This window comes from Microbacterium azadirachtae (assembly GCF_000956545.1).
Lineage (GTDB): Bacteria > Actinomycetota > Actinomycetes > Actinomycetales > Microbacteriaceae > Microbacterium > Microbacterium azadirachtae.
Genome location: NZ_JYIT01000065.1, coordinates 1 through 57671, shown reverse-complemented (window position 1 = coordinate 57671; position 57671 = coordinate 1). Strand labels below are relative to the sequence as shown.

General features: G+C 69.5%; 48 protein-coding genes (1 of these 48 running past the window's edge). 25 read left to right on the top strand and 23 right to left on the bottom strand.

Annotated features, from left to right (window positions below; genetic code table 11):
- The 4 genes from RL72_RS05460 to RL72_RS05445 all read left to right on the top strand — a co-directional run.
- Window positions 1-1866: the 3' portion of a glycosyltransferase gene (locus RL72_RS05460; RefSeq protein WP_082072143.1), read on the top strand. The gene continues 147 nt to the left of window position 1, outside the view; the window shows 1866 of its 2013 coding nt (coding positions 148-2013); the start codon falls outside the window, past its left edge; its stop codon occupies window positions 1864-1866.
- A 72-nt stretch (window positions 1867-1938) separates the two neighbouring features.
- Entirely contained in the window at window positions 1939-4182 is a 2244-nt protein-coding gene (locus RL72_RS19095) for a glycosyltransferase (protein WP_052674213.1), read from the top strand.
- Entirely contained in the window at window positions 4179-5297 is a 1119-nt protein-coding gene (locus RL72_RS05450; protein ID WP_045249800.1) for a glycosyltransferase, read from the top strand. Before RL72_RS19095 ends, RL72_RS05450 begins: the two co-directional genes overlap by 4 nt.
- The gene (locus RL72_RS05445) at window positions 5294-6529 is read left to right on the top strand and encodes a glycosyltransferase family 39 protein (RefSeq protein ID WP_045249799.1); all 1236 of its coding nucleotides are present in this window, start codon (window positions 5294-5296) and stop codon (window positions 6527-6529) included. The genes RL72_RS05450 and RL72_RS05445 overlap by 4 nt, the downstream gene beginning before the upstream one ends.
- 25 nt (window positions 6530-6554) lie before the next feature.
- Here the strand turns inward: RL72_RS05445 and RL72_RS05440 are convergent, their stop codons facing one another.
- Window positions 6555-7592, bottom strand: a complete 1038-nt coding sequence (locus RL72_RS05440; RefSeq protein ID WP_045249798.1) for a MauE/DoxX family redox-associated membrane protein — start codon at window positions 7590-7592, stop codon at window positions 6555-6557.
- A gap of 111 nt (window positions 7593-7703) precedes the next feature.
- Window positions 7704-8261 carry a hypothetical protein gene (locus RL72_RS05435; protein WP_045249797.1) on the bottom strand — a complete coding sequence of 186 codons (558 nt, stop codon included), beginning with the start codon at window positions 8259-8261 and terminating at the stop codon, window positions 7704-7706.
- Between the two features lie 135 nt (window positions 8262-8396).
- Between RL72_RS05435 and RL72_RS05430 the strand changes: the two genes are divergently transcribed.
- Window positions 8397-10220, top strand: a complete 1824-nt coding sequence (locus RL72_RS05430) for an ABC transporter ATP-binding protein (RefSeq protein ID WP_045249796.1) — start codon at window positions 8397-8399, stop codon at window positions 10218-10220.
- A 26-nt stretch (window positions 10221-10246) separates the two neighbouring features.
- Here RL72_RS05430 and RL72_RS05425 read toward each other — a convergent pair whose 3' ends face one another.
- A complete protein-coding gene (locus RL72_RS05425; RefSeq protein ID WP_045249795.1) occupies window positions 10247-11566 on the bottom strand; it encodes a polysaccharide pyruvyl transferase family protein in 1320 nt (439 codons plus the stop codon).
- A 101-nt stretch (window positions 11567-11667) separates the two neighbouring features.
- Between RL72_RS05425 and RL72_RS19090 the strand changes: the two genes are divergently transcribed.
- Both RL72_RS19090 and RL72_RS19085 read left to right on the top strand, forming a co-directional pair.
- Complete coding sequence (locus tag RL72_RS19090) at window positions 11668-12888, top strand: glycosyltransferase (protein WP_052674212.1); 1221 nt, start codon at window positions 11668-11670, stop codon at window positions 12886-12888.
- A 56-nt stretch (window positions 12889-12944) separates the two neighbouring features.
- Window positions 12945-14096 (top strand): glycosyltransferase family 4 protein, encoded by a 1152-nt coding sequence (locus RL72_RS19085; protein WP_052674211.1) that lies wholly within the window; start codon window positions 12945-12947, stop codon window positions 14094-14096.
- Between the two features lie 7 nt (window positions 14097-14103).
- On the opposite strand, the gene RL72_RS05410 is transcribed toward RL72_RS19085, so the two are convergent.
- Window positions 14104-15066, bottom strand: coding sequence for a glycosyltransferase family 2 protein (locus RL72_RS05410; RefSeq protein ID WP_045249794.1), 963 nt, complete (start codon window positions 15064-15066; stop codon window positions 14104-14106).
- A 145-nt stretch (window positions 15067-15211) separates the two neighbouring features.
- Here RL72_RS05410 and RL72_RS05405 point away from each other — a divergent pair, with 145 nt between their 5' ends.
- Window positions 15212-16453, top strand: coding sequence for a glycosyltransferase (locus tag RL72_RS05405; RefSeq protein ID WP_045249793.1), 1242 nt, complete (start codon window positions 15212-15214; stop codon window positions 16451-16453).
- Entirely contained in the window at window positions 16450-17511 is a 1062-nt protein-coding gene (locus RL72_RS05400) for a glycosyltransferase family 4 protein (RefSeq protein ID WP_045249792.1), read from the top strand. The genes RL72_RS05405 and RL72_RS05400 overlap by 4 nt, the downstream gene beginning before the upstream one ends.
- 21 nt (window positions 17512-17532) lie before the next feature.
- On the opposite strand, the gene RL72_RS05395 is transcribed toward RL72_RS05400, so the two are convergent.
- Genes RL72_RS05395 through RL72_RS05380 form a run of 4 tightly spaced genes read right to left on the bottom strand, consistent with a single transcriptional unit; the run spans window position 17533 to window position 22781 of the window.
- Window positions 17533-18420, bottom strand: coding sequence for a polysaccharide pyruvyl transferase family protein (locus tag RL72_RS05395; protein ID WP_082072134.1), 888 nt, complete (start codon window positions 18418-18420; stop codon window positions 17533-17535).
- The gene (locus tag RL72_RS05390) at window positions 18417-19601 is read right to left on the bottom strand and encodes a glycosyltransferase family 4 protein (protein WP_045249790.1); all 1185 of its coding nucleotides are present in this window, start codon (window positions 19599-19601) and stop codon (window positions 18417-18419) included. Before RL72_RS05390 ends, RL72_RS05395 begins: the two co-directional genes overlap by 4 nt.
- Window positions 19598-21331 carry a tyrosine-protein kinase domain-containing protein gene (locus tag RL72_RS05385; protein WP_052674210.1) on the bottom strand — a complete coding sequence of 578 codons (1734 nt, stop codon included), beginning with the start codon at window positions 21329-21331 and terminating at the stop codon, window positions 19598-19600. Before RL72_RS05385 ends, RL72_RS05390 begins: the two co-directional genes overlap by 4 nt.
- Window position 21332: 1 nt before the next feature.
- A complete protein-coding gene (locus tag RL72_RS05380) occupies window positions 21333-22781 on the bottom strand; it encodes an O-antigen ligase family protein (RefSeq protein ID WP_052674209.1) in 1449 nt (482 codons plus the stop codon).
- A gap of 327 nt (window positions 22782-23108) precedes the next feature.
- On the opposite strand from RL72_RS05380, the gene RL72_RS20045 reads away from it, so the two are divergent.
- The 3 genes from RL72_RS20045 (at window position 23109) to RL72_RS05365 (ending at window position 26980) form a co-directional block, all read left to right on the top strand.
- Complete coding sequence (locus RL72_RS20045; protein ID WP_045249789.1) at window positions 23109-23678, top strand: RNA polymerase sigma factor; 570 nt, start codon at window positions 23109-23111, stop codon at window positions 23676-23678.
- Window positions 23679-23933: 255 nt separating this feature from the next.
- Window positions 23934-24974 (top strand): Cys-Gln thioester bond-forming surface protein, encoded by a 1041-nt coding sequence (locus RL72_RS05370; protein ID WP_045249788.1) that lies wholly within the window; start codon window positions 23934-23936, stop codon window positions 24972-24974.
- Between the two features lie 221 nt (window positions 24975-25195).
- Entirely contained in the window at window positions 25196-26980 is a 1785-nt protein-coding gene (locus RL72_RS05365; protein WP_045249787.1) for a sigma-70 family RNA polymerase sigma factor, read from the top strand.
- Between the two features lie 89 nt (window positions 26981-27069).
- Here RL72_RS05365 and RL72_RS20385 read toward each other — a convergent pair whose 3' ends face one another.
- The 5 genes from RL72_RS20385 to RL72_RS05340 all read right to left on the bottom strand — a co-directional run bounded on the left by RL72_RS20385 (window position 27070) and on the right by RL72_RS05340 (window position 31771).
- On the bottom strand, window positions 27070-27666 hold the full coding sequence (locus tag RL72_RS20385; RefSeq protein ID WP_045249786.1) for a hypothetical protein: 597 nt from the start codon (window positions 27664-27666) through the stop codon (window positions 27070-27072).
- On the bottom strand, window positions 27663-28457 hold the full coding sequence (locus tag RL72_RS05355) for a helix-turn-helix domain-containing protein (protein WP_169748216.1): 795 nt from the start codon (window positions 28455-28457) through the stop codon (window positions 27663-27665). Before RL72_RS05355 ends, RL72_RS20385 begins: the two co-directional genes overlap by 4 nt.
- 321 nt (window positions 28458-28778) lie before the next feature.
- Complete coding sequence (locus tag RL72_RS05350; RefSeq protein WP_052674208.1) at window positions 28779-29969, bottom strand: low temperature requirement protein A; 1191 nt, start codon at window positions 29967-29969, stop codon at window positions 28779-28781.
- Window positions 29966-30313 carry a hypothetical protein gene (locus RL72_RS05345; protein WP_045249784.1) on the bottom strand — a complete coding sequence of 116 codons (348 nt, stop codon included), beginning with the start codon at window positions 30311-30313 and terminating at the stop codon, window positions 29966-29968. The genes RL72_RS05350 and RL72_RS05345 overlap by 4 nt, the downstream gene beginning before the upstream one ends.
- A gap of 252 nt (window positions 30314-30565) precedes the next feature.
- Window positions 30566-31771 (bottom strand): glycosyltransferase family 4 protein, encoded by a 1206-nt coding sequence (locus RL72_RS05340; RefSeq protein ID WP_139168338.1) that lies wholly within the window; start codon window positions 31769-31771, stop codon window positions 30566-30568.
- A 285-nt stretch (window positions 31772-32056) separates the two neighbouring features.
- Between RL72_RS05340 and rplM the strand changes: the two genes are divergently transcribed.
- The 7 genes from rplM to RL72_RS05305 all read left to right on the top strand — a co-directional run bounded on the left by rplM (window position 32057) and on the right by RL72_RS05305 (window position 38212).
- Window positions 32057-32503, top strand: a complete 447-nt coding sequence (rplM, locus tag RL72_RS05335; protein ID WP_045249783.1) for a 50S ribosomal protein L13 — start codon at window positions 32057-32059, stop codon at window positions 32501-32503.
- Window positions 32504-32529: 26 nt separating this feature from the next.
- Window positions 32530-33012 (top strand): 30S ribosomal protein S9, encoded by a 483-nt coding sequence (gene rpsI, locus RL72_RS05330; protein ID WP_045249782.1) that lies wholly within the window; start codon window positions 32530-32532, stop codon window positions 33010-33012.
- A 17-nt stretch (window positions 33013-33029) separates the two neighbouring features.
- The gene (gene glmM, locus RL72_RS05325) at window positions 33030-34385 is read left to right on the top strand and encodes a phosphoglucosamine mutase (protein ID WP_045249781.1); all 1356 of its coding nucleotides are present in this window, start codon (window positions 33030-33032) and stop codon (window positions 34383-34385) included.
- 52 nt (window positions 34386-34437) lie between these two features.
- Complete coding sequence (locus RL72_RS05320) at window positions 34438-34923, top strand: VanZ family protein (RefSeq protein ID WP_082072108.1); 486 nt, start codon at window positions 34438-34440, stop codon at window positions 34921-34923.
- A gap of 172 nt (window positions 34924-35095) precedes the next feature.
- A complete protein-coding gene (locus RL72_RS05315; protein WP_248700388.1) occupies window positions 35096-36556 on the top strand; it encodes a sugar transferase in 1461 nt (486 codons plus the stop codon).
- 551 nt (window positions 36557-37107) lie between these two features.
- Complete coding sequence (locus tag RL72_RS20040) at window positions 37108-37677, top strand: glycosyltransferase (protein WP_169748215.1); 570 nt, start codon at window positions 37108-37110, stop codon at window positions 37675-37677.
- A 64-nt stretch (window positions 37678-37741) separates the two neighbouring features.
- Complete coding sequence (locus RL72_RS05305; RefSeq protein ID WP_052674205.1) at window positions 37742-38212, top strand: VanZ family protein; 471 nt, start codon at window positions 37742-37744, stop codon at window positions 38210-38212.
- Here the strand turns inward: RL72_RS05305 and RL72_RS05300 are convergent, their stop codons facing one another.
- The 4 genes from RL72_RS05300 to RL72_RS05285 all read right to left on the bottom strand — a co-directional run bounded on the left by RL72_RS05300 (window position 38213) and on the right by RL72_RS05285 (window position 43159).
- Window positions 38213-40033 carry a DUF4012 domain-containing protein gene (locus RL72_RS05300; protein ID WP_052674204.1) on the bottom strand — a complete coding sequence of 607 codons (1821 nt, stop codon included), beginning with the start codon at window positions 40031-40033 and terminating at the stop codon, window positions 38213-38215.
- A 6-nt stretch (window positions 40034-40039) separates the two neighbouring features.
- Window positions 40040-41332, bottom strand: coding sequence for a nucleotide sugar dehydrogenase (locus RL72_RS05295; RefSeq protein WP_045249778.1), 1293 nt, complete (start codon window positions 41330-41332; stop codon window positions 40040-40042).
- Window positions 41333-41406: 74 nt separating this feature from the next.
- The gene (locus tag RL72_RS05290) at window positions 41407-42303 is read right to left on the bottom strand and encodes a nucleotidyltransferase family protein (RefSeq protein ID WP_045249777.1); all 897 of its coding nucleotides are present in this window, start codon (window positions 42301-42303) and stop codon (window positions 41407-41409) included.
- 49 nt (window positions 42304-42352) lie between these two features.
- Window positions 42353-43159, bottom strand: coding sequence for a glycosyltransferase (locus RL72_RS05285; protein ID WP_139168339.1), 807 nt, complete (start codon window positions 43157-43159; stop codon window positions 42353-42355).
- A gap of 139 nt (window positions 43160-43298) precedes the next feature.
- On the opposite strand from RL72_RS05285, the gene RL72_RS05280 reads away from it, so the two are divergent.
- Genes RL72_RS05280 through RL72_RS19430 form a run of 3 tightly spaced genes read left to right on the top strand, consistent with a single transcriptional unit; the run spans window position 43299 to window position 47003 of the window.
- Window positions 43299-44435 carry a glycosyltransferase gene (locus RL72_RS05280; RefSeq protein ID WP_045249775.1) on the top strand — a complete coding sequence of 379 codons (1137 nt, stop codon included), beginning with the start codon at window positions 43299-43301 and terminating at the stop codon, window positions 44433-44435.
- Complete coding sequence (locus RL72_RS05275; protein ID WP_082072099.1) at window positions 44432-45790, top strand: O-antigen ligase family protein; 1359 nt, start codon at window positions 44432-44434, stop codon at window positions 45788-45790. Before RL72_RS05280 ends, RL72_RS05275 begins: the two co-directional genes overlap by 4 nt.
- Complete coding sequence (locus RL72_RS19430; protein ID WP_169748214.1) at window positions 45783-47003, top strand: glycosyltransferase; 1221 nt, start codon at window positions 45783-45785, stop codon at window positions 47001-47003. The genes RL72_RS05275 and RL72_RS19430 overlap by 8 nt, the downstream gene beginning before the upstream one ends.
- 165 nt (window positions 47004-47168) lie before the next feature.
- On the opposite strand, the gene RL72_RS05265 is transcribed toward RL72_RS19430, so the two are convergent.
- Genes RL72_RS05265 through RL72_RS05240 form a run of 6 tightly spaced genes read right to left on the bottom strand, consistent with a single transcriptional unit; the run spans window position 47169 to window position 53899 of the window.
- On the bottom strand, window positions 47169-48437 hold the full coding sequence (locus tag RL72_RS05265; protein WP_045249772.1) for a lipopolysaccharide biosynthesis protein: 1269 nt from the start codon (window positions 48435-48437) through the stop codon (window positions 47169-47171).
- On the bottom strand, window positions 48430-49569 hold the full coding sequence (locus RL72_RS05260; protein WP_169748213.1) for a glycosyltransferase family 4 protein: 1140 nt from the start codon (window positions 49567-49569) through the stop codon (window positions 48430-48432). Before RL72_RS05260 ends, RL72_RS05265 begins: the two co-directional genes overlap by 8 nt.
- Window positions 49570-49601: 32 nt before the next feature.
- Window positions 49602-50264 (bottom strand): acetyltransferase, encoded by a 663-nt coding sequence (locus RL72_RS05255; protein WP_045249807.1) that lies wholly within the window; start codon window positions 50262-50264, stop codon window positions 49602-49604.
- Window positions 50257-50877, bottom strand: coding sequence for a sugar transferase (locus tag RL72_RS05250; protein WP_276553865.1), 621 nt, complete (start codon window positions 50875-50877; stop codon window positions 50257-50259). The genes RL72_RS05255 and RL72_RS05250 overlap by 8 nt, the downstream gene beginning before the upstream one ends.
- A gap of 3 nt (window positions 50878-50880) precedes the next feature.
- The gene (locus tag RL72_RS05245) at window positions 50881-52014 is read right to left on the bottom strand and encodes a DegT/DnrJ/EryC1/StrS family aminotransferase (protein ID WP_045249769.1); all 1134 of its coding nucleotides are present in this window, start codon (window positions 52012-52014) and stop codon (window positions 50881-50883) included.
- A complete protein-coding gene (locus RL72_RS05240; protein ID WP_248700387.1) occupies window positions 52007-53899 on the bottom strand; it encodes a polysaccharide biosynthesis protein in 1893 nt (630 codons plus the stop codon). Before RL72_RS05240 ends, RL72_RS05245 begins: the two co-directional genes overlap by 8 nt.
- A gap of 282 nt (window positions 53900-54181) precedes the next feature.
- Between RL72_RS05240 and RL72_RS05235 the strand changes: the two genes are divergently transcribed.
- The 3 genes from RL72_RS05235 to galE all read left to right on the top strand — a co-directional run bounded on the left by RL72_RS05235 (window position 54182) and on the right by galE (window position 57513).
- Window positions 54182-54469, top strand: a complete 288-nt coding sequence (locus RL72_RS05235) for a PqqD family protein (protein ID WP_045249768.1) — start codon at window positions 54182-54184, stop codon at window positions 54467-54469.
- A gap of 220 nt (window positions 54470-54689) precedes the next feature.
- A complete protein-coding gene (locus RL72_RS05230; protein WP_045249767.1) occupies window positions 54690-56468 on the top strand; it encodes a DUF4012 domain-containing protein in 1779 nt (592 codons plus the stop codon).
- 28 nt (window positions 56469-56496) lie between these two features.
- Window positions 56497-57513 carry a UDP-glucose 4-epimerase GalE gene (gene galE / locus RL72_RS05225; RefSeq protein ID WP_045249766.1) on the top strand — a complete coding sequence of 339 codons (1017 nt, stop codon included), beginning with the start codon at window positions 56497-56499 and terminating at the stop codon, window positions 57511-57513.
- The last annotated feature ends 158 nt before the right edge of the window (window positions 57514-57671 follow it).

Here is a 57671-nt window from a genome sequence, read left to right as displayed (position 1 = left end):
CCGCAGGAGGACGTCGTCGGCGTCGGGACCTGGGGCACGCACCCGGCCCTGTTCGTCTACGACCCCCGTCCGCTCTGGCGGGCCCTCGGCGAGCACTGGGACCTGATCGACATCCACGAGGAGCCGTTCGCGCTCAGCACCGCCGAGATCCTCGTCCTGAGGGCGTTGCGCGCGCGGCGGACGCCGTACATCCTCTACACCGCGCAGAACCTGCTCAAGCGCTACCCCTTCCCGTTCGGCTGGTTCGAGCGCCGGTCCCTCCGCCGCGCCGCCGGCATCTCCGCCTGCAACGCCGAGGCGGCGGCGATCGCGGAGCTCAAGGGCTTCCCGGGGCACGCGCGGGTGATCCCGCTGGGGGTGGATCCGGCTGACGAGGTGGATCCGGCCGCCGAGACCGCTCCGGCCGACGGAACCGGATCCGCGACGGCCCCGTCGGAACCGGTCCGGATCGTGGTCGGGCTGCTCGGACGGCTCGTGCCGGAGAAGGGCGTTCTGCTGCTGCTCGACGCCCTGGTCGCCGATCCGTCGCTGCACGCCAGGATCGCGGGCACCGGTCCGCTCGCCGAGGTCATCGAGGAGGAGGCGCGGCGTCGCGGGGTCGGCGCAAGGGTGCAGTTCCTCGGCGGAGTGGATCCGGACGACGTCGCGGGGTTCTACGCGTCGATCGACGTCCTCGCCGTGCCCTCGCTGCCGACGCGCCGGTGGACCGAGCAGTTCGGACGCGTCGCGGTTGAGGCGATGGCCGCCGGGGTGCCCGTGGTGTCGAGCGACGCCGGGGCGCTCCCGGACGTCGTCGGCGGCGCCGGCATCGTCGTGCCCCGGGGCGACGCGCGCGCCCTGGCGGCGGCACTGCGGGAGGCGGCCGGGCCACGACGCGACGAGCTGATCGCACGAGGGCTGACCCGCGCGGCCGAGTGCTCCTGGCCCGCGATCGCCGCGCAGTACGAGCAGCTCTACACAGCCGCGCTCGCCTCCGCGCCGCGCGGGCTCCCTCGAACCGCTGCCCGGACGGACGAGCCCGAGGTGATCGTGGTGGCGTACGGCGCACCCGACCTGCTGCGCCGTGCACTGGAGCCCGTGCGGCACCTGCCCGTCACCGTCGTGGACAACTCCTCGCTGCCGGAGATCGCCGCCCTGTGCGACGAGCTGGGCGTGCGCTACCGGGATCCGAGCAGGAACCTGGGCTTCGGCGCGGGGGTGAACCGGGCGCTCGCCGAGCGGATCCGCCCGGGCGCCGATGTGCTGCTGCTCAATCCCGATGCGGTGATCGACGCGGACGGCGTCGGCGCACTGCAGCGCGCGCTGGCCGCCGACCCGCGACTGGCGAGCGTGGGCCCCCGGCAGCACGACGAGCAGGGGGTCGAGGCCCGCGCCGCATGGGTGTTCCCCTCCCCCGGCCGTGCCTGGCTCGAGGCGCTCGGACTCGGGCGCCTGATCCGCGGCCCCCGCTTCGTGATCGGATCCGTGCTGATGCTGCGCGCGGAGGCGCTGGATCAGGTCGGCGGCTTCGACGAGCGCTTCTTCCTCTACGCGGAGGAGACCGACTGGGCCTACCGGGCTCATCTGCTCGGCTGGCGGCATGCCGTGGTCCCCCGCGCGGTCGCCACACACGCCGGCGGGGGCACGAGCACGGATCCGGCACGCCGCGAGCGGCAGTTCCATGCCAGCCAGGAGCGCTACTACCGCAAGCACTTCGGCGCCCTGGGCTGGGCTTCGGCCCGCGCCGCGCAGCTCCTCGGCGCCACCGCGCGCGGGATCGCGCTGCGCGGAGACCGCGGCCGCGCCGCGACCCGTCGTGCCGCGCTCTATCGTCGCGGTCCGGTGCGGGCCGAGGCGGAGGCGGATCCTCGCCCCCTCTCGGCCTGACCTGCGCGCTACGCTGAATCAGCGGCGCGGCGGGGCACATGCGCCGAAGGCCGTGTAGGGGATCGCACCGTGATGAGGATCGTGCAGATCGCACCGAGCGTCGCACCCGGCGCCGGCATCTCGGGTGTGGCCTGGGAGCTCGAGCGCGCGTTCCGAGCGCAGGGACATACGGTCGAGTCGCTCACGGCCGCGCAGCTGGTGCGCATCCCGCCGCGCACCCAGCGCGCCGCGTGGCGGCGCCGGCTGTCGATGGTCGGCACGCAGTTCCGTCTGGCCGTCCGCGGCAGCGCTCGCGCACGGCGGTATCTCGCGGCGCGGCCGGATGCGGTCGCGCTGTGCCACGGCATGGTGCTGGCGGGCGACGTGTTCGTGAACCACGTGATCACGGTCGCGGCCGTGCACGCCCGCGGGCATGCGCTCTGGCGGATCCTGCGCAACCCGATGGTCCCGTTCGCCTACGTCGTCGATCGGATCCGCTATCGCGGGCGCACGCATCGTGCCGTCGTCGCACTCACCTCCGCGGAGGTCGCGACGCTCGAGCGCTGGTACGGGGCGGTGGCCCCGCCCGTGCAGGTGATCCCGAACGGCGTGGACCTGGAGCGCTTCCGGCCGCCCACCGACGCCGAGCGGCGGGAGGCGCGGGCCGCGCTGGGCCTCGACGATGAACACCGGGTCGCTCTGTTCGTCGGCCACGAGCTGCGCTGGAAGGGCGTGCCCCTCGCGATCGATGCGCTCGTGCACGCGCCCACCGTGATGCTGCTGGTCGTCGGCGGCGATTCCGAGACCATCCCGCTGATGCTGCGCCGCGCCGAACGGGTCGGCGTCCTGGACCGCGTGCACTTCGCCGGCGTGAGGACCGACCTGCCGGCGGTCTTCGCCGCCGCGGACATGTTCGTCTTCCCCACGCTCTACGAGCCCTACGGCATGGTGGTGTCGGAGGCGCTGGCCTCCGGGCTGCCGGTGGTGGCGACACGGCAGGGCTGCGCGGCCGACCTCGTCGAGGACGGCGTGAACGGCTATCTCGTGGATCCGGATCCGGTCGCGATCGCCCGGCGGCTCGAGCAGATCGCCGCGACCGACGTGGCGGGGTGGCGGGATGCGTGCCGGCGCAGCGTCGAGCATCTCGGATGGGACCGTATCGCGCGCCGCTACGTCGACCTGCTGTCCTCCGTGCGCCCGGGGCGGACCGGCCCGGGGCCGGATCCTGCCGAGGACGACGCGGCCCGACCGCTCGACATCGTGCACGCCGTCTGCTCCGACGGGTTCGCCGGCGTCGAGCGGTTCATCGTGCGGCTCGCGAGCGCGCAGCGCTCGGCCGGGGCCCGCGTGCGCGTGATCGGCGGGGATCCGGCGCGCATGTCGGCGGCGCTGGCCGGAACCGGTGTCGGATTCGTCCCGGCCCGCGGAAGTCTCGGCGTGCGTCGCGCGCTGCGGGCCGTGCGCGACGACGCCGACGTGGTCAACGTGCACATGACGGCCGCGGAGGCCGCCGCCGCGCTCGCCTTCGGTCGCGGCCGCCGCCCCGCGGTCGTGGCGACGCGGCACTTCGCGCAGCCGCGGCGGCGCCGCGCGGTGGTGCACATGGACGCGGTCGCCGCCCGCGTGGTCGACGCCGAGATCGCGATCAGCAGCGCCGTGTCGGCCGAGATCGGCGTGCCCTCGACGGTCGTGCGCTCCGGACTGCCCGCGCCCGGAGCCTCCGGGACCGAACCCTCCGGGACGCCGCCGGTGCGCGAACGCATCCTCCTCGTCGCGCAGCGCCTCGAGGCGGAGAAGGCGACCGACGTCGCGATCGAGGCGTTCGCGGCCTCCGGTCTCGCTGCAGACGGCTGGCAGCTCTGGATCGCCGGCGAGGGCGCCCTGCGCGCAGCGCTCGAGGCGCAGGCCGCGCGTCTCGGCGTCGCCGGCGCGACCCGCTTCCTGGGGTATCGGTCCGATGTCGCCGCGCTGATGACGCAGGCGGGGATCCTCCTCGCGCCGTGCCCGCGCGAAGGTCTCGGGCTGACCGTGCTGGAGGCGATGCAGGCCCGGCTCCCGGTCGTGGCCGCGGCGGCGGGAGGGCATCTCGACCTTCTCGAGGCCGTGGATCCGGATGCGCTCTTCCCACCCGGCGACGTCGCGACCGCCGCCGACCGCCTGCGCGTGCTCGCCGCGGATCCGGAGGCGCGCGAACGTCTCGCCGAAGCGGCGCAGAGGCGCCAGGTCGCCGAGTTCTCGCTCGAGGCGCAGGCGGCCGGCACAGCCGCCGTGTACCGCGATGCGATCGCCCGCCGCACGGCGTCTCGCCGGGGCCCGGATGGCGGGCACCGCCGATGACGGACCTCGTGGTGGTCTCGCTCGAGCGCTGGGACGAGGTGTGGCGCCGCAACCAGCATCTGGTCTCGGGTCTGCTGCGCGAGGATCCCGCCCTGCGCGTGCTGTTCGTCGAACCGCCGGACGACCCCCTGTACGCGCTGCGGCGCGGCGCGCGTCCGGAGTTCGGCCGGCGGCTGCGGGCGATCTCCGGACGGCTGCACGCGATCCGCCCTGTGAAGTGGCTGCCGCGGCGTATCGATCCGGCAGCGGATGAGCGGATCGAGCGCGCGGTCGTCCGCGCCGCGGCCCGCCTGGGCATGACGGATCCGGTGCTGTGGATCAACGACCCGCGCGCCGCAGGCCTCGCCCGGCGCACGGGCTGGAGGACGCTGTACGACCTCACCGACGACTGGCTGGCCGCCGACCGCCCCACCGCGGAGACGCGGCGCATTCGCGAGGGCGAGGAGTGGCTGCTCGCCCATGCGAGGGCCGTGGTGGCGTGCTCGGCCGAGCTCGTGCGCCGCAAGCGCCCCGGCCGAGCGGACATCGCCCTGGTGCGCAACGGCGTCGACGTGGCCGCCTATCGCGCCCCGCATCCGCGCCCGCACGATCTGCCCTCAGGGTCCGTCGCGCTGTACCTGGGCACCCTGCACCGCGACCGGCTCGACGTCGACCTCTGCGTGCGCACCGCCGCCGCCCTCGGCGGCTCCGCCACCCTGGTGCTCGTCGGCCCGAACGCGCTCGACGACGCCGACACCGCCCGGCTGCACGAGGCCGGTGCGGTCGTCCTGGGCGCCCGGCCGCGCGACGCGGTGATCGGATACCTGCAGCACGCCGAGGTCCTGCTCGTGCCTCACCTCGTGACGGCGTTCACCGAGAGCCTGGATCCGCTCAAGCTCTACGAGTATCAGGCGGTCGGACGGCCGGTGGTCGCCACGCCCGTCGCGGGGTTCCGCGAAGCGGCCGGCGATCGGATCCGCCTCGCCGACGCCGACGAGTTCGCCGCGGTCACTCTCCGCACGCTGGCCGACGCCGCGGAGTCACCGGATTCCGGCCCGGATCCGGTCGCGGCGGCCGACTGGTCGCAGCGGGTCGCCGAGATGCGTGCCGTGCTGGCCGGGGCGGAGTCGCGGTGAGCGCGCGCGAGGTGCCCACCGGGATCCGCGGATCCGGTCGCGGCACGGACCGGCGGACGGCCATCGACGTGGCCGTGCTGTGTGCAGCCACCGCCGCGCTCGGGGCGTTCGCGGTCTTCCTGGTCCCCGCGGGGCTCCCCTACGACGAGCCCGCGCACTGGTCGAATGTGCTGTATCTGGCCCATCACCGCACGCTGCCCGTCGTGGGCGACCCCGGGGTGACCTACGAGGGGCAGCAGGCGCCGGCCTACTATGCGGTCGCGGCGCTGCTCGTCGGCGCGTTCGGCTCCGGCTCCGCCGGCTTCATCGCCGTGCGCCTGTTCGGGGTGCTGGGCGCGGTGCTGATGACGTGGCTGGTGGCCCGTCTGCTGGGCCGGGCACTGCCCGGCCGGCCCGCGGCGATCGTGTCCGGCACCGCGTTCGTTGCTCTCAATCCGATGCTGCTCGTGATGTCGGCCTCGGTGCAGAACGACACCTGGTCGCTTGTGTCCGGGTTCGCCGCGATGCTGGTCGCCCTCGGCACCGGCGGCAGCCCGTGGATCCGCGGAGCTGCCCTGGGCCTGCTCGCGACACTCGCGATCCTGGTGAAGATCACGACCGCGCCCCTCGTCGTCGGCGTGCTCGTGGTGCTGCTCGTGCGGTCGCGGTGGCGCGAGGCGGCCACGGCGGCGCTCGTTCTCGTGCCCGGGTGCGGCTGGTGGGTGCTGCGGAACCTCTCGCTGTACGGCGACCTGACCGGCCAGGCCGGCGTCGATGCCGCGGGCTACCGGTTCGCCGGCGGCGGGGCGACACCGTTCGCGCTCGCCCGCGAGGCGCTCACGTACCTGACGCTGCCCGACGAGTATCTGCGCAACGTGTTCGCGGCGCCGACCGCGATCGACGCGCTCGCGGTGCTGGTCGGCGTCATCCTGGCGGCCGGGGCGATCGCCCTGCCCGCTCGCGGCCGACGGTCGGTGCGGGGTCTGCCGGTCGCCCTGCTCGCGGTCGTCGGCGCGGTGAGCGTCGCGGCCTGGCTGGCGCAGGTGTCGCTGGGCTGGCACGTCGCATTCCGCACCGCCTACGGCGCGCTGCCGCTGGCGGCGCTGGCGTACGGATCCGCGACGCTCTGGGCGCGCGGACGACGCACGGGCTGGATCCTGTGCGCGCTGAGCGTGCTGCTCCTGCTGGTGCTGTGTGGCTGGACCGGGCTCCAGCTCACCGCGGTCTCGGATCGGGTGATGCTGCGGATCTGAACCGCGCCCTCCCTGTCTCCGCGGATCAGCCGGCGGTCGCGGGCGCCGCGTCGGGATCGGCCGGCGGACGCGTGCCGTGCAGGGCCTCGTAGACGTCGCCGATGAAGGCCTCGACGGCGACGTCGCCGGTCACCGGCCCGCCGGCGAGCAGGCCGTCCGCGCCCAGGAGCACCGCGGACGGCGTGGACCACTCCTCGATCGACGCCGCGACGTAGTCGCCGACGTCGTGCAGCGACTGCGGCTCCTCGTGCTCGGCCCAGCGGCTCGTCGTCGGCTCCACCAGCAGCAGTCGCACGTCGACCTCCGGCAGCAGAGTGCGGTACTGCGCGCGCCGATCCCGGATCGTCTCGCAGTGCTCGCACACCGAGGACAGCGCGAGCAGCAGTTGCGGCTTTTTCGCCGCGAGCGCCCGGAGGTTCACCTCGGTGCCGTCGGCCAGGACCACGGGAACCGCGGGCGTGCGGCGCCGGACGTAGTCGAGCGCGTCGCCGCCGGATCCCGACGCGGCCTCGCCCACCACCGGGACGCCGGCCGCCGATGCCGGGACCGGGGTCTGGGGAGCGCGCCAGAGCACGAGCGTGGTCGTCGCCACGGCGATGGCCGCCGCGACCAGCCAGGGCAGATGCCCTGCACCCGCCGCGAGCGCCCCGCCTGCGAGCGGCGTGCTCGCGGCGCCCCCTGCGGCGGCCGCGGCGAGCAGGGTGAGCCAGGTGTTGCGCACCACCGTGATGCCCGTGACGCGCGCGGGAGCGCCGAAGCACGAGCACGAGACGCCCCCGCGTGCCGCGGCGCGGGCGACCAGCACCGTGTAGCCGAGCATCAGCGCGGTGGCGACGGCGCCGGCCAGCGCACCGAGCCACCCGCCGAGCACGGCCACGGCGATGCCGAGGAGCAGTTCGCCCCAGGGGTGCAGCCGCAGCAGTGCGTTGCGCCGCAGGAACCGGGGCACGCCCAGCTCCTCCCACTCCCGCAGGTCTCCCGGTGCGCGCAGCTTGGAGACGCCGCTGAGCACGAGGACGCCCGCGAGCAGCAGCGGCAGCGTGACGGCGAACGGAACGAGCATGGTGCGATGCTATCCAGCGGGATCCCGGACCTGCAGAGGGTCCCGCAGATGGTCCGGCAGACGACGAAGGGCCCCGCTGCAGCGAGGCCCTCGTCGAGGCAGGATCACGGGTCAGGCCGCCGCGATGTACGCCTTCTCGGTCGAGTTGAAGGCGGTGCAGGAGCTGCCTTGGATCGGCGGGGCCGACGGGACAGTGGCGTTGGCCACCTGCGGGGCGCCGCCGTTGACCGTGTACGTGATGCTCAGCGCGCCGTTGGAGCTGTTCGGCGCGTTGACCGTCAGCAGGGCGGCGACGTACGTCGTGTGCGCCGGCACGGTGAACGGGTTGGTCTTGATGGACCCGTCGGCGAGGTTCACGACCTCGACCCCGCCGAGGTTCGCACCGTCGAGCGTCGCCGAAGTGATGTTGATCGTGATCGGCGAACCCGTGGGGTTCGAGACCGTGAGACGGAACGCGTAGCCCTTGTAGAGGGACTGCGAGTTGCCCGGGAGCTTGCAGCCGACGCCCGCGAGGGAGATCGGACACGGATTCTCGGGGTTGTAATCGTTGCAGACGCTCGCGGCCGCGAACGGCACGGTCGCGGCGACGGCCACCGCGGGCATCGCCCACGCCATGGCCTTGGTCACTGTGCGGCGGCTGATGCCGACCGACGGCTCGTTCTCAGACATATGCAGTTCCCCAGTCGAATGCAAATACGTTATGCGCCCCCAGTTGACGGCATAACGCGAACAAGACCGATGTTAGCGTATGACCCAAGCATTCCGATACCGGTATTGCAAGGATTTCGCGGGAGGACACGCGCGATGACACGCGATGCGATCCGCACCACCGCCCCGCGGACGCTCCTCTCCCAGCTCGGCACCCTCCTGCGCGTGACCGGGGCCCGTCCGCGGCACTGGATCCTGGGCACCGTGGCGGCGTCGGTCGTGCTCGCGCTCCTCGACATGGCCGGGGTCGCGGCGATGCTGCCGCTGATGAGCCTGATCACCACCGGGCAGGCGCAGGGCGCCGTGCTGGAGTGGATCGCGGCGCGGGTCGGCAGCTCCGACCTGTCGGTCCTGATCCCCCTCGTCGGCGGCTTCATCGCAGTCGTCTTCCTCGTCAAGACGGCCGGCTCCCTGCTGTTCCGCTGGTGGCTCCTCGGGCGCACCACGCGGATCACCGCGCTCGCGGCAACGGAACTGATGAACCGCTACGTGCAGGCGCCGTACGCCGCGCATCGGGCGCGCACCCTCAGCGTCGTGTACCGCAACATCAACGACGCGACGAACCAGGCAGCCAGCGTGCTCATGGCCGTCGTCACGATGTGCTCGGACGTGCTCGTGCTGGTGGCGATCATGACGGTGCTCGCGCTCGCGGCGCCCGGCGCCACGGTGTTCACGATCGTGCTGTTCGGCGGCATCGTCGGCGGGGTGCAGTTCGCCCTGCGCCGTCGCCAGCTGCGCATCGGCGAGACGATCGCCCAGGCGGGCCTCGAGTCGTGGCAGGCGCTCATGCCGGGCCTCGAGGGCTTCCGCGAGACGCGGCTGAGCTCGCGGGGATCCGCCTTCGTCGGCGCCTTCCGCGAATCGCGGCTGCGCAGCGCCCGCGCCGGGCGCGAGCTGAGCTTCATGAGCGACGTGCCCCGCCACATCCTCGAGATCGCGTTCATCATCGCGATCGTGGGGATCTCGATCCTGATGTTCACGCTGGGATCGGCCGCGCAGGTGATCCCCGTGCTCGGACTTTTCGCGACGGCCGCCCTGCGCGCTCTGCCGACGCTCACCCGCGTGTCGGCGAACCTCGCCACGACACGCGTCGGCGGGGTGGGACTGAACATCATGGTCGAGGCGCTCGACGAGCTGGATCCCGCCGAGCTGTACGACGAGCGCCCCCGCGGAGACGAGCCGTACCACGGCGACATCGTGCTCGACGAGGTGACCTTCCACTACCCGGACTCGGACGCACCGGTGCTCGACGGGCTCTCCCTCACCATCGGCGAGAACACCACGGTCGCGTTCACCGGCGGCAGCGGCGCCGGCAAGACCACCGTGGTGGACCTGATCCTCGGCCTGTTCTCCCCCACGTCGGGCGTCGTGCGCTGCGGCGGCCGCAGCATCTCCGACGATCCGGCGACCTGGTACTCGGAGATCGGCGTCGTCCCGCAGGACGTCTATCTGCTGAGCGGGACCATCGCGCGCAACGTCGCCTTCGGGGTGGATCCCGCCGCCATCGACCGTGACCGCGTGCACGCGGCGCTCGTCCAGGCGCAGCTCGGCGACCTCGTCGCGAGCCTTCCCGACGGCATCGACACGGTCGTCGGGGAACGCGGCACGCGCCTCTCCGGCGGTCAGCGCCAGCGCATCGGCCTGGCCCGCGCGCTCTATCAGCGCCCGCGGGTGCTCGTGCTCGACGAGGCGACCAGCGCCCTCGACAACGCCACCGAGCACGAGATCGCCCAGACGCTGCAGTCCTTGCAGGGCACGATGACCATCATCATCGTCGCGCACCGGCTGTCGACCGTCCGCACGGTCGACCATCTGGTGCACCTGCGCGACGGCGGCATCGCCGCGCAGGGCACGTTCGACGAGGTGCGGGAGCAGGATCCCGAGTTCGCCCGGCTCGTGCAGCTCGGCCGACTGGAGTGATCCGGTCCCGCCGCTGAGCGGCCGGTTCAGACCTCGACCGCGGACGTCCGCTCCCGTTCGAACGGACGCTGCGCCAGGGCGCGCACGGAGGGAAGCCTCTCGCCGATCCGCGCTCTCAGCGTCGTGTCGCCGACCAGGGCGGCCAGCGCCCGTCCGACCTCGGGCCCGACGCCCGGCACCGGATCCAGGGTGTACGGTTCGAGGCCGAACATCCGCGCCAGGCCCTCCACCTTGCCGCGCGTGCGCAGCACCACCACCGGCGTGCCCTGCGTCAGCGCCAGGATCGCCAGGTGCATGCGACCGGTGACCACCGCCGAGGCGCGCTTCGTGATCCACCGCACTTCGGCGGGGCGCAGCATCCGCTCGACCAGCAGCACCCTGTCCGGTGCCGCCGCGCGGACAGCCGCGCGGCGGCACACAGCGAGGTCGTCGTCCCCGTCGCGCAGGCAGTGCGGGAGCAGCACGACGCGCCGGCCTTCCGCGGTCACCCGATCGATGAGCTCGGCGAACTCGGGTACGAGGTCCGTGCGGCGCTCGATGAGACCGCTGAGGTTGATCACGACCACCGGATCCGGATCGCGCGCCAGCCAGGTCGCGACGCCGGCGGGCTCCTGCTCGCCGTCCGCCGTGAACACCAGATCCGCGGACTCGATCACGGAGACGCCCGCTGCGGCCAGGCGCTCGGCCGAGATCGGGTCGCGCACGAACAGCCGGGCCTCGCGCGCCGCCCGCGCGAGCGCCGCGGCGGCGACGCGGTCGGGCTGCGCGCCCCAGCTGAAGCCCAGCAGCTGCGCGCGCGCCCCGAGCCGGTGCGCGAGCCGGAGAAGCTCGGCGCGCGTCACGGCCTCCATGCGGTCGTAGCCGCCGTCCATGATGTCGGCGCCGATCACGGCGAACGTGCGGGCGACCCTGAGTTCTTCGGCGAGCGCGCGCACCTCGCTCCCCCGGCCCCGCAGGGTGCCGGCGCTCAGCAGGGGCGCGAGCAGCACGCGGACGCGCGCCCGGTCCTGCTCCGGGATGACGTAGGCGTCGGCGGATCGCATGACGGCGACGATCTCGCCCGGGGTGTTCGCGAGATACGCCTCGAACATCGCCTGGTCGCCGATGTTGCCGCGGCCCGCGGCGAGCATCACGACGTCCCGATCACGGGGAGATGGAGACGGCGCCGTCTCGGCACGCCGGAGGGACGCGCGGACACGCGTCCGCTCCGCGGCGTGCGCGACTCTCAGCCCGACGTCGGTGACGAGCGCGCGTCGCGCGCCGAGGTACAGCGCGTGGCGGAGCATCACCCAGCGCTGCGGCGGACCCGCGGCGGGTGCCGCGTCGCCGCTCCGGGTGATGGGCATGCTTCCTCCGCGGTGATGCTATTGCCTGTGACGGCGCAGTGATATACCTGTGTCGTGATTCACCCGGCCTCTGGGGTGTCCGTCGGATCCGGCCCTTCACGATGAGGATCGTCAGCTTCTCGCTGGTCGTGCCCTACCCCGGCATCCCGCATGCGGGCGGCGAGTACTACCGCCGCCACCTGCGGGCGCTCGGCGCTCTCGGCCATGACGTGACCGTCGTCGCACCGGATTCCGCGCTCAACCGCGTCGGCCTCGCGCGCAGGGAGGATCCGGGCCGCGTGATCCTGGTCGGCGGAGACCTCTCTCCCGGCATGCGCGCGGTCGACCGCGTGGCCGCGCTGGTGGCGCCGCACTGGCTCCCGCCGAGCAGCCGCCGAGGGCTGCGCCGCAGCGACGAGGTCGGCGACGCGGTGCGGGATGCGGACTTCGTCGAGGCGCACTGGGAGGAGATGGCCTTCCTGCTGCGCCGAGCGGCGGCGCCGCGCCCCACCGCCCTGTTCGCCCACGACGTGCCGCTCCAGCGCGAGCTGCGGTGGCTGCGGGCCGCCCGGGCTCAGCGCGCCATGACGAAGATCGTGTGGCGGGTGTGGCGGGTGCTGATCGTCGCCCTGACGCAGCCCGCGTCGTTCCGGAGCGCCGACGTCGTGGTCGTATTAAGCGACAAGGACGCCGGACAGGTGCGCCGTGCCGCGCGACGTTCCCGGGTGGCGGCGATCGACCCGCCCCTGTGGGACCCGGCCGAGCATCACGATCCTCTGCTCGAGGGCCGGGAGGCGCCGCGCGCCGCGCACGCCGTCTTCGTCGCCGCCTTCGATCGCCGCGAGAACGTCGAGGCGGCGGAATGGCTGCTGGACGAGGTGTGGCCCGCGGTGCGCGCGGCCCTGCCTGAGGCGACCCTGTCGCTCGTCGGCGCGCACCCGCCGGATTCTCTCAGCCGACGTGCGGTCGAAGGCACGGGGGTGACCGTGACCGGCTACGTGCCCGATCTCGACACGGTCTATCGCACCGCCACCGCGGCGGTCGTGCCGCTGCACTCCGGCGCGGGCGTGAAGTTCAAGACGATCGATGCGCTGCTGCGCGGCCTCCCGGTGGTCGCCACCACGGTGGGGGCGGAAGGGATCGCCGCGGACGACGGCCGGGTCCCGTTCCCCGTGACCGACGAGCCGCAGGCGTTCGCCGCAGCCGTGATCCTCGCACTCGCGACCGCGCCCACGGCCGGGCTCGAGACCGCCGAGTGGGCGCGCGTCCGCTACAGCACCGAGCGCTACACCCGCCGGCTGGTCGAGCTGATCCCCGAACTGGGGCGGCGCACAGCCCCCTAGACGGCGATCATCGAAGCCACCCCAGACTCCACGCCCGGCCGCCCTATGCTGACCCCATGGGCGAACTCCGCGTCATCCACGCCATCACGCCCGGCGACCACTTCTCCCCGCGCACCGGCTCCGCCGTGCCGACCGTCGTGCACCTGCTCGCCGATGCCGCCCGGCGCGCCGGCGACGCTCCCCACGCCGTCGTCCTGGACCGCACCACGATGGCGCCGCGCTACCCCGGCGTCGAGCTGATCGAGTACGACCGCGCCCCCGGGGTGACGCGCACCGGGCGCGTCCTCGATGCGGTCGCGGGCCGGCTCGGGGGGACGCGCCCGCGGCTCGCCCGGTCGTTCGCCCCGGTCGCGGACGCCGTGCGCGAGCTCCCCGCGGCGCACGTGCTCGCACACAACGCGCCCGTCCTCCCTCGGCTGCTGCGCGGGAGCGGGCATCGCGTGTCGCTCTACGCGCACAATCAGCTGTTCCGCACCTACGGGCGTCGCGAGGCGGATCGGGCGGTCGGCGACGCCGCCGCGGTGATCTGCGTGAGCGATGCCCTGGCCGACGAGACCGCCCGTCTGCTGCCGCGCGCGCAACGGTCGAAGGTCGCTGTCGTCGAGAACCCCGTCGACACGGCGCGGTTCTCCCCGGCGGAGCGGAGGGCGGACGGATCCGGTCCGGTGCGGGTGCTGTTCGTCGGGCGGATGGTCCCCCAGAAGGGCCCCGACGTGTTGGCCAGGGCGGCGCAGGAGTTCGGGCCGGACGACGCCGAGTTCACCTTCGTGGGCAGCCACGAGTTCGACGCGGGCGCGCATCCCTCCCGCTATGAGCAGCGGGTGCGGGAGCTCGCGCGCGCGGCCCGTGCTCCTGTCCGCTTCCTCCCGTTCGCCGACAGGGACGCCCTGCCGGGCCTCTACCGCGAGGCCGATGTGCTCGTGGTGCCCTCGGTGTGGGCCGAGCCCAGCGGGTTGATCCTCGGCGAGGGCATGGCGAGCGGGATGGCGATCGTGGCCTCGCGCACGGGCGGCATCCCCAGCGTCGTGGGCGACGTCGCGGTGCTGGTGCCGCCGAACGATCCCGGCGCACTCGCCGGCGCGCTCCGCGGCCTGATCGCGGATCCCGCGGCCAGGATCCGGCGGGGCGAGGACGGGCTGCGGCGGGCGATGCAGCGCTCTCCGGACTGGGCGTGGTCCCGGCTGCGCTCCCTCCTCGACGGGATCTGATCCCGTCTCACCGGCCCCAGCGCCGCAGCGGGCGGATCAGCGCGAGGTGGGCGAGGGCGTCCAGCTGGAGCCGGCAGGCGGCCAGCAGCCGACCCGACCGCAGCGCACGCCGCGCGGCCTCCGACTTCACCCGGAACTTGTGCCGCTGCATGCCCCGCCACGCCGCCTGCAGCGCGCGACGGTCGGCCGGGGAGTTGTCGGCCGAGGAGTACGTGCGCGCCCAGACGGCGCGGCTCTCACGCACGTTCAGCGCCGTATCCCCCGATGCGTTCGCGCCGTGGCGCCGGTAGCCGACCAGGATCTCGTCCAGCGCGGCGATCGGCCCGAGCCGGGACAGCCGGACCAGCGCGTCCCAGTCGTCGGCCACGCGGTACGACGGATCGAATCCGCCGATCGCGTCGATCGCTCCGCGCCGCAGCAGGATCCCGCTGGGCGGATAGAGGTGGTTGGCGAGGAAGAGCTCCGGCAGCGTCGCATCCTCGCCCGGGGCGACGGGCACCACCCGCCCGTCCCGCACGATCTCGCGCTGCCGCATGAAGCGGGCGAACTCCCCGTCGCCGAGCGGCGCGGAGTCGGCATCGATCCAGTCCGCGATCGCGAAGGCGCCGACTGCGTCGGGGCGGCGGTCGAGCACGTCGCACAGCCGCGCGCACAGGTCGGGGGCGATGAGGTCGTCGTGATCCAGGAAGATCACGTGCTTCGTCCCGGCGGCCAGCAGCGCGAGCCCGGCGTTGCGGGTGCGGGCGATGCCCTCGTTGCGCTTCTGCACCAGCGTCAGCCGAGGATCCCCGAGCATGCTCCGCACGATCTCGGCACCGTCGTCGGAGGACCCGTCGTCGAGCACGATCACCTCGAGTGCGGAGTGCGTCTGGGCGAGCACGGACCGGAGCGTGTCGGCGATGTGCCGGGCGCCGTTGTAGAGCGGGATGACGATCCCGATCGTCGCCTCACCGGCTCGCCCTTCGGCCACCTGCGCTCCTGTCGCTCGCCCACGCCTGCGATGCGCCACCAGACCCGATGATAGCCAGCGGGATGCGCGGCGTCCGCGCGTCGAGAACAGGATCCGTCGCGGATCCCCGCGGGCATACTGGAAGCGCACACGGACAGGAGGCGTGATGGCGCGAGCCCGAGCCCCGCACGGATCCGCCGGCCGCACGGCGACGCAGCCCCGTGCGGCGTCGGCACGCGCTCCGCAGAGCGCGATCCTGTGGCTGAGCGTCGAGGTGCCGGATCGCTTCGGGCAGGGCGGGCAGCGCCGTCAGTACCACCAGATCGCCGCGCTGCGGGAGAACGGTCGACGGGTGGTCGTCGTCTCCCCGGCCGGCCCGCAGGACGACTCCTCGATCGCGGCCCTCGGCGAGGTGCTCCGCCCGCGGCTGCACGTGCGGGGCAGGGCGGTTCCCGGCGCCGCACGGCGGCTCTCCCGGCGCCTGCGCAGCGAGCCCTGGGACGCGATCGTGGTGTCGCACCAGGACTCCCTCTGGCTGCTGCCCGAGGAGACCGAGGTCCCGGTCCTGCTCGACGTCCACAACGCGATGAGCGCCTGGTACCTCTCCCGCGGGCTCCCCGTGCAGGCGGGACGGCATCGCGATCTCGAAACGCGGGCCATCGCCCGCGCGGACGCCGTGATGACCTGCTCCGAGACGGAGCGCGTCCGTCTGATCGCCCAGCACCCGGAGGCGGCGGCGCGGACGTTCACCGCTCCCCTGGGCATCGATCCGCAGGAGTGGCCGGACCGGGACTACTCGCGGGCGCTCCCTCTCGTGGTGCTCTTCGGCGGCTGGGGCTGGGAGCCGAACCGCCGCGGACTGGAGTGGTTCGCGGGCGAGGTCTGGCCGCGGCTCGCCGCGCGGGCGCCCGAGGCGCAGTGCCGGATCGCGGGCACGGGACTGGATCCGTCCGTCGCACTGCCGACGGGCGTGGAGTTCGTCGGAAAGGTGCCGAGCCTGGCCGACTTCGCGGCGGAGGCCACGGTCGTGGCCGTGCCCGTGGTGGACGGCGTGGGCGCGGCCATGAAGTTCGCCGAGTCGATGGCCACCGGAGCGGCCGTGATCGCGACGCCCGACGCCGCGAACGCCTTCCCCGGCGCCCAGGCCCGGGTCTCCGCGGATCCGGCGGCATGGGCCGAGTGGATCGCCGAGCGTCTGCGGCGGCGCGGCGAGGAACCCGTCCCCGCCGCAGAACGCGCGCAGGTGCTCGCCGAGCGCACCTGGGCCGCCTGCGTCGCGCCGATCGAGGGCTGGCTGAGCGCGCAGTCCGGGCGAGGCGACGCGACTGCGCCCCCGGGCGACGGTGCTCGCGGCACGACAGGCGACGGCGCTCCCGGCGGCGGGACGACCGGACGGAGCACGCCATGACCGCCGCCCGGCTCTCCCTGGCGACCATCGCGACCGAGGTGCCCATGGGCGCGCAGGCGTACCAGCGGCAGATCGGCGAGCGCGCCGAGGCGGCGCTGCGCCACGCCTCGTCCGAGCCGTGGACCGTGCGCCCCCTCGTGTTCCGGTCGCTGCGGTCGTCTCTCGACGGGAACCGCCGGCTTCCCCTCGGCCGGGTCGCACGCGCGACCGAGAGCGCGCGCGCGTCGCTGGGCCGCCTGCTGTACCGGGGCGACACGGTCTCGCACCGCATGGCGCTCGAATTGCCGCCCTCCCCGCACGCCGACGTGATCACGCTGCACGACGTGGTGTCCTGGCGCTTCCCGGACGAGTCCGCGCCCGTCGCCGCGGCCGCCGCCGAGGCCCGCCGCGCCGCGGCCGTCATCTGCGTGTCGGCGTTCACCGCCTCGGAGGCGGTGGACTTCCTCGGGGTGGCGGATCCGCACGTCGTGCCGAACGGAGTGGATCCGCGCTACCTCGACGCGACGCCCCTGACCGACCGGGCGCGTGCGACCCTCGGCCTCGACCGGCCGTTCCTGCTGCACGCGGGCGGCGCCGCCCGGCGCAAGAACCTCGAAGCGCTGGCGGCCGCGTGGCCCCGGATCCATCGGGAACGCCCCGACCTGCTGCTCGCGCTCGCCGGCCCGCCGCATCCCCGGCGCACGGAGCTGTTCTCGGACCTGCCCGCGGTGCGCCTGCTCGGTCGCCTGCCGGACGAGCTCATGCCGGGCCTGGTCGCCGCGGCCCGCGCCGTGGTCGTGCCGTCGCTCTACGAAGGGTTCGGACTGCCCGTGCTGGAGGCGATGGCCGCCCGCGTCCCCGTGATCGCGGCGAACACGAGCAGCCTGCCCGAGGTCGCCGGCGGAGCAGCGGTGATCGTCGCGCCGACGGCGGACGGGGTCGTCGACGGCGTGCTGACCGCGACATCGGGCGACAGCGCCGTCGACGCGCTCATCGCCGCCGGCCGTGCGCGCGCGGCGGAGTTCACCTGGGACCGCTCGGCGCAGGGCCACGCCCGGATCTGGGCCGCCCTGCGCTGACCGCTGCCGGACCGCGGGAGGTCAGCGGTGCAGAGCTCCCGCCGGGTAGCGCGGCAACGCCCCGAGAACCTCGGGAAGACGGCGCAGTGCCGACTCCAGCCCGTCGCACAGCGCCGTCACGCGCGCGGCGTCGGCGGCGCGCGCCCGGCGCACCACGTCGTCCGGCGTGCGCAGGTCCTCGAAGGAGACGAAGCGGCTGCGGCCCGGCGTGACCGCCGCCTCGTAGTCGCGGAACTTGAAGTCGCCGCCGATGAGGGCCGGCTCCCGCGTCGTCCAGACGGCCGGGATCCCGTAGGCGTCGGCCGTGACGAGCCCGTGCAGCGACGTGGTCAGCACCGCGTCCGCCGAGGCGATCCCGCGCAGCACTCCCGGTGCAGGCCGGTGCACGTTGACGGCGCGCACGCCCGCTGCCGCCTGGAGCCGGAGGAGCTCCTCATCGCGCCGATGATGACCGTGCGCCACGAGCACGACCCTGCCGTCCGACCGGGGCCGTTTCAGGTGACGGCCCACCAGCAGCCCCGGGTCGCCGTACGCGACCCCTTCCGCCCCGATCCGCTCCGCCGTGAGCGGGCCGCGGACGGCCAGGACGTGGGCCGACGGCAGGCGGCGTTCGGCGTCGTCGATCGACCCCGAGCCCCAGACGGCCCCGTCGAAGCGCTCGGGGAGGAACTGGATGATGCTGCCGACCCCCGCGAGCCGCGCTCGGTCGGGTTCGCGATGCAGCGGGACGATGCCGTACCGCGGCAGCAGCAGCGGTGTGAGGGCATCGCCGAAGTTCGGGTGCCCGTCCCACCAGAAAGCGGGCACGACGACTCCGCGCACGCCGACCACGGGCGCGGCCTGCAGGATCCGTCGCGCCTGGCGCAGTCGCCGCCGAAGCGGGCTGTCGTACCCTCCGGCCCCGGTCATCGGGACGTCCCCGCGGGCGGATAGAGCAGCAGGTACCGCTCGACGACGCGCTCCCAGCGGAACTCGGCGACCCGCTCGGATCCCGCCGCCGCCAGCCCGTCGCGCAGCGCCGGATCCTCGAGCACGCGCGCGATGGCGGCCGCCAGCGCATCCTCGTCCTCGGGGTCGACCAGGATGCCGTCCTCGCCGTCGTGGACGAACTCGCCGGCGCCGCCGCGGTTCGTCATCACGAGGGCCGTCCCGGCTCGCCACGCCTCCAGCGCCGCGATGCCGAACGCCTCGGAGCGGCTCGGCACCACGAGCGCGCGGGATCCCGCCAGCACCGTCGCCACCTCGGCCGGCGCGCACCATCCGAGGAAGTCCACGACGTCGGTGAGACCGCGTGCCGCGACCTGCTCCGCCAGCGCGGACCGCTCGGGTCCGTCGCCGGCGATCACGAGCCGCACCTCGTCCGGCCCCTCACCGTTCCCGGCCCGCGACGGTGTCCCGCGCTCCCGCAGACGCGCGAACGCCTCGATCAGGAGGTCGAACCCCTTCATCCTGCCGAGCCGGCCGACCGCGGCGAGATAGGCGCCCGAGGGGAGGCGGCTGCGGATCCCCTTGTCCGCCGGCACGTCGGGGGCCACGCCGTTCGGCACCACCACGCCGCCGGTCAGTCCGAATCGCGCGCGCAGATCCCGCAGCACATATTCCGAGGGCGCGGTCACCGCGGTGGATGCGGCCAGCGCGTCGCGGAGGCCGCGGCGCAGGAGCGCGGAGCGGGCGAAGACGTTGTCGTCGTCGCCGGTGGTCTCCCCGTGGGAGGTGACGATCAGGGGCGTGCCGAATCGGCGCTGCAGGGCGAGCGCGTAGAGCCCGTTCGGGCCGAAGCAGTGCACGTGGAGGACGTCGGGGCGGAAGCGCCGGTGCGCGCGCGTCCATGCGGTCCACGCCCCCGGCGCCCGCCGGGCGAACCGGGCCAGCGACGCCGCACGCCGGGCCGGCAGGGGCGTCGGCAGATAGCGCACGGGGAACGCGTCGGGCGGCGGGCCCTGCGGGCGCTCGCCCCGGTCGACGGCCCAGACCTCGACCGCGACGCCGCGGGCGGTCAGAGCTCGGGCGACCTCGGCGACGTGGGTCTCGACGCCGCCGACGTGGGGTGCGTAGGACGACGTGATCAGTGCGACGCGCGGCGCGCTCACGTCCGGCCGCGCTGGCGGCGCGGCCCGGTGGCGGCGTCGTCGGCGATGAAGTCGCCCAGCAGGCTGTCGAGGTCGCCGGCTTCGGGATCCGCCGCGAGAGCGGGATCCTTCCCGCGCTCGGCGGGAGCGGCGGTCCGCGCGGCGCGCACCGCACGCGCCGTGGCCCGGCGCGGCTTCGAGGCGGGGGCGGCGACCGTCTCCTCGACGGGCTGCGCCGACGCCTCCTCGTCGGGGAGCAGCGGTCCCTGGTCGGCCGGCACGACGGGCACCGGCTGCGCGCCGGTGCGCTTCGGCCCGCTCGCCGCGTCGGTGCTCTTGCCGCCCTTGCCCGCCGTCTCCTTCGGCGAGGACTTCTCGCGGTAGTCGTAGGCGTACCCGGCCTGCCGTCCGGTCACGGGCACGCGGTTGAGCACCACCCCGAGCACCCGCCCCCGTGCCTTCTCGAGCGTGTTGAGCGCCTTGTCGACGACGTCGTAGGTGGTCTTTCCGACCGCGACCACGAGCAGGGCGCCATCGGCCTGGTTGGCGAGCACGGCGCCGTCGGTCACGGCGAGCACGGGCGGAGCGTCGATGATGACGGTCGCGTGCTTCGTCAGGTCCTTCACGAGCTGGTGCATCCGCGCGGATCCGAGCACCTCGCTCGGGTTCGGCGGGATGGTGCCGGCGGTCAGCACAGCCAGGTTGGGGATATCGGGCGCCGTCTGCGCGACCTCGGTGAGCTTGGCCCGTCCGGCGAGCACGTCGGTGAGGCCCGCGCCCGCGACGAGCCCGAGGGTCGAGGCGACGGTCGGGCGCCGGAGGTCGCCGTCGACGAGCACGACGTTCGCGCCGGCGGCGGCCAGGGTCATCGCGAGGTTCGCGGCCACGGTCGACTTCCCCTCCCCCGGCAGGGCGCTCGTCACCACGATCGTGCGCGGAGGATGGTCGACGTCCATGAACTGCAGATTCGTGCGCAGGGCGCGCAGCGATTCGCGCACCGCGAAGTCCGTGCGCGAATCCGCGTGCGCGTCGTCCTCTGCGACGATCCGCCGCTCCGCGGCCACGGAGTCGACCTTCGGGATGATGCCGACGACGGGCACCCCCAGACGCTGCTCCACGTCGTCGGTGCCGCGCACGCGGCGATCCGAGATCGCGCGGATCATCGCGAACGCGATCCCGCCGCCGAGCCCCAGGAGTCCGCCGATCAGCAGCGCCGTGGGGACGCTCGGGAAGATCGGCGCCTCGGGCAGCGCCGCGGTCTGCGCGACGTAGATCATGACCGGCGAGGTCCCCGGCTGGCGATCGATGCCGTCGGTGTCGTCGATGACGGAGACGAGGCCCTTCATCCACGCGTCCGCGAGCTGCTGCGCGGCCTTCGGCGACGACGCGGTGGCCGCGATGTTGATGATGTTGGTGGCCTCGGGGTTGGTCACCGTGATGCGCTTCACCAGAGACTCCGGGCTGTCCGAGAGCCCCAGGGTCGAGCCGGCGTTCACGGCGACGCTGCGCCATCCCGCCATCACGAGGTAGGTCGGCACTTTCGCGCGGGCATACGTGTCCGTGGACTGCGCGAGCTGCTGCTGCGGATCCGTCGGCGTCACCCGACTCTTCACCAGACCGCTGACCGAGGCCTCGTACACGGGCGTCTGGATCTTCGCCCACCCGTACGCGGCGCCGAGCCCGACCGCGGTCATCAGGATGATCGCGATCCAGTTGCGCCGCAGCGCCCGAAGATAGTCCCGGATGTCCATGTCAGTCCTTCGGGGTGGATGAGTAAGCACGATCATACAAACGGGGGTTCCGCCGGCCCCGGGCCTTCGAGCGCCGTGCCGCCGCGCGGCGCTCGGCGGAGCTCTGCCGGGCGTCCTTCGGGGGCGCCCAGTACTGTCCGTCACCCTTCGAGACGGCGAGCGCCTGCGCGCCCAGGCAGATCCCCGCGACCACGAACGGCACCGAGACCTGCGCCGCCACCCAGAACAGGTCGAACTGCGCCGCGGTGATGCGCAGCACGACCGCGCCGAGAGCGACCGCGCCGTAGCGGGGCGCCACCCGCCACAGCACGATGACGAACCCCGCCCACATGATCGCGAACCCCAGCAGGCCCACGACGCCCGCAGACGCCGCGACCTCGAGCTCCGCCTGCGGGGGCTGGAAATGCGCCCAGGGGTGCACGTACCAATAGCGCAGTCCGTGGCCGAACACCGGCGACAGCTTCCACAGCGCGTACACCTCGCGCATCCAGTCCAGTCGGGCGTATGCCGAGTTGAACTGGTTCCCGGATGCGAACTGCTCGATCACACTCTGCACGAGCAGCAGCACGGCCGGGACGGCCAGCACGGTGAGGAACAGCGCGTGCCCCGCCGCGCCGCGGCGGATGATCAGGATGAAGAGCGCGCCCAGCAGGCCGGCGATCGCCTGGCGTGACTGCGTGAGCAGCAGCGCCGCCCCGAAGACGCACACCAGCAGCACCGTCCAGCGCCGGGAGAGCCCGAGCCAGTCCGGTCGCGCGTAGACCAGGAAGACGCCGAGCGCCAGGGCTCCGCCGGCGGCGTTCTTGTGCATCGCCCACGGCCACAGGGGGTACACGGCATCGAGGCCGTGCCCCTGGAGGGCGTTGAGCGCCGCCGTCGCGAAGGTCCCCGCCGCGATCAGTCCCAGCATGCCCAGCAGCAGGAGCATGCTCAGCCGCGCGTAGCCTGCGCGCCCCAGCCCCCATCCGAGCACAAGCGCTCCCGAGATCAGCAGCCAGGCGTGGAACCACTCGACGGTGTTCTGCGGGAACGGGTTCGCGATCACCGTGAAGACGGTGCTGAACTGGTAGATCGCGTTCAGCCACAGCATCGCCCGCATCGGTGGGCTGAGCCGGCGGCTGCCCAGCAGCACCACGGTGCCGAAGCCTGCGGCCAGCGCGGCGTCCGACACCGTCAGATCCGCTCCGCCGACCGCGAGGCGCTCCGTGACGAACACGACCGGCGTCGCCATGAGCGCGATCGCCAGGGGCACCGACCAGGTGAGCACGGCGCCGACGAGGAGGGCGGCGAGCGCGGCGGCGGCCAGCACGGAGGAGGTGGTCGCGTGCTCCAGCACGAGGTAGGCGGCGAGCGCGACGCCGACGGCGATGACCGCCCATTGCCAGGTGGCCGCCCAGGCCGTGGGGAGGGCGTCACGAACGCGCGATACGACACCTGCGGCTCTGCCCATGTCCCCGGTCCTTCGTCCCAGGCGCCATTATCCCACGCCGGTATTCCGCGCGGGGGGCGGAATACCGGGCCACGGCCCAGGCACGCGTGCCGTCGAAAAGTCGATTCGTCACTTTTCGGCACTTCCGCACTCCTTCGGTATGAGCCGTTTTCTGTGCTCGCGGGCAACGGCGGGCGGCACGCGACGGCACCCCGTCCGGCACACCGGGAGCAGGGGTCGGATCCGCTATCGTCGGACCGTTCAACTGCGTGCACCCGTCGTGCAGATCCACTTCCGGCCTCTTGGGGAGGAGAGCCGGATGAGCCTCATTCATTGGGGAGGATCTCGGTGGATCCACGCACCGATGCCGAGCTTCTGCGCGCTCTGCGCGCGGGAGACGTGCGGGCGTACGACGCCCTCTGGCTGCGGCATTCGAAGGCCGCCCTGCGCTATGCGCACCGGCGTCTGGCGTCACGCGCGGAAGATCTGGTCTCCGAGGCGTTCCTCGCCGTGTTCCAGCAGGTCACGACGACCGAGGCGGGCCCGCAGTTCGCGTTCCGGTCATATCTCACGTCGGTCGTGCGCAATCTCGCGATCCGGTGGCGCAAGGAGGCGGAGCAGCTCGTGCAGCTCGGCGAGGTCGAGCAGATCGACGAGCGCGATGCGCTCAGCATCGCCGAGAGGGACGGCGACGCCACCGCCGTCCTGACCGCGCTGCAGGCGCTGCCCGAGCGCTGGCAGCAGGTGCTGTGGCTCGCGGAGGTCGCGGAGGTGAGCCGGCCGGAGATCGCTCGGCAGCTCGGCATCAAGCCGAACGCCGTCTCGCAGCTGCAGCGGCGAGCCAGGGCCGGGTTGAGGATCCAGTGGCTGTCCGGCCAGATCCCGCCCGCCCTGCGGGACGAGGAGGAGCGGCACTGACTCTCTCACGGCGCGTCACTTCTCGCCCTGGTCCGCGCTCCTTATGTGGTGAGACGGCCGAGGTCCTCCCCGGCCCCGGCCGTCTCACCGGTGCAGCCCGTCGTGGCGGAGCGGTCGATGCGAAGGCGCGGCAGCTCTGACGGGACACGGACCCGGGCTGCACCGGATCCGCCGCGTCACTTTCCCTGTCGCGCGCACTCCTTCTCTCGTGGGGACGGTGGCACCCGGCCACCACTCGAATTGGGGAGTAGCAACATGGAACAGCTCGACAACGAGCACGGGCCGAAGAAGGCCCTCACGCGACGCACGATCGTCAAGGGGGCGGCATGGTCGCTGCCCGTCATCGCGGCGGCGTCGGCCGTGCCCGCGTACGCGGCCTCGAACGGCGTCGTGATCGCCCCCGGCAGCCAGCCGGCGCCCACGGGCGTCTGCACGCCCGTCGGCAGCATCGCCTTCACGATCACCAACAACGGGACGCCGGTCGCGAACCAGGCGATCATCGTGACGCTTCCGTCGGCGGCCCCCGCCGGGCAGTCGTCGTTCCACTGGGACGACAACACCACCGCACCGAAGACGTTCGTCTCGGACGCGAACGGCGTCGTGGATCTCACGAGCCACATCATCACCAGCTCGACCCCCGGGACGTACACCGTGCTCGGTCAGATCTCCCCGAACGGGGCGACGTCGAGCATCCAGGTCATGGTCTCAGGGGTCTGGATGGGAGCACTGCAGCAGGGCTACGGCGGCACGGGGATCCACGGGGTCTACAACAGCACGCCCGCCGACCCCAGCAACCCGGGAGCGCCCGACTACTTCTCGTACTGCGTCGAGCACAATGTCTCGGCGAAGTCGAACCTGGCGGCGACCGCCGGGGGCCTCGGCAGCTTCCTCGGCAGCAACTACCTCACCGGCAGCTCCGACATCTACAGCAAGGTGCTGTGGATCATCCAGAACAGCTACCCGGGCATCACGCTGAGCGCGTTCTCGGCCGCGGTCGCCGCGGATGCGGCCGCAGCGAGTCGCCCGTTCACCGCGCCGCTCAGCGCGAACGACGCGATCGAGGCGACCCAGTACGCGATCTGGCGCTACACCGACCTGACGTTCGACGCGAACTGGAACTTCCAGACTCCCAACAGCGCGGCGGCGTACTGGTACCTCATCGGTCAGATCAACGCCGGCATGCGCGGCACGCAGAGCGGCAGCACCGGCCTGATCACTTCCGAGGCCACGACGGTCTGCGGCACGCCGACGGGCGGCAGCCACGCGCAGAGCCAGATCCTGGTCGTCCCGGCCTGATCCCATCGCACGGCCGTACGACGGCGCCGTCCCGGAGTCATCCTCCGAGGCGGCGCCGCGCTCGTGCGAGCACGCGTCTATTCGCGCGCTCCGGGTCCGTCGGAGGGTATCCGACGAACTCCGATATATTCAGCAGACGTGCGCGCACCCGACGCGACACGCCGCCGACCGGCCCTCCCGGGACAGGAGGACCGGCAGACCTCGTTCCTGGGGAGGGAACAGTGGACGGTCGCACCGATGCCGAACTCCTCGCCGCACTCCGCGGCGGGGACAAGCATGCGTACGCGGCGCTCTGGGAGCGTCACGCTCCGGCGGCGCAGCGGTACGCGCTGCGCCTCTCGCCGGCGCGGGCGGACGATCTCGTCTCGGAGTCCTTCCTCGCGATCTACCAGCAGGTGACGACGACCGAAGCCGGTCCGCAGTTCGCGTTCCGGTCCTACCTGAAGGCGGTGATGCGCAACACGGCGATCCGTTGGTCCAAGGATGCCGACCAGCTCACCTTCACGGACGAGATCGACGCGGTCGACGAGCGCGATGCACTGAGCCTCGCCGAGACCGACAGCGAAGCGGGCGACGTTCTCGAGGCGTTGCAGGCGCTGCCGGAACGCTGGCAACGGGTCCTGTGGCTCGCCGAGGTCGTGGAGGCGGGGCGCCCGGAGATCGCTCGGGAGCTGAAGATCAAGCCCAATGCGGTGTCCGCTCTGCAGCGCCGGGCTCGGACGGGACTGAAGTTCCAGTGGCTGAGCCGACAGATTCCCGGTGCGCTGCGCGACGACACGAGCCATGTCGCCCGCCTCTTCCCGCAGTACCTCACGGAACCGCGCAACGCGACCCTGATCGCGGAGGTCGATCCGCATGTCGCGGAATGCGCAGAGTGCCGGGTGCTGCTGGGCAGCCTCCGTGGTGGCGCAGCACGGCTTCAGGGCGCCACGCTGGGTGTTCTTCTGGGCTCGGCGGGTATCGGTGCGGCCACGGCGTCGCTGTCATCCGCGACGACGGCGACCGCCCTTGCCGTCGTCGCCGGCACAGGCGCTGTCGCCTGGCTGATCGGCGGGGGGATAGCCGCGGTCACCGCCGGAGGTCTCATCATCGCGCCGTTCTTCACCGTCGGCCCGGCGCTGGCGGCGCCGGAGCCGACCCTGGTGCAGACGGCGCCGGTCGCACCGGAGCCCATCGTTCCCCCCGTGACCCGTGATCCGCTGGCCCCCTCGTCGCCGATCGTGCCTGTGGGCGCCCCTGGGCAGGTCGATCCCGCCGACCAAGGCATTGCCGAACGCTACACGCTCGAATACCAACCACGCCCCGACCCGGCGACGGGCGTGCCTGACCCAGGCCCCGCTCCTGGGCAGTCGACCCCCGACCCGACGGGAACGTCCACCCCGGCGCCGGGCACCCCCGGATCCTCACCCGGCGTCGTCAGCCCTGCGAGCAGCGGATACCTCGCCCCGGTGATCACCGGGAAGACGACGCCGGGCAACAAGGTCGCCGTGCAGCTCGACTCGTCGCGGTACACGCCGACGGTCGGAGCGGACGGATCCTGGACCTTCGACCCGCGCGGCCTCGAGCTCCCGGCCGGCGACTACACGTACCAGGCATGGACGTTCACCGACTCGGCCTCGTCTCCGGCGACCGAGGGCATGTTCACCATCCTGCCGATCGAGGTGCGCGGATTCGAGAACGTCACGGGCTTCGAAGACCTCACCGTGACGCAGGCCAAGACCACCGGCCTCGTCGTCGAGTTCCGCGGGCCGGCGAACGGAACCATCTACGTCTCGACCATGGAGGGCAACACCGCGTTCGTCGCGCTCGACGCCAACGGCTATGCCCAGCGCCGCATGCTCGTCGACTCGTACGGCTGGTACTGGTTCACCATGCGCTACATCGACAAGGACGGCTACTGGGGACCCCTCTGGGAGCACAACCTCGACGTCTACGACCCCGTGGCGCCATATGACCCGATGGGCCCGGACCCGGCGGATATGACCTACCGGTTCGTGGTCCCGTAGACGACGGGCACCGCCTGCCGCGAGACAGGCGTAGAAGGCCCCCGCAGCCCCTGCGCCGGTGAGTGCTGAGGCTGCGGGTGCTCACGATGTCAGGGGTGGCTGACTGCTCCGCTGACGCTCACGCCGTTGTTGATGTTGGCGGCGGCGACCGAGACGGTGCCTGCGACAGGGTTCCTCGTCGTCGGGGTGCCCGTCCAGGCACCGGAGAAGACCGCCGCGGGCAGGGAGAAGATCGTGTCGGCGCTGACCGACTGCGAGGGGCCCGCGAAGTCGATCTCCCAGGTGCCGTCCGCGTCGGTCACGACCTGCGTGACGGTCCATGTCACGCCCCCGGCCACGATCGTCTCCCCGCTGACGAACGGCTGGCCGTTCGGCTTCGTGATCGCGAAGCTCGTCCACTGGCCGGAGCCGATGTACTTCCCGGTCAGCGCACCGGTCTCCCACGGGCCGTTCTTGACGTTCGTGATCACGACACCGCCGTTGAGCGTCCCGGTCGCCGTCTTGGCATTGTCGTCCGCGGTGATCGACCCGCCGACCTGAGCGGACAGATGCGCCTGCGAGGCGGGGCCGGTCGACGCCGCGTGGGCAGGCACTGCGGCTGCGGCGGCGATGACGGGCAGGGACCATGCCGCGCCCTTGATGATCGTGCGCCGTGGTACATGTCGGGTGAAACTGCTCTGCGTCATTGTCTTCGCTCTTCCTGATGCCTTAGTTTCGGGGAGGCCGCGGATCTGGACGCCCGGTACGTGGGCGGCAACGCGGCCTCAGCCATGTAAAGCGACTCCGGCGATGACGATCGACGAAGCGAGCGATTCTGGCGATTGCGGTGTGAGATCGAGTCGTGCCGGGTATTCGCCTCGGGTTCCACGCCGCTTGCTGCGGCACGATGCTGCCGGGGTGAGGCGAGGCCCTCTGCGGCCATCGCTCGCGCAAGGCTCGACCCGTTGCTGAGGCCGACCTGCTGGGCGAGGCACGTGATGCTCATGCGAGCCGTCGACGGATCCCGCAGCAGGGCCACCGCCTTGAGCACTCTCATGCGCCGGATCTCCTGCCGGATCGTCCGGCCGAGCGCCGCGAAATCGCGTTCGAGCTGACGCAACGAGACGTTCACGTCGTCAGCGATCGCCTGGGCCGACAGCGCGTGGTCGGCGTACCGCTTCTCGATGAGGGACATCGCCCGGTCCAGCGATGAAGAGGGGGCGACCTTCTCGACCGCGCCCGAGGTGATGGCCGCATCCATCAGCGCCATCAACGCGGACTCGAAATGCGCAAGAGTACGGTCGGGAACACCGTGGCCGCTCGCGAGCAGAGCGAGCACGAAGTCGCTCGACGGTCGAGCGACAGCGGAGCTCTCGACGAGCAGCAACGACCGATGCGGAATCGGCGCTGCCGCCAGGGCCACGCTCGGAGCGTCGATCACCGCGCTCTGCGCACCGTGCGCCGCTGAGATCCTCGCCAACGACGGGCCGGTCACCACGACGCCCTGCCCGCCGCGAGCGGAGATCCGGCGCCCCTCGAGGGACACATCGACGACGCCGTCATGACTCGCGACGAACGCCACACGGCCCCGCCCGACGGCGAGAGAACGGACCGACCGGCGCGCGTGCCGATGCACGGCAACGGTCACAGAACCGACAGCGCGCATCTCCAGAGAACCGCTCAACGACGATCACCGCGTGTTTCCCGAACCGAAGTCACGTGCCGGTGCCGAGCCCCCAGATTCATCCCCACAAAGGAGAACGGGTCGGTCCGGCCGGAATAGTGACGGCAGCGGGGTGGGCCCCGCTCCGCCGCGTGGTCAGGCCCTCTGCCGCACCCGCACGACCTCGACGACCGCGGTGATCCCGATGACCAGTGCGGCTGTGAGGAGCCAGAACCAGGGCGTGACGGTGCACAGCAGCACCAGGGCGACGAGCACGAGGAAGAGCACGGACGCCCACCTCGGCAGCGTGCGGCGCAGGATCAGCGCCCAGGTCGCCGCGAAGAACGCGGCCACCGGCACGGTGAGCGTTCCGGCGAGCGCGGTGCTCTGCACGCCGTGACCTTCCTCGAGCGCCGCGAGGACGTTCTCGATGCCGACCGAGAAGGCGCCGGCGGCGGCGAAGACGACGAAGTGCCCGTAGCCGAAACCCATGGTGGCGCGGAGGCCGCCGACCAGCTCGTCGCGGGGCAGCGCGAAGTAGCACCACCACATCCCCGCGAGCACCGTCAGGGCCGTCGCCGCCACGCCGATGAAAACGAGCGCGCCGTGATGCTCGATCGCGGCGAGCATCGCGGCGGTGGATCCGACCACCGATTCGCCCAGCAGGATCAGGGTGAACGCACCGAATCGCTCGGAGACGTGGTGGGGGTGCCACGGCGTCGACCGCGCGCGCTCGGCGAAGACCGGAACGAGCAGCTCGAGCGCCACCATCGCCAGGAGGCTCGGGACCTGCAGCGCGGCCGGCACGAGCGGCTGCCGCAGGATCCAGAGCGCCTGGACGAGCGTGATCGACACCGCGTAGCGCAGAGCGGTCGCCCGGTACTCCAGGCTGGCCGACGCGACGCGGATCCACTGCGCGACCGAGCACAGACGCAGCACGACATAGCCGATGACCACCCAGGTGAAGTCGCCGTGCAGGATCCCGCCCCGCGACCCCGCGGCGATCGTGATCGCGCCGCCCATCTGGACGATGACGAGCACGCGGTAGAGCCAGTCGTCGGTGTCGAAGCTCGTGCCGAACCACGTCACGTTCATCCACGCCCACCAGATCGCGAAGAACACCATCAGATAGGCGCCGACTCCGCCGAAGAGGTCTCCGTGCGCGGTGAGCTCGTGCATCGCCCCGGACGAGATGCCGACCGCGGCGGCGAACACGAGATCGAAGAGCAGCTCGAGGTTGCTGACGCCGCGATCCCGCTCCCCCACGTCGCGCGGGCGCATCCGTACGAGACCGAAGCGCGGCGGCGTCGACGCCCGAGCTCCGCGACCTGCGGACGGCCCGCTCATGCGGCGCGGATCGTCATCGAGGAGATGACCCCGTCCACGACGAGGAACTCGAACCGGCTCGGGCCGTTCGCGAAGGACGAGCGCCAGTCGCCGGTGACGACGACGAGCTCCTGGCCCGACTCCGGTGCCGTGGCGCCCTCGTCGACGCGCGTGATCGCGAGCACTCCGCGCGCGCCGATGAGCTCGCGGCTGCTCCATGCGTCGATCTCCGCACGGCCCCGGTAGATCGACCCCCAGTCGTCCACGAAGCCGCTCGGCGAGAACGCGTCGAGGAACCCCTCCTCGTCCAGCGCGGCCAAGCGGTCCAGCGCGTTCTTCACCGTCGTGTTCTGCACCTCGGTCATCAGATTCCCTCCCCAGGGTCCGGGCGCACGGCATCACGCCCCTGCAGAGAAGGAGTCGAACGGCCGCGTTTCGTGATGTGCGGCAGGCGCGACCGTGCCGGCGCTCACGCGCACCGACCGGCCGTCCTGCGTCACTTCTACGGCGACGCGTGCTCCTTCGACAGGGGGACGCTGAGATATCCTCCCCGTCGTCAGCGTTCCCCACGGTGCGGTCCGGCCGCGCGGGATGTCAGGAATGGGGACCTGACATCCTCACTGGGGCCGTGGCACGGACCGCATCGGGTCTCTGGTGCGCACGCCCAGGGCGTCGACCAGGGCTTGCATCCGCGCAGCTCCCGCGCCCGGGGAGTACTCCGCGAACCATCGCTCGAACAGCGGCCCGCGCTTGGCGGTGGCGGATCCGGCGGTCAGCTCGGCGATCCGCTCTGCGAGCGCGATCGGGTCAGCGGCGGGAACGATCTCGCCGCGCGGGCCCACCACCTCGGGAAGGGCGCCGGCATCGCTCACGATGAGGGGCACGCGTGCGGCCATCGCCTCGGTGGCGACCAGGCCGAACGCCTCGTCCACGACTGACGGGACCACGAGCAGGTCGATGCCGTCGAAGAGGGCCGCCGTGTCGACCCATCCGGTGCGGTGCGTGAGGTGGGCGACGGGGCCGAGGGCCTCCTCCATGAGCGCGAGATCCTCCTCCGGCACCCCGACCGGCTCCCCGGCCAGCACCAGGCGGTAGCGACCCGGCATGCAGTCCTCGAGCCACTCGACGGCTTCCGCGAGCACATGCACCCCGCTGTCGAGTCCGAGCGGGCCCAGGAACCCGATCCGGATCCGCCCGTCCTCGTCCGGATGCGGATCCGCGCGCCGCATCCGGTCGGTCCAGTTCGGGAGCACGACGGCGCCGGGCACCGCCTCGAGCATCGCGCAGGAGGGCACGAGCGTGGCGACCGCGCCGCGCCGCGCGAGCCTCGCCACGAGGCCGCGCAGTCCGCTCGGACTCCGGTGCAGATGCACCAGCCGATCGCGGCGCCCGATCGTGGCGGCAGAGGGCATCAGCCCGTTGCACCAGAGCAGACCGGGCGGGCGCGTGCGGTCCCACCGCCGCAGCGCCCAGGGCCAGGTGACCGGATGGCGCGCGGGGAGCGCGATCACCGAGAGCCCCTCCCTCACGGCGGCGACGAGCACCGGAGACGGATCCGGCACGACCGCGGTCACGTCGACGCCGAGCTCGCGCAGCACGGAGGCGATGCGCAGCAGCATCACCTCGCTGCCGCCGAGGCCGGCGTGATCGGCGACGACGTAGACGCGGGGGAACCCGCCGGAGGATCCCGCCTGCCAGCCGCCGGCCGCGAGGGCATGCTCCGCGCGGCCGAAGAGTCCGGACTTCCACGCGTCCTCGACGTCGCGATCATCGATCGCGTGCAATGGTTCGACCGCGCGCAACGGCCGGGCAGCGTCGCTCACCCGTGCCTCCCCAGTGGCACTCTCAGGCGCCTCCCACAGGCGCCACGGTCTCCCACGGACCGCTAGGGGCAGACTACGTCACCCGGCATCCCGCCGGAAGGGGTACGGCAGCCCGATTCGCGGTTCGGCGCCGTGATGCCGTAAGCTTTCTCTTTGGTGTGCGATCACTGCTGGTCGCACGCACGAACGTGAGCCCTCCACTGGCGTGTTCCTCTCCCTCGGGAGGGAACCACCCCGGAGTGGGATTCACGAACCTCTCCGTTCGATCAAGAAAGCAGCACTATTGTGACGCGCACTTACACCCCCAAGGCCGGGCAGGTCCAGCGTGACTGGGTCGTCATCGACGCCACCGACGTCGTTCTCGGTCGCCTCGCCTCGCACGCCGCAGCGCTTCTGCGCGGCAAGCACAAGGCCACCTTCGCCAACCACATCGACTCGGGTGACTTCGTCATCATCGTGAACGCCGACAAGGTCGCGCTCACGGGTCAGAAGCTCCAGAAGAAGATCGCCTACCGCCACTCGGGTCACCCGGGCGGGCTCAAGGCCGTCGCCTACTCCGAGCTGCTCGAGAAGAACCCGGTCCGCGCCGTCGAGAAGGCGATCCGCGGCATGCTCCCGAAGAACAGCCTGGGCCGCCAGCAGCTGGCCAAGCTCAAGGTCTACACCGGCTCCGAGCACCCGCACGCCGCTCAGCAGCCCAAGACGTACACCCTCGACCAGGTCGCCCAGTAAGCGCCGTTACGAATAAGGACATACTCGTGGCTGACATCGACACCACCGAATTCCCGCAGAACTTCTCGACCGAGACCCCTGAGGCCGCCGCCGTCGAGACCGCTCCGCGTCCCGTTCTCAACGTCCCCGGCGCTGCCGTGGGTCGCCGCAAGCAGGCCATCGCCCGCGTGCGCCTCGTCCCGGGTGCCGGCACCATCACGGTGAACGGCCGCACGATCGAGGACTACTTCCCGAACAAGCTGCACCAGCAGCTGATCAACGACCCGTTCACGGTGCTCAACCTCGCCGGGGCCTACGACGTGATCGCCCGCATCTCCGGCGGTGGCCCCTCGGGCCAGGCCGGCGCCCTGCGCCTGGGCATCGCCCGCGCGCTGAACGAGATCGACGCCGAGAACAACCGTCCGACCCTGAAGAAGGCCGGCTTCCTCTCGCGCGACGCTCGCGTGAAGGAGCGCAAGAAGGCTGGTCTCAAGAAGGCCCGCAAGGCTCCTCAGTACTCGAAGCGCTAAACCCTACAGTCCCTTCTATGGCTCTGTTCGGTACCGACGGGGTGCGGGGGCTGGCCAACGGCCCCCTCACCGCCGATATCGCGCTCACCCTGGCCCAGGCGACTGCCGTCGTCCTGGGCCAGGGCCGTATTGCCGAGGCCCGCAAGGCCGCAGGCAAGCGCCTCACGGCCGTGGTCGCCCGCGACCCGCGCATCTCGGGACACTTCCTCAGCGCTGCCGTGGAGGCGGGGCTCGCCTCCTCCGGCGTGGACGTGCTCGACGCGGGGACGCTGCCGACGCCCGCTGCGGCGTTCCTGATCGCCGACATCGACGCCGACTTCGGCGTGATGATCTCGGCATCCCACAACCCCGCGCCCGACAACGGCATCAAGATCTTCGCCCGCGGCGGAGTGAAGCTGCCCGACGTCGTCGAGCAGCGGATCGAAGAGGCGATGGCCGGCGAGAAGCTGCGCCCGACCGGCGCTGACGTGGGACGGGTCAGCCGCTTCTCGGATGCCGAGGACCGCTACGTCATCCACCTGCTGGCGTCGCTGCCGCATCGCCTCGACGGGATCCACGTCGTGCTCGACTGTGCCCACGGCGCAGCCAGCGGCGCCTCCCCCGAGGCGTTCCGCAACGCGGGCGCCAAGGTGACCGTGATCGGTGCGGATCCTGATGGCGTCAACATCAACGACGGCGTCGGATCCACGCATCTCGACAAGCTCGCCGCCGAGGTCGTGCGCGTCGGCGCCGATGTGGGCATCGCCCACGACGGCGACGCCGATCGCTGCCTCGCGGTCGACGCCGACGGCAACATCGTCGACGGCGACCAGATCATGGCGATCCTCGCGGTCGCCATGAAGCAGCGCGGTCGGCTCGCACAGGACACGCTCGTCGCGACCGTCATGAGCAACCTCGGCCTGCACGTGGCGATGCGCGAGAACGGCATCACCGTGCGGCAGACCGCCGTGGGCGATCGCTATGTGCTCGAGGACATGAACGCCGGCGGCTACTCGCTGGGCGGCGAGCAGTCCGGCCACGTGATCATGAGCGACTTCGCCACCACGGGCGACGGCGTGCTGACCGGTCTGCACCTGGTCGCCGAGATGGCGCGCCAGAAGAAGACGCTCGCGGAGCTCGCCTCGATCATGACCGTGTACCCGCAGAAGCTCGTGAACGTCAAGGGCGTCGACCGCACCAAGACCGACGACGAGCACCTGCAGAAGGCCGTGCGCGCGGTGGAGGCCGAGCTCGGCGACACCGGCCGCGTGCTGCTGCGCCCCTCAGGCACCGAGCAGCTCGTCCGCGTGATGGTGGAGGCCGCCGACGAGGCGTCCGCCCACGAGTACGCGCACCAGCTCGCCGAGGTCGTCCGTGAGCGACTCGCCCTCTGACAACCTCTGATTGAGCGGCCGCACAGGATTCCTGTGCGGCCGCTCTGTCACAATGATCGTTCTGCCGCGCGACCATATTGGGGGTGACGACGTGAGCGGGATCCCGCCGAGCTCGGCCTCGTTCTGGCGCCGGCTGACCACGTGGGCGCTGATCTACGCCGTCGTCGTCGCGATCATCGTGTTCTCGCCCTATCCCTTCCTCTCCGCCTTCGATCCCGCGATCCGCACCCTGGGCAGAGTCATCCCGGGGCTCACGCTGGTCCGCGCCGAGTTCCTCGCGAACATCGCGATGTTCGTGCCCTTCGGCATCTTCCTCTCCGTGTTCCTCCCCCGGCGCCGGTATCTCGTGCTTCCGCTGGGATTCGTCACGACCGTCGTGATCGAAACCGTGCAAGGTCTCTTCCTGATGTCGCGCAGCGACTCGGTGCTCGACATCATCGCGAACACGGCCGGCGCCGCGATCGGACTTCTCATCGTCGAGTTCTCGGACGCCTCCCGCCGTCGTTCACGCCGGATCGCACACGCCGACGGCGCCTGACGCGCGTGCGATATTCCAGGCTCTGGATTCCTCGCTGATCGAGAGTTAGCATGTACTCGTCCACGTCTTTGGGAGGCGCGGACGCCCGCGAATCCCGGCCCTGGGAAGGCCGAGACCGCGGGGAAGCAGGATGGTCGCACCATCCACCGTTGTGGGAACGGGTACTGGGGAATTGTCTGGGAAAGTCGACTTTGTCGCGACGGCACACAACGTCGCGCTGTGGCGGCAGGCGTATGTTCGACGCCTCGCCGTCACGGATATGTTCATCGTGTTCGCCGCGGTCGCGTTCGCTCAGGTCGGAAGATTCGGCTTCGGCGACTCTCGCGTCGCCGGGTTCAGCGTCCTCGACGCAGAGGTCGAGTACTCGATCTTCTCGGTCGCGCTCGCACTCGTCTGGCTGCTCGCGCTGCGCCTGTCCGGCTCGCGCAACGCCAAGCTCGTCGGGGGCGGCACGCTCGAGTACAAACGCGTCGCCGACGCGACGATCCGGCTGTTCGGAGTGCTCGCGATCCTCGCGTTCGGCTTCCAGCTGCAGATCGCACGCGGATATGTGCTCATCGCCTTCCCGATCGGGCTGGGCATGCTGTTCTTCGGCAGGTGGCGCTGGCGGCGGTGGCTGCAGCGCCAGCGTGCCTTCGGAAGGTTCACGCACCACGCCGTGCTGCTCGGCGAGCGCGAGAAGTCTCGCCACGTCGGAGCCTCGATCCTCCGCGAGCCCGGGCTCGGCGTGGAGCTGCTCGGCGCCGTGACCGAGTTCGGCGGCACGGATCGGGATCTCCTCCCCGGCGTGCCGGTGCTGGCGGGCTTCGAGAACGCGCTCGAGGTGCTGCTGGCCAGCGGCGCCGACACGGTGGTGTACAGCGGCTCCGACCGCCTCTCCCCCGAGGCGCTGCAGGAGCTCGGCTGGGAGCTCGAGGCCGCGAAGATCGAACTGCTGGTGGCGCCGGCGCTCACGGGGATCGCCGGTCCTCGCCTGCACTCCATCCCGACCCCTGGCCTGCCTCTGATCCAGGTGGACTACCCGACGTTCGAGGGCACGAAGTACGTCGCCAAGCGCACGTTCGACATCGTGGGATCCGTGATCGCCCTGGTGGTGCTGAGCCCGATCTTCGCGGCGCTCGCCCTCCTCGTGCGCCAGGACGGCGGGCGCGCGCTGTTCCGTCAGCAGCGCATCGGCGCCGACGGCCGGCGCTTCGAGATGCTCAAGTTCCGCACCATGGTCGTCGACGCGGAGGATCGCCTGCCCGGTCTGCTCGATCAGAGCGACGGCAACGGCGTGCTGTTCAAGATGAAGAACGACCCCCGGGTGACGCCGGTGGGGCGGGCTCTGCGCCGGCACAGCCTCGACGAGCTCCCGCAGCTCATCAACGTGCTGCGCGGCAACATGTCGCTCGTGGGGCCCCGTCCGCCGCTCAACACCGAGGTCGAGCACTACGACTCCCGCATGCAGCGCCGCTTCCTGGTGCGCCCGGGCATCACCGGGCTCTGGCAGGTCAACGGCCGGTCGAACCTCTCCTGGGACGACAGCGTGCGCCTCGATCTCTTCTACGTCGAGAACTGGTCCCTCACCGGCGACCTCATCATCCTCTGGCGCACGCTTCGCGTCGTGTTCAACGGCGCCGGCGCGTACTGACGTCGGAGGCGGGCGCCATGTCGGGGTTGATCGTCACTGAGTGGATCGAACGCTCCGGTGGCGCCGAGCGGGTCCTGGACTCCATGGGCGAGATCTTTCCCGACTCGGAGATCTACTGCCTGTGGAACGACGCACCAGAGCGGTTCCCGAACGGACGCGTCGCCGAGTCCTGGCTGTCACGGACGCCGTTCCGCAAACACAAGGCTGCTTCACTGCCGCTGCTCGATGCCGTATGGCGCCGGGCGCCCGTCCGAGACGATCACGAATGGGTCCTCGCAAGTTCGTATGTCTTCGCCCATCACGTGAAGGTCCCTGATCCGTCGGTGCCGAAGTTCGTCTATGCACACACCCCCGCGCGCTACCTGTGGGATCCGGAGTCCGACGATCGGGGACGGTCCGCGCTTGTTCGTGCTGCCGCTCCCACCTTCCGCTGCATCGATCGCCGCCGGGCGCAGGAAGCCACGAGGATCGCGGCGAACAGTCGATTCGTCCGGGACAGGATCGCGCGGGCGTGGCAGCGCGACGCCACGGTGATCCACCCGCCCGTCGCCGTGGAGGCGATCGGCGAGAAGTCCGACTGGCGCGCTCATGTGCTCGATCCCGACGAGCGGCGCATTCTCGACGGACTGCCGGAGACATTCGTCATGGGGGCATCACGATTCACCCCGTACAAGGCGTTGGATCTCGTGATCGCGGCCGCTGATCGTGTCGGGCTGCCCGTCGTCATCGCGGGTCGCGGACCGGACGAGAGGCGTCTCCGCGCTCGAGCGGCGGAGGCGGGAGTCCCGGTCAGCTTCGTTATCGCGCCCTCGGATGCGCTGATGTACGCCCTGATGCAGCTCAGTGCCGTGTTCGTCTTCCCTCCTATCGAGGACTTCGGGATCGTTCCGGTCGAAGCGCAGGCGACGGGCACTCCCGTCGTCACGGGTCCGATCGGCGGACAGGTAGAGACGATTGTTCCCGGTGTCTCCGGAGTGATCGCGGCATCCACGGACCCCGCTGATCTGGCCACCGGTATCGAAGCCGCCCTGCGCCTCGCCCGGTTCGATTCGCGGATCCTGAGCGAGCGGTTCGGGCCGGAACGTTTTGCTCGTGAGCTGCAGAGGTTCGTTCAGGTCTGAGTGTTCGGCGCCGCCTGTCCTGCTGCCGCTGTGGTCCGAGGTGACCCCGTAGAGTCGGAAGGCCATGTTCGAGGAGCTTCCGAAGGATCCCGCCGCGCGCTCGCGCCCGTCTCCCGATCGCGTTGCGATGTTCGGAGCACGGTCGCTGCTGCCGTTCGTCGTGGCGGGAATCCTCCTGCTGACCTGGCTGCCGGCGGAGGACGCCGGCAAGGTGACGGGGATCGTGAACGCCGCGGCGAAGCTGCTGACCCACGCCGGCGTGCCCGTGACGATCGGTTACCCGGTGCTCGAGTTCCTTGCCAATGTCGCCCTGTTCATCCCTCTGGGCCTGTGCCTCGCCGGCGGCTGGCCCTCCCTCCACAGCGGTTGGATCGTCGCCGCGGGGATGCTGTTCAGCACGCTGATCGAGATCGTGCAGCTCGGTATCCCGTCCCGCTATGCGACGTTGTCCGACGTCGTCGCCAACACGGTGGGGACCGCGGTGGGGGCTTTCGCGGTCATCCTCATGCGCAGGCGCGCGGCCCTGCCGCGGTGATCACTGACAGGTGGGGTCGACCTTCGCCGGGGTCGCACGCGACATCGGCGTCGTCCAGATCGCGAGCGGGCCTTCGGTCTTCGCCGTCTTGAACGAGAATGCGATCGTGTGCGTGTCGGTCAGGTGGTTCACGACCTCGACTTTCACGGCGGGGCGGCCGAGATGCTCGCCCTGGCTCAACGGCGACGCAGGGTTGCCGTCGATCGTGATGCCCGTGAGCTCACTGCCGACGGGCCCGTACACCACGACGTAGCTGCTGATGTCCTCCGCAGCGAAGTACGGTCCCTTGATGTAGTTGGGCAGTTCGTTCGCCTTGTCCTGGGTGAGCGTCGATGTCAGTGTGGCGTGCCCAGACACCGCTCCCCCGTCTGCACGGCAGGCATCGATCGCCATGTCGAGGTAGTAGCTCTTCTTCGAGCCGGTGTTGTCGTTGAGATAGACGCCCACTGCGGTCTGCTCGGCGTTACTCGTCGGCATGATCCCGCTCATTCGGGAGTTGTCGATGAGCTTCGTCTGCTGGGGGTCGTCGCTCTGATACAGCAGCCGACCCTCGTCCGCTGCGCGGAACAGGGCCTGGATGAGCTTCACAGGCGACGCCTCGCCGGCGGTGACCTTGGTGAAGATCGAGTCAGCAGCCGACGCGAAGAACGCATCCTGATCCTTGCTCTGCGGATACCGGAAGTAGACCTCGTTGAGCAGCAGCGAGACGGCATTCTGCGACGTGAGCTGGTCCCCCGTGGCCAGCGTGACCGGGCCGGTGGCCTCGAGCACGTAGGACAGCGCAACGGGATCGATCGAGAGCACGCCCTGGAAGTCCGTGTGGATGTCGCTCGCCCACCAGCCATGCAGGATCTGCACGGCCGTCGGGAAGTTCGGGACCATGGTGAAGTCGGGCGAGTACCGCCCGATCTTGTCACCGAAGATGTTCACGGCCTGCGGATCCAACGGCACCACGGGCTCGGGCCTCGGCTGATGGGTGAAGTCCGAGCTGCTGACAACGGTGCCGCGGACGATCTTGCCGTTCTCGACGTGTACGGGGAGGAACTGTGCCGCGTTACCTCCGAGGCTGCGCGCTTCGGAGTTGCCCTGGAACATGAGCACGTAGTCCTTCGCGCCGTTCGCTCCGAGAGCGCTCGGAAGCACACTCAGCACCTCCTGGGCCGTCGACATCGTCGGACCGACCTTCTTCAGCTCCGTCTCGAGCTTGCTCACGCCGTCGGCGACGGGCCCTATCAGGGTGGCTCGGTCGACCTTCTTGAGTCCGGCGAGAGCCTTGTCGATGCCCGCGTCGACCGTCGTGAACGTCTTGGACAGGTTCGTGATCGCAGCGACGTTGATGGCGCCGTCCGTGAACGTGAAGTCACTCAGCCGGACGCTGGCGGCCGGCTTGACGACGTCGTTCGCGAGGCCATCCGTCACCTGTGCGACCGTGCGCACCGCGACCAGGTTCTGTCCGACGATCGGGAGCTTCTCGCCGAAGCGCCACTGCCAGTCCTTCGTCGCCGCGACGGCGGCCGCGGTCTGCTGCGATGCCGCGTCCGCACCCTTGGACGCCGCGTCAAGATCTCCCGCAAGAATCGACTTCTGTACCTGCTGCACGTCGGTCATGGCGGCCGCGAGATGGGTGCGCGCCTTCGCCGCACTGTCATAGACGTGCTTGCCGATGATCGCGCCGACGACCCCGATCACGATGAGCACGACCAGCACGCTGACGAGGATCCAGGGCCAGATCCGGCGCCGACGAGGCCGCGGGGCGTCGTGCTTCGTCTGCGCGTTGTTCTGCCGCTCGCGGTGTTCGCGTCGTGAGGAGGGCGTGCTCATGTGACGTCAGGCCGCTCCGACTACGATCCGCGGCGTCCCCGCCCACAGCGCGGGGTCTGTGGCGGCCCGTCCATCGACGAGCAATCTGATGCCCGGAAGGTGCGACGGGTCGAAAGTCCGATAGATAGCGTGATCCGTCTGCAGAACCGCGACGTCGACAGTATCTCCCAGGGTGTGGGGCACGAAGCCGAGCGCTCGCAGCTCCTCATCGGTGTAGAGCGGGTCATGCACACGCACGTCAGCTCCGCGCTCGCGCAACGCCTGCACGGTCGGGAAGACGCCGGAGAGCGCAGTTTCCTTCACCCCGCCGCGGTACGCCGCGCCGAGCACAACCGCGGTGAGACCGGTCAGCGATCCGAGGACGGACTCCGCGCGACTCACGAGGCGATCAGGCATCGAGGCATTCAGCTGGCGCGCCGTCCGCACGATGTCGGCTTCCGGGTCTGTTGCCAGATAAAGGCGTGGATAGACAGGGATGCAATGTCCTCCAACCGCGATGCCAGGACGATGGATGTGGCTGTATGGCTGGGAGTTGCAGGCTTCGATGACTTTGTAGACGTCGATTCCGTGGGATGCCGCGAACAGTCCGAACTGGTTGGCAAGCCCGATGTTCACGTCGCGATACGTAGTCTCCGCCAACTTCGCCATCTCGGAAGCTTCGGTCGTACCGAGGTCCCATACGCCGTTGGGACGTGGAAGGTCGGGGCGTTCGTCGAACTGCAGAACCGCCTCGTAGAACTCACGCGCACGGCGGTTGCCCTCTTCGGAAAGCGCGCCGATCAGCTTGGGATACTTACGCAGGTCCTCGAACACCCGGCCGGTGAGGACACGCTCCGGCGAATAGACGACGTGGAAGTCGACGCCTTCGGTGAGCCCCGAGCCCTTTTCCAGCATCGACGCGAAGCGGGTGCGCGTCGCACCCACCGGCAATGTCGTCTCGTACGAGATCAGCGTCCCCTCGCTGAGATGCGCGGCGAGCGCGATCGTCGCGGCGTCCATGTACTGAAAGTCGGGCTCCCAAGTCTCTTCGTCCACAAAGACTGGGGCGACGAGCACGACGGCCTCAGCCTCGGGAATAGCCTCGGCAAATTCGGTCGTCGCCCGAAATCGTCCGAGTGCGATGACTTCAGCGAGCTTCTCCTGCAGGTGTGCCTCGCCAGGGAACGGCTCCAGCCCCGAGTTGATCTTGTCAACGGTCCTTTGGTTGACGTCGACACCGATGACCTCGTGGCCTGATGAAGCGAACTGGACAGCGAGTGGTAGGCCGATTTTCCCCAGGGCCACGACAGCAATGCGCATGCAGCCATGCTATCTGGGCGCCCTGCACTCTCGTCTCACACCGTCCGACACGCGGCCGCCGATTTTGCGCCGCTCTACCCACGGAAGAAGTATCGCAGCGTCGCCTCCAGCCCGCGACGCCAACGGCGCGCCTGATAGGCCCACAGCTCGCTTCGCGACGGCAGACGCTCAACGTCGTTTCGTGGCACGTCCCGTCGCGAGACCCAGACCGCCTGCAGAATCCATCTAGGCTTCTGACTCCACGGCGCCGTGCGAACACGCTGCCACCACGCAACGCTCGAAGCGTCATCTACGCGCCTCGAGAAGAGCTCCCACTGCTGCCGCTGGGCGGAGTCGGCATCGATGACGACGGGGCCGAGGTCAGCAGCGTTGAAGTAGTCGCGCAATGTCCAGATCGCGCGACCGGCGCGGGCAACCTCGACAAACTCCGCGCGCTCGGCCTCGGTGAATGTCTCGTCCAGCGCCTTCATGACGAGTTCCTGCTCCTCGACGTGCCTCGGCGACCGTCGATCACGTTCGGCGTGAAGCGCCATGATGACGGCGGCGCCTGCTTTCGAAGGCGCCTGCACCGGCACATGAGCGACGCTGATTTCCTGGCGCGAGTCCCAGAGCGCTGAGAACACATCTTCGGGATCCGCGAAGAAGCCCGGAAACATCCAATGAACATCGATGTCGCACGGCCAATCCACATGGATATACGTGACGGAGTGATGGGGTAAGAGAGCGGGCGTCTCGCGACCAACCCGCGTATGCCATCCGTAGCTTTCGAGAGCTGCACAGAACTCCGCGAAGCGGTCGGGCTCGATGAGAACGTCCGCGTCCGCCGAGACACGCGGCGCACGGAGTTCATAATGTTCCGCGACTGGCCCCTTCAGACTCAGAGTCTTGATATCGCGGCTCCGGGCGATCGCCGCTGCCAGCGCATGCGCGAGCAGCGTAGCCGCGCTCATCTGAAGATACCCCGACACCACGGGCCCATCCTAGGGATCAAATTGCCTCAGCTCATACAGCCGAATGCGCTCACGAGCCTTGATGTACACGAGTCCGAATCACCCGGAGCAGCCCGACAGGGAGCAGCCCACTCAGGATCGAAGTTACGATCTTCGCATACTCTCGGGGCCCCGCTCCAAGCGCGGGGTAGTACCGGAGGCGCACGCGGATCTCGTCCCCCCGGTTGCGCAGCACTCGCTTAGAGAAGTCGGCCTTCTCGACGCGGTACGCGATTACGATCTCCGGGACCATGTAGAGCCGGTATCCGCGAAGGAGAAGTTCACACCACAAGGCCAGATCCTCCGAACGACGATAACTCGGGTATCCGCCCACTTCACGCACCGCCGCCGCCCGCATGATCGTCGCGGGATGAATCGGCGTGCGGCCGCGCATCACCAGCTTCGCGGTCAGTTCTCCTGGCCGCCCCAGGAGCAGATCCGCGCCGTCAGAGGACACTTCGCGCGCCCGCCCGGACACGACGGCGAACTCTGGGTGATCGCGCAGCCATCCGTATACCGTCGCGAGATAGCCCGGTTCCGCCACATCGTCCGTGTCCATCCGCGCGATGTACTCGCCTCGCGCATGTTCGAGGCCGAAGTTCAGGGCCTCGACGAAGCCACGATTTTCGCCGTACCCCACGACGCGGATCCGCTCATCCGCGAACTCAGCGGCAATTGAACGCACGTCCGTCGCGGATCCGTCGTCGACGATCAGCAGTTCGAAACGACGCTCCGTCTGATCCAGAATCGCGGCGATCGACTCCCTCAGCCGATCGGCGGGCGTGTTGTACTCCGCCATCAGAACGGTGATCGCGAGAGCGGTTGCGGAGTTCGTCACCGGACCACACTAACTGCGACAGCCGAACGGCCCCTGGAGCCTGCCCGACGACGCGTCTAGGTAGAATCGAGAAAGGCGCCAGTACCCTGGCATCTCGTTCGGAACGCGAACACCGTCTTAGCCAGGATCACGTCACGCCATGAGAATCCTTCACGTCGGCCTCTTTCACAAGCTCGGCAGCGGGCAACGCGCGCAACTTGAATACGAGCGCTCCGCAGCGAGCGGCCTCGAGAACGCCGTGTGGCACACCCATACGCTGACGCCTGACGCCGACCGGACGGACGACGGACCGAAAGTCCCTCGGTGGGCACGACGCTTCCAACTTGCAAAGCTCTTCACCTGGTGTCACATCGTCCGCACTGCCCGGAAGTACGACGCGGTCCTCATGCGAACGATTTCTCCCGACCCGTTCGCTGCATTCATGGCCCCGCTGATCCCCAATCTCTACACGATCCATCACAGCAAGGAACGCGAAGAGCTAGCGCTGCTGACCAGCGGAATTCGTCGGCGAATGACCTTGTTTCTGGAGGGTCGCCTCAAGACGTGGGCTTTCCGGCGGCTTCGCGGCGTCATCGGCGTGACCGAGGAGATCGCGCTTTATGAAAGCCGGCGATTTCCCCACGCTGCCGTCGTCGCGACTTATCCAAACGGCATCGATCTCGGGGGTCTCCCTGTCTCCGACGCGATCCCAGCGACCACGGGTCCAATCCATGCCGTTTTCGTCTCGAGCGTGTTCTACTCCTGGCAAGGCCTCGATCGACTACTCTCGGCTCTTGCAGAGTCCGCCCCTCACATCCAGAACTCTCTCGTTGTCCATCTTGTGGGGCGCCTTGAGGACGAACAACTCCCTTTGGCCGAGCAGCTCGCCGCAAGAGGCGTGGTGAAGCTGCATGGAGAACTGACCCCCGACCAGATGTCGCCCGTGCTCGCGGGAGCCCAAGTCGCGATTGCTTCGCTCGCCCTCGATCGCAAGGATCTCCTCCAGGCATCGACACTCAAGGTCAGGGAGTATCTCGCGGCCGGCCTGCCTGTCTATTCAACGCATGAAGATTCTGGACTCCCGTCGCATTTTGAGTACTATTTCTGCGATGGGAAGGGAGTCAGCATCGAGCGCATCGTCGCGTTCCACGACGGGCTCGTCGATCGGGCGCGGTCCTCTGTGCGCGAAGCCGCAAGGCCCTATATCGATAAGCAGGCGATCATGAAACGACTGATCGAACAGCTGCGCACGCCGACCGCACACGAAAGCGCGTTGCTGCGGGCGCGTCGATCATGACCTCCATCAATTCCGGTTCACGCGTCATCCAGGATGCGGCACCGGCAACAGGCGCGAAGCCCTTGAGCCGGATCGGGCAGCTCCTCGTCGCCGGGCTGATCCCCGTCGCGGCACTCAACCCCGTGTTGCCCCACGTTGGCCCCGTATCATCGTTCACCGCGTACGCAATCATCTTCTTCGTCTATGCGATCGGGCACATACACAAACGCCCTCCGAGCCGTCTGCGGCTCTTGATTGCACTGTTCTCGATTGTCGTCCTTGGCATCGCGCTCGTCACGCTAGCAAATCGATTCGGCGCCTTGTACGCCTCCGCGGAAGCTGTCGTAGTGGCAGGCGGCCTCTTCATCACCCTCGGGCTGATCTCGCTGCCCAGTACGCGCAATACCATCAAGTCGCTGCTCCTCGGCTGGTTGCTCGCATCCATCATCACAACTGTTCTGGCAATCGTCGAACTGCTCACCGGGCATCATTTCGGACCGAGTTACCTGGATGCGAACCCCGGCGCGTCAAAGACGGGCGTCGTCGTGGTGTTCTTCAATCCGAACAACTACGCCGCCTTCCTCACCCTGACAATCCCCCTCCTCATCGCGGGCGCACGGTTGACGAGTCGAGTCTGGGTACGAAGGGCGTACTACTTGGCCGCCTTCGCCTCCGTGCCGATCATGTTTCTCACGAGCAGCCGGTTCGGTCTCGCCGCTCTTGTCCTCGGCGCCGCGGTATGGGTGATACTCCGTGTCCGTTCCCGCGTCGCGCAAGCAGCTATTCTGGTGTTCGCGCTGATCGGCGTTATTGCCGTGCTGGTGATGTTCCAAGGCCGTACCGCAGGCGACATCTCCGCCGGCATTTCAAGGGACTCGTACGAGATCACCATCGGCGGGATCAAGATTCCGTCCGACAGCTCTCTCCTCGCTCGCTGGAACCTTGCGCTCAACGGTCTCGACATGATCGCCGAGAACCCTTTCGGCTCTGGACCCGGGGGCTATGAGCTGTCCGCCCTGAGCACGGGGACATCGAGGATGACATTCGGGATGGTTAATCCGCATAACGGTGCGATCGAGTTCGCGACACAGTATGGCGTATTCCTCGGTATCATTGCCGCCCTGATCACAGTCACTTTGCTGGCGACCGCTCTGCGTGCGAACTCGGTCGCGTCCAGGAGGTCACCGGACCGCGCTCTGGCGGCAGCGACCGTGGCGGTGATCTGGACACTTCCTCTCCTTTTCGGAATGCACAGCACGTTCGTCGATGTCCCGCACGAGTGGCTGGGCTTCGCTACCTTCGCGACGATCGGGGTCTACCTCACCCAGTACCGAGGCGCTCCAAGAACTCCCGATGCGATCGCCGACGATGTCTGAGGCCGCCGGGCGGCTGCTTCTCCTGACGCACCAGTATCCGTACGATGCCGGGGATGCTGCATTCGTGCGCAACGAGATCGAAGCACTCGCGTCAGCTTTCGATAAAGTCCTTGTCGTCTCCCTGACTGCTCCGGCCGTGGCACGACTGGCGCTGCCAAGGAACGTGCGCTACCTCGGCGCGGTGGGAACCATCACTCCGGCCCGCGCGGCGCGTGGCCTCAGGCATCCACGACGCGCAGCGCGGGCACTACGGGTCTTTCTTGGGGAAGGCGCGAGGTCGTTGACCCAGATGCGCAGTGATGTGATCGCTTCGCTGTGCGGCGCATGGTTTGCCTCTCATCCTGCGATCAATCAGGCATTGGCGTCCGCGCAGCCTCTTACCGTCTACAGCTTCTGGGGTGTCGACATCGCCTACGTGCTCCCCTGGTTGCGCCCGCGAGCACGCCGGATAGCCGTCCGCGTGCATCGCTACGATCTCGACGAGCGTACCGCGGGCTACCGACCGTTGAGACGCGCAGTTCTCGGTGCGGCAGATGTCGTGCTGACCATTGCGGAGAGCGGCCGCGACTACCTTCGCGACCGAGCACCATACATTGCCCCTGGGCGGATCGTGATCCGTCGCCTCGGCATTCCGAGTCAGCCCGAGGTAGAACCTCGAACGCAACCCGCCGACGCGATACAGCTCGTCAGCTGTTCGTCCGTTATCGCACTCAAGCGTGTCGATCGCATCCTTGACACCGCCGCCGAGCTCGCGCGAGCCGGCGAGCGTGTTTCCTGGACGCATTTCGGAGACGGTCCTCTCTTTGAAGCGCTCCGGGCGAAAGCTGTTGCACTGACCTCAGAGATTCCTTCTTTGTCCGTCGAACTACGCGGACGCGTCCCCGCGGCCCAGGTGCTCGAGCACCATCGCGTCAACCACCCAGCGGTCTTCATCAATCTGAGCACTATCGAGGGAATCCCAGTGAGTGCGATGGAAGCGGCCTGCTTCGGCATCCCGATCGTCGCGACCGACGTGGGCTCGACGTACGAACTCGTCGGCGAAGCCCTCGGTTCAGGAATTCTCGTGAATCCCGATGATGACATCGAAACCGTCGTGTCCGCCGTGCGAACAATCCTTGCTGAGCCGACTCGCTTCGACTCGAAGCGGGTGTGGGCGGAACGTTTTGACGCCGCCATAAATTCGACCGCGGCCGCCACGAGCGTAAAAGGGTGATCTTGTCCGACAGCGCCCTCGGTCAACTCCGGCTCGGAGCCGTCACGCTTCTGTCTCTGCGACTCTGATCTAGAGACTGCGGTGCACGCATCGACCGGATCGCGCCCGCCACGCTGCGCCATTGTCGGGTACGACGAGCACCAGTCCGCGTGGGTCTACGAGCGATCAGTCAGAGCCGAGGCGATGGCTGTCGAAGCGCGCAGCGACTCGGTGAGCGAGCACGATCAGAAAGGCCAGCAGGAGCGTCATTGCAGCGCTCGTCAACCACACCGCTCGCACGAGGTCTGCACCCGCGAGCAAGAGGATTGTCAGGGGTACCACGAGATACACGATTGCGAAGATCAGCATCGTGCCCTGGCGTTCCGCAACGATGAAGACCGTCGACAGCGGCGCAGTTGCCACGTTCAAATAGAGCCAGGGCGTCAGCGCTTGGACCACGAGTCCTGCTTCTGCCCATTGGGCACCAAGAAACCAGGGGACGACGATCGGAGCAACAAGACCGAGTGTCAAGAATGGGAGGAACCCGAGAAGCAACGCCCGAAGTGTGACGCTCCGCACGAGAGTCTTGAGCGTCCCCGGCGTGGCAACCGCCATCCGTTGGTAGTACACCTGCGAGATCGCGCTCGCGATCAGAGCCATAGGCGCCTGGGCGAGCTTCCAAGCCATCGAGAACTGCCCCAGTGCGTGCAGCGATCGACCCCCGATGATCATGTTGATCCCGTTGAGTCGCAATGAGTCCACCAGCGCGTTGGGGGCATTGAGGAGCGGCATCTTTCTGTATCGCACCATGAGTGACCACCAACTGCGTCGATCACGGACCGGTGCTGTCTTGCGAGCATCGTCCATTGCGATGAGGACACCGACACCGAAGACTTGCCCCACCAGGTAGCCTGCAATGAGCCATTCGCCCGTCGGCGCCAAGAGCCATCCCAGGCCTGCCTGGGTCGCCGCCGTGATCAGCGCTTGCACAATGCGCGACAGGCTTTGCGCGCGATAGCGCCTCTTCCGCGTCAGCCAGAAGTACAGAATCGATGTCTCCCCGGCCAGGAAGACGCTCACTCCGATCAGGAGCACCCACCAGTGTCGATCGGTCGGACGAGATAACCAGAACACCGCAATCGTCGTGATAACCGTGAGCGCCGAGATAAGGCTCACCAGCCCCGTTGAAAGCTGCCGTAGCCGATGAGCGTCTTCGTCGTTCCCCGGAAGAACGATGGCGTAGTCGTAACGCAAGGCGGAGACCATACTGACCACAGCACTCACGGAAAGGAAGACCGCAAGGACGCCGAAAGCCGCGGGGCCGTAAATCCGGCTGAGGAGGGGCATCGTAACGATGCCGATGACTTGCGAGGCCACCGTTCCTGTGAGCAGCGTCGCGATGCTCCGCAGGGCCGAGCGTCCTTCCCGTCGAGCCGGAACGTCTGTGTCAACCATGCGGATCATTCCGATGTCGGGCTTGTCCAAGCTGCACGTGAAGATGCTCTTCCAACGCTGACCAGACGACACCGGGCGCGTATGCTTCCACGGCGCGTCTCCGCGCTGCGATTCCCATCGCTCTGGCTCGATTCCGATCCGCAATAACAGTTCGGAGAGCGTCCGCGACGCCCAAAACGTCCCCGACAGGCACCATCAACCCAGTGACATCTGGCACGACTGCGTCGACGCACCCCGTGGCATCCGACACGATCGCAGGTACCTCCATCGCGGCAGCCTCGAGCACCACATTGGGAAAACCCTCGCGCCGGCTCATAAGAACAAGGACATCGAACTCCGCAAGGTACGGGCGGACGTCGTCCGCGTCGCCTGCCCGATGCACGGGGAGCCGCCCCTGCTCTCCTTGGATTTGAAGACCTTCGTCGCCGCCCACGAGGAGCACGCGCATCTCCGTTCCCTCGTCATGAACCAGGCTCGCCGCTTCGAGAAGGGTTTCAATTCCTTTGTCAGGATGCAACCGACCGATGAAGCCGATCGTCGCCCCTGCGTTCCGTTCCAGGAACCGGGCTGTGTCCGCATCCAACTCCGGGCGAGGCGCATCGGGCGAGAAGTGTTCCGAATCGACTCCATGAGATGAGCCGGACGCAGGCACACAGATGCGACCGGTGCGTGCGATGCGCAGTTTGACGGCCCGCGCGGCGAGGCTCTCGCTGTTGGCGACGATCGCCGTCGAATTCGAAGCGATCAGCCGCTCGAGTCCCTGGAAAACCCGGCGCGAAACACCCGTCGAGGTCTCGAAACGGATGCCCCAGAGCTCATAGACCCGCACGGGAATGCGCAGGAAGCGCGACGCAATCGAAGCGAGCAAGCTCGCTTTGGGAGTGGCGTAGATGACGGCGTCGGGGCGGACCTTCCGCATCAGCGCGATCATCCGTGCCAGGCTTCGTGCGTCGTGCACCGGGGACGGATCCCTCCTCATCGGCAGGGAGTAGGACAAGACCCCTCGCTGGGCAAGAGCGTCGCTGATCTCGCTTACGTCGTCGGCCACCAACGTGACGTCATAGTTGGACGCGGCGAGAAACTCGGCGTACCCCCGCATGAAGAGTCGAGCTGTCACCGCAGCCGTGACCACGATCATTACCCTCGGACGCGGCGCTGTGCTCGTCACCAGCGGTTCTCCATCTCACGGGCGGGGACGCCGATGACGACGACTTTCGGATCCACGTCCTTGGTCACGCACGCTGCGGCGCCGACGACGGCACTCTCCCCGATGGTGAGCCCTTGAAGCACGGTCGCCCCTGCCCCAACAAGTGCTGCTCGCCCGACGGCGACCTCGCCCGAGATGACGGCGCCTGGATTGATGGAGACGAAGTCGTCGAGCACCGTGTCATGTCCGATGACCGCGGCGGGATTCAGGTGCGTATGCCGTCCGACGCGGACATTCGTCGAGATCTGAACGCCACCGCACACCACGGATCCTGCCGAAATCACCACGCGCGTCCCGACAACGGCAGAAGGATGCACAACCGTCGCCGGGCGAGCCCCCCACGCTTCGACCTTTTCCGCGATCCGTGCCCGCACCGCGGTCGATCCGATTCCGATCACGTAATGAGTGCCTTCGAACAACTCGCGGTTCGCCTCGATCCCTCCGAGCAGACGAATCTCACGGTCCCGAAGGCGCTCAATCTGAATCTCAGCAGGCCCGTCGTCCACCACCCCGAGGATGTCCCATGTCGGGTCTCGGGTGAGCGCGTTGATCGCCGCGATCACATCGAGCGTCTCTCGCCCGAAACCGCCCGCGCCGATGACAATGATGCCGTCAGCCATCGCCCTCACCGAACTTCGTCATCGTCGCCTGCCCCTCCGCCGAGATCCCCTCCCGCGCCACCACCGAACGGATCGTCGCGATGATGATGCGCGCGTCGAGTTTAAGGCTCCGGTTGTCCACGTACTCGACGTCGAGGGCGAACTTGTCCTCCCAGCTGAGCGCGTTGCGGCCGCTCACCTGCGCAAGTCCGGTGATGCCCGGACGCACCTCATGCCTCCGCGCCTGCACCGGGGTGTACTTGGGGAGGTACTCGACGAGCAGTGGCCGGGGCCCGACCACGCTCATGTCGCCTCGCAGCACATTCCACAACGACGGCAGCTCATCCAGGCTGGTGGAGCGCAGCTTGCGTCCAAAAGGAGTGAGCCGATCCGCATCGCTGATGAGCCCGCTCGCCTCGTCGACGTCACGCATCGAACGGAACTTCCGCAGCAGGAAGATCCGTCCGTCGCGGCCCGGCCGTGGTTGGACGAAGATGACCGGGCGGCCGAGGCGCATCGCAACCAGCATCGCGACCGCGAGCATCACGGGCGAGAGCACGACCAGCGCGACCACGGCGGCAGCCATGTCCAGGAGCCGCTTGAGCACGTCATAGGGCCGAGTACGACCAGCCACGGTTCAGCGACCGCCGAGGAAGTCGCTGATGCGGCCCGAAACACGCGCGCGATGCTCGGCCGTCAGCGCCGACCCGCTCGGGAGCGTCAGGCCGGTTTCGAAGAGCGTCTGAGATGCGCCGTTGATGACCCCGTGATAGCCCGCGAACACCGGCTGCTTGTGCATCGGCTTCCACAGCGGACGACTCTCGATGTCGTCTGTCGCGAGGAACGCAGCGAGCTCGGTCGGCGCCCATCCGGTTCGCTGCTCATCGACCAGAATCGACGTCAGCCACACGTTGTCGTTCTCGTCGCCTTCGGCACCGAAGACCTCGACGCCGTCCACGTCGCGGAACAGCTCCTTGTAGAGCTCACGCATCTCACGGCGGCGCGCGATCATCTCGTCGAGCCGGCTCAGCTGCGCGCGGCCGAGCGCAGCGAGAAGGTTGCTCATGCGGTAGTTGTAGCCAATGTCGATGTGCTCGTAATGCACGACCGGCTGACGCGCCTGAGTGGCCAGATAGCGCACGTGCTGAGCGAAGTCGGCGTCATCGGTGAGGAGCATCCCACCGCCCGACGTGGTCATGATCTTGTTCCCGTTGAACGAGACGGCCGAGGCACGACCGAAGCTCCCCGCGGCGCGGCCCTCGTGCGAGGCTCCGAGCGACTCCGCGGCGTCGGCGAGCACAGGCACCCCGAAATCCTCAGCGAGAGCCAAGATCGAGGTGTAGTCGACGGCCTTGCCGAGAAGATCCACCGGCACGATCGCGGCGACGTGCGCACCCTCCCGGCGCAGCAGTGTCAACGCCTCGCGCAGGAGCTCTGGATCCATGTTCCCGGTGACGGGATCCGCGTCGACGAAGAAGGGCTCGGCGCCGGTGTAGACGATCGCGTTGGTGGTGGCCGCGAACGTCATCGTCGACGTCACGACGACGTCTCCGGGCTTGACTCCGAGAGTCAGCAGCCCCAGATGAAGGGCCGCCGTGCCCGAGCTCAGTGCGACGCCGTGCGCCACGCCGACACGGTCGGCAAGCTCCCGCTCGAACGCATCGACGTCGGGCCCCAATGGCGCGATCCATCCGGATCGCATCGCTGCGACGAGCGCCTCCTCCTCCCGCGCCGTGACGTCCGGCGAGGACATGTAGATGCGCTCAGTCATTCGAACCGCTGCCCGGTGCGGCGTTCACGCCGGTCACGAGCTGATCCACCACGATCCGGTCGACCACTGCCGTGTCATTGTTCCGTGGCACTGCGTTCATCCGAGCCTCCCAGCCCGCCTTGTCCAGGCGCTCAGGACTGATCGTATCGGCGTGGGCGTGAGAGATCTTCGGGTGGAACGGCCGTTCGAGGTTCTCCCGTGCGCCGACGAGCTCCTCGTGCAGCTTCTCGCCGTGGCGCAGGCCGGTGAACACGATCTCGATCTCCTTGCCCGACATCGCGATCATGCGTTTGGCGACCTCAAGGATCGAGACAGGTTCGCCCATGTCGAGGATCAGCACCTCGCCGGCGCGTCCGATACCACCGGCCTGGATGACCAGCTGGCACGCCTCAGGGATGGTCATGAAGTAGCGAGTGGCGTCGGGATGCGTGACGGTGATCGGCTTGTCCTCAGCGATCAGACGCTGAAAGGTCGGCAGCATGGAACCGCGGCTGCCGATCACGTTGCCGAAGCGCACAGAGAGGTACTGCGTACCGGTCTGCTCACCGGCCCAGGCGGTGAGCTTCTCGGCGACGCGCTTGGAGTGCCCGAGCACGCTTGTGGGGTTCGCCGCTTTGTCGGTCGAGATGTTGACGAAATGGGTCACGCCCACGCGGCGCGCAGCCTGCAGCACGTTCAGCGTCCCGATGACGTTCGTCTTCCACGCCTCGTCCGGATACTGCTCGAGCATCGGCAGGTGCTTCAGCGCGGCGGCGTGGAACACGACCTCCGGACGCCGCTCGTCGAAGATGGCGTTCAGCACGGAGACGTCGCGGATGTCGGCGAGCACGACGTCCTTCGAGTCCAACAGCCCGTTGCCCGCCGTGCCCAGCTGGGCGCCCTGCAGCCCGGTCTCGTCGCGGTCGAGCATGATGAGCTCACTGGGGCCGAACTTCGCGAGCTGGCGGCACAGTTCGGATCCGATCGACCCACCGGCCCCCGTGACGAGCACGCGCTTGCCTGTGACGTACCCCGCGATGAGCTCGACGTTGGTGTCGACGGGGTGCCTACCGATGAGGTCTTCGATCTCGATGTCGCGGACGTCGACCGTGGTGCGGCCTTCGAGCATGTAGTCGGTGACCGTGGGGGTGACCGACACGGACATCCCGGCAGCGTCCGCGGCATCACTCAGTTCACGCAGCAGCACGCTGTCGGCGTTGCCCAGCGCGATCACCAGTCGCGTCGCCCCCGTCCGCGCCGCGATCTCCGCGAGCTGGCTCCGGCGTCCCAGCACGGGCACGCCGCGGAGCCGCAGGTTCTTCTTCGCCGGGTCGTCATCGATCAATCCGACCGGCAGAATCGGCGACCCCGGGTCCGTCGTGATGCTGTGGAGAAGGCGATCGCCGAGGTACCCCGCTCCCACCACGAGCGCACGCTCGGCATTCTCCCCCGGCTTGCGGGAGCGCTCGACGACGAGGCGAGCGACGTAGCGAACGCCGAACATCGTCAGCAGCACGAAGGGTCCTGCCAGCAGAACGGTGGCGCGCGGGACACCGATCTGGTTGCCCGAGGGGATGACGAACGCGGAGAGGATCAGCGTGATGCCTCCCGCAACCAGCGACAACGTCCAGACTTCGCTGAACGAGCCGTACGAATAGCGGCCTCGGTAGAGCGCGAGCACATAGCCGACGATCAACTGCAGCAGCGCCGCGATCAACCCCAGGCAGAACGTCGCGATCCAGCCGGACAGCGGCAACTTGAAATCGACGCGCAGGCCTACCGCGAGGACGGTGCCGAAAACCCAGGCGAAGGCATCGAGCGCGGCCACCCAGCCGCGCCGCCGATGGCCGGCACCGGCGCTCTGAGCCCCCTGAATGACGTTCTCGCCCCGATCACCGCTCTGCACAGCGACATCCCCCCAAACTCTCAACTGACGGCGAAGGCGCCGCGATGCCCGTGAACAGCAATTTCCCGATCAGGCACGAATAGCTGGGATCCTTGCCCGCTCCCCCTGTGCCTCCAGGATCCCATATCTGTGAGAAAGCCGAGTGACAATGTCCGGAAAGTGACGCAATACGCATGCTTCGCACTCGCATTTCGCGCGTTTAGGTCGCATCGCACGAGCGACCGCCCCAACTGGGCTGCGGCAGCGCAGCGTCGCGCTCACGGCCTTCGATAGGCTGACGAGGTGGGTGGGGACCAGAGCGGGCCGTGGCGTATCGCCGATGCGGTCGCGTGGACGACGAGCGGCAATGAGGTCGTGGCCCTCGAACTCGAGTCGCCGACCTCTCATCCGATGACTCTTCAGGGCACCGCCGCGTACGTGTGGGAGGAGATCGACGCAAACGGCCCGCTCTCCTCGGCGGAGCTGATCACGAACGTCGCCGCTGCCTACGAGGTGAGCGAGGACGCCATCCGGGACGACATCCTCGCCCTTCTCGACGGTCTCCTCGCCCAGCATCTAATCGCACACTGATCGCTTGTGCACGGCGGATCGGCCGTGCCCGAATCGACACCGTTCGACCATGGTCAGGGGCCCGGGGGATCTCTAGAATCGCTTCGTGCCTTCCCGACACGAAGATCGTGGGGAGCGCCCGACCCGCGATGGAATCTCACCCGACTCGGACGATTCCTTCGAGCGCCTGCTGGCCACGCCTCAGACACCGGTCGGCAAGACGCACAGGAGGCGTCGCCCCGTGCTGAAGAGCCCCTGGTTCTGGGTTCCGATCTCGCTGCTGGTCGTCCTGATCGTGATCGGCGTCGTGGGCGCTCTCACCGCGAAGCGCCTGTACGACCAGGCGATGATCGCGAGGAACGACCTGGAGCAGGCCATCCCGCTCGTCGACCAGGTACAGCAGAGCATGCTCGCCGGCGATCCGGCAGGAGCCAAGAAGACGATCGCCAAGATCTCCGCCCTGACGGACGACGCCGCCAAGAAGACGAGCACAGGCCTGTGGCGCAATTCGGAGTGGGTCCCCGTCGCAGGTCCCAACCTCAAGGCCGTGCGCATCACGGCCGACTCCGTCAACGGACTCGTGCATGACGCGCTCCTGCCGCTGACCGGCCTCGACCTGAAGGCGCTCCTGCCGAAGGACGGCGGCATCGACGTCGCGAACCTCAAGACCCTGGCCGACGACATCGACACCGCCAACACCCGCATGGAGCTGGTGCAGAAGAACGTCAAGAGCATCGACCGATCCGCCCTGGTCCCGCAGGTCGCCGCCGGGCTCGCCAAGCTCGACGACGCGATCGCGAAGATCGAGCCCGTCCTCACCCCCGTGCACAACGCCCTGACGATCCTGCCGAACGCCCTCGGTGCCGACGGCCCGCAACACTACCTCCTCATCTTCCAGAACAACGCCGAGTCGCGCGGCACCGGCGGCAATCCGGCGGCCATCGCGATGCTCACGGCCGTGAACGGCAAGATCTCTATGACGCAGCAGGCCAATTCCACGGACTTCGCCAACGGGCGGCCGGAGCCCGTGATGGCGCTCGATCCCGAGACCGAGGCCCTGTACGGCGACAAGATCGGCCGCTACATCCAGGACTCGACTCTCTCCCCCGACTTCAGCGAGACGGCGCAGATCGTGCGCGCGTGGTGGTCCGAGACCTACGGCACCCCGGTCGATGCCGTCGCCTCGATCGATCCGGTGGCCCTCGGCTATCTGCTCCACGCGATCGGGCCTGTGACGATGCCGGCACCGTTCGACGAGACGCTCAATGCCAACAACGCGGTGGCCTTGCTGCTGAACGGCGTCTACGCGAAGTACCCGGATCCCCACGTGCAGGATGAGTTCTTCGCCGATGCTGCCAAGAGCGTGTTCGATGCGCTTCTGACCACGCACGCCGACCCGAAGGCGCTCCTGACCGCCCTGACGCAGGCCTCGAACGAGGGCCGCCTGATGTACTCGCCCAGCGACGAAGCCCAGGCGAAGATGCTGGCCGGCACCCCCGTCGGCGGCAACATGCCGGCGGACAACGCCAAGACCACGGACCTCGGCGTCTACATCGACGACCTCACCGCGAGCAAGCTCGACTACTACATGCAGATGAGCATCGCCGCTTCGGGCACGCAGTGCCAGAAGCCCGATGCCCCGACGTTCTCGAGCACCGTCACGCTGCAGAACACGCTCGATCCGGCCGCGGTCCCGGGCCTTCCGGTCTACGTCGACCCGGGGCTCTTCTTCCCCAAGGGCCATGCCTCCACTGATGTATATCTGTACGGACCGGTGGGATCCACGCTCACCGGTGTGACGGTCGACGGTCAGCCCGTGGCTGCATCGGGGCTGCCGCATCTCGGCCGCACGGTGGCGAAGCTCAACGTGCTCATGGCACCCGGCCAGACGACGACCATCGTGGCGAGCTTCAGCGCACCATCCGGCGCCTACGGGCCGCTCGAAGTGCGCCACACTCCGATGGTGAAAGCCACCCCCGTCACGATCGACGCCCCCGGCTGCACGCCCGCGAAGAAGTAGCAGGCAGCTCGCCGCCTAGGATTGCGGCATGCGTGTTCTCGTCACCGGCGGTGCCGGCTTCATCGGCTCCCACACGGTCGTGGCTCTGCTCGAACACGGGCACCACGTCACGATCGTGGACAACCACGAGAACTCCTCCCCCGAGGTGATCAACCGCATCGAGCGAATCGCCGGCATCCGTCCCGAGATGATCGAGGTCGATCTGCTGGACGACGAGGCGTTCGATGCCGCCTTCGCTACGGCCGCCCCCGATGCGGTGATCCACTTCGCCGGGCTGAAGGCCGTCGGCGAGAGCGTGGCCGACCCGCTGCGTTACTACGCGCACAACCTGGGCAGTACATTCTCGCTTCTCCGGACGATGAAGCGTCATGGCGTCCGCAACCTCGTCTTCTCCTCATCGGCCACGGTCTACGGCGACCAGCAGGATCCGCCGTATCGCGAGGACGCCGGCCGCCTCGACGCCACGAACCCGTATGGCATGACCAAGGTGATGCTCGAGCGCATCCTCAGAGATGTCGCGGCTTCGGAGGATGACTGGCACATCGGACTGCTTCGCTATTTCAACCCGATCGGCGCACACCCCAGCGGTCTGATCGGGGAGGACCCGAACGGGATCCCGAACAACCTGGCGCCGTACATCCTGCAGGTCGCTGTCGGTCGCCTGCCCGAGGTGAACATCTTCGGCGACGACTACCCCACCGCCGACGGCACGGGGGAACGCGACTACATCCACGTGGTCGACCTGGCGGAAGGACACGTGGCAGCGCTCGAGAAGCTCTCGACCGTCGCCGGCGCACGCGCCTGGAACCTGGGCACGGGAGCGGGCACGTCGGTCAAGCAGATGATCGCAGCGTTCGAGGCGGCGTCTGGGAATCCGATCCCGACGGTCATCCGACCGCGTCGCGCCGGCGATCTGCCACGGAGCTGGGCGGACACGTCGCGCGCCCAGGAGGAGCTCGGCTGGACCGCCTCCCGCGGCATCGCGGAGATGGCGCGCGACGGGTGGCGCTGGCAGTCGTCGAACCCGAGGGGTTTCGCAGAGTAGCCGCGCAGGACCAGACTCGCAGCTCCGCTCTCCGACGGAGTCCGACTCGAGCGGTTCCGGCGGCGGCACGGGTGACACGGGCACGGGCCCGTCGTCACCGGCGGCGGCGCCACGACCGCGCCGACGCAACCGCCGCCGGTGACGACGGAGCCCCCGCC

What these genes read in the sequence shown, in the direction of transcription:
- RL72_RS20385 (WP_045249786.1), bottom strand. Translation starts at nt 27,666, where the DNA reads ATGACGCAGAGCAGTTTCACCCGACATGTACCACGGCGCACGATCATC.
- RL72_RS05395 (WP_082072134.1), bottom strand. Translation starts at nt 18,420, where the DNA reads ATGACCGGGGCCGGAGGGTACGACAGCCCGCTTCGGCGGCGACTGCGC.
- glmM (WP_045249781.1), top strand. Translation starts at nt 33,030, where the DNA reads ATGGCTCTGTTCGGTACCGACGGGGTGCGGGGGCTGGCCAACGGCCCC.
- RL72_RS19095 (WP_052674213.1), top strand. Translation starts at nt 1,939, where the DNA reads ATGAGGATCGTGCAGATCGCACCGAGCGTCGCACCCGGCGCCGGCATC.
- RL72_RS05280 (WP_045249775.1), top strand. Translation starts at nt 43,299, where the DNA reads ATGAGAATCCTTCACGTCGGCCTCTTTCACAAGCTCGGCAGCGGGCAA.
- RL72_RS05295 (WP_045249778.1), bottom strand. Translation starts at nt 41,332, where the DNA reads ATGCGCATTGCTGTCGTGGCCCTGGGGAAAATCGGCCTACCACTCGCT.
- RL72_RS05255 (WP_045249807.1), bottom strand. Translation starts at nt 50,264, where the DNA reads ATGGCTGACGGCATCATTGTCATCGGCGCGGGCGGTTTCGGGCGAGAG.
- RL72_RS05305 (WP_052674205.1), top strand. Translation starts at nt 37,742, where the DNA reads ATGTTCGAGGAGCTTCCGAAGGATCCCGCCGCGCGCTCGCGCCCGTCT.
- RL72_RS05370 (WP_045249788.1), top strand. Translation starts at nt 23,934, where the DNA reads ATGGAACAGCTCGACAACGAGCACGGGCCGAAGAAGGCCCTCACGCGA.
- RL72_RS05265 (WP_045249772.1), bottom strand. Translation starts at nt 48,437, where the DNA reads ATGGTTGACACAGACGTTCCGGCTCGACGGGAAGGACGCTCGGCCCTG.
- RL72_RS19090 (WP_052674212.1), top strand. Translation starts at nt 11,668, where the DNA reads ATGAGGATCGTCAGCTTCTCGCTGGTCGTGCCCTACCCCGGCATCCCG.
- RL72_RS05300 (WP_052674204.1), bottom strand. Translation starts at nt 40,033, where the DNA reads ATGAGCACGCCCTCCTCACGACGCGAACACCGCGAGCGGCAGAACAAC.
- galE (WP_045249766.1), top strand. Translation starts at nt 56,497, where the DNA reads ATGCGTGTTCTCGTCACCGGCGGTGCCGGCTTCATCGGCTCCCACACG.
- RL72_RS05245 (WP_045249769.1), bottom strand. Translation starts at nt 52,014, where the DNA reads ATGACTGAGCGCATCTACATGTCCTCGCCGGACGTCACGGCGCGGGAG.
- RL72_RS05440 (WP_045249798.1), bottom strand. Translation starts at nt 7,592, where the DNA reads ATGCTCGTTCCGTTCGCCGTCACGCTGCCGCTGCTGCTCGCGGGCGTC.
- RL72_RS05430 (WP_045249796.1), top strand. Translation starts at nt 8,397, where the DNA reads ATGACACGCGATGCGATCCGCACCACCGCCCCGCGGACGCTCCTCTCC.
- RL72_RS05400 (WP_045249792.1), top strand. Translation starts at nt 16,450, where the DNA reads ATGACCGCCGCCCGGCTCTCCCTGGCGACCATCGCGACCGAGGTGCCC.
- RL72_RS05350 (WP_052674208.1), bottom strand. Translation starts at nt 29,969, where the DNA reads ATGAGCGGGCCGTCCGCAGGTCGCGGAGCTCGGGCGTCGACGCCGCCG.
- RL72_RS05275 (WP_082072099.1), top strand. Translation starts at nt 44,432, where the DNA reads ATGACCTCCATCAATTCCGGTTCACGCGTCATCCAGGATGCGGCACCG.
- RL72_RS05425 (WP_045249795.1), bottom strand. Translation starts at nt 11,566, where the DNA reads ATGCCCATCACCCGGAGCGGCGACGCGGCACCCGCCGCGGGTCCGCCG.
- RL72_RS05385 (WP_052674210.1), bottom strand. Translation starts at nt 21,331, where the DNA reads ATGGACATCCGGGACTATCTTCGGGCGCTGCGGCGCAACTGGATCGCG.
- RL72_RS05435 (WP_045249797.1), bottom strand. Translation starts at nt 8,261, where the DNA reads ATGTCTGAGAACGAGCCGTCGGTCGGCATCAGCCGCCGCACAGTGACC.
- RL72_RS05320 (WP_082072108.1), top strand. Translation starts at nt 34,438, where the DNA reads ATGATCGTTCTGCCGCGCGACCATATTGGGGGTGACGACGTGAGCGGG.
- RL72_RS05345 (WP_045249784.1), bottom strand. Translation starts at nt 30,313, where the DNA reads ATGACCGAGGTGCAGAACACGACGGTGAAGAACGCGCTGGACCGCTTG.
- RL72_RS05450 (WP_045249800.1), top strand. Translation starts at nt 4,179, where the DNA reads ATGACGGACCTCGTGGTGGTCTCGCTCGAGCGCTGGGACGAGGTGTGG.
- RL72_RS19430 (WP_169748214.1), top strand. Translation starts at nt 45,783, where the DNA reads ATGTCTGAGGCCGCCGGGCGGCTGCTTCTCCTGACGCACCAGTATCCG.
- RL72_RS05380 (WP_052674209.1), bottom strand. Translation starts at nt 22,781, where the DNA reads ATGGGCAGAGCCGCAGGTGTCGTATCGCGCGTTCGTGACGCCCTCCCC.
- RL72_RS19085 (WP_052674211.1), top strand. Translation starts at nt 12,945, where the DNA reads ATGGGCGAACTCCGCGTCATCCACGCCATCACGCCCGGCGACCACTTC.
- RL72_RS05405 (WP_045249793.1), top strand. Translation starts at nt 15,212, where the DNA reads ATGGCGCGAGCCCGAGCCCCGCACGGATCCGCCGGCCGCACGGCGACG.